Annotated in this window: 57 protein-coding genes and 1 tRNA gene (1 of these 58 running past the window's edge); 40 read left to right on the forward strand and 18 right to left on the reverse strand. The window is 62.0% G+C overall.

Going from position 1 to position 56201, the window contains the following annotated elements; all coding sequences use genetic code 11:
* The first annotated feature begins 209 nt into the window (after nt 1-209).
* From CKO11_RS05935 to CKO11_RS05945, 3 genes are all read left to right on the forward strand, one after another.
* On the forward strand, nt 210-752 hold the full coding sequence (locus CKO11_RS05935; protein WP_223634295.1) for a MotE family protein: 543 nt from the start codon (nt 210-212) through the stop codon (nt 750-752).
* A gap of 62 nt (nt 753-814) precedes the next feature.
* Complete coding sequence (gene motA / locus CKO11_RS05940; protein ID WP_223634297.1) at nt 815-1684, forward strand: flagellar motor stator protein MotA; 870 nt, start codon at nt 815-817, stop codon at nt 1682-1684.
* The gene (locus tag CKO11_RS05945) at nt 1681-3987 is read left to right on the forward strand and encodes a hypothetical protein (protein ID WP_223634299.1); all 2307 of its coding nucleotides are present in this window, start codon (nt 1681-1683) and stop codon (nt 3985-3987) included. Before motA ends, CKO11_RS05945 begins: the two co-directional genes overlap by 4 nt.
* Nucleotides 3988-4042: 55 nt before the next feature.
* Here the strand turns inward: CKO11_RS05945 and CKO11_RS05950 are convergent, their stop codons facing one another.
* A complete protein-coding gene (locus tag CKO11_RS05950; RefSeq protein WP_411741992.1) occupies nt 4043-5365 on the reverse strand; it encodes a FliI/YscN family ATPase in 1323 nt (440 codons plus the stop codon).
* 144 nt (nt 5366-5509) lie between these two features.
* On the opposite strand from CKO11_RS05950, the gene CKO11_RS05955 reads away from it, so the two are divergent.
* From CKO11_RS05955 to CKO11_RS05995, 9 genes are read left to right on the forward strand one after another with little or no spacing between them, the layout of a single operon-like run.
* Nucleotides 5510-5857 (forward strand): FlgB family protein, encoded by a 348-nt coding sequence (locus tag CKO11_RS05955; protein ID WP_263298408.1) that lies wholly within the window; start codon nt 5510-5512, stop codon nt 5855-5857.
* Between the two features lie 5 nt (nt 5858-5862).
* Nucleotides 5863-6255: a flagellar basal body rod protein FlgC gene (gene flgC, locus CKO11_RS05960; RefSeq protein WP_223634306.1), complete on the forward strand. Its 393-nt coding sequence runs from the start codon at nt 5863-5865 to the stop codon at nt 6253-6255.
* 19 nt (nt 6256-6274) lie between these two features.
* Nucleotides 6275-6568 carry a flagellar hook-basal body complex protein FliE gene (gene fliE, locus CKO11_RS05965; RefSeq protein WP_223634309.1) on the forward strand — a complete coding sequence of 98 codons (294 nt, stop codon included), beginning with the start codon at nt 6275-6277 and terminating at the stop codon, nt 6566-6568.
* A gap of 1 nt (nt 6569) precedes the next feature.
* Nucleotides 6570-6836 carry a flagellar biosynthetic protein FliQ gene (locus tag CKO11_RS05970; protein WP_223634312.1) on the forward strand — a complete coding sequence of 89 codons (267 nt, stop codon included), beginning with the start codon at nt 6570-6572 and terminating at the stop codon, nt 6834-6836.
* 3 nt (nt 6837-6839) lie between these two features.
* Nucleotides 6840-7553, forward strand: a complete 714-nt coding sequence (locus CKO11_RS05975; RefSeq protein WP_223634315.1) for a flagellar hook-basal body complex protein — start codon at nt 6840-6842, stop codon at nt 7551-7553.
* Between the two features lie 12 nt (nt 7554-7565).
* Nucleotides 7566-8351 (forward strand): flagellar basal-body rod protein FlgG, encoded by a 786-nt coding sequence (flgG, locus tag CKO11_RS05980; protein ID WP_223634318.1) that lies wholly within the window; start codon nt 7566-7568, stop codon nt 8349-8351.
* Nucleotides 8351-8776: a flagellar basal body P-ring formation chaperone FlgA gene (flgA, locus tag CKO11_RS05985; protein WP_223634321.1), complete on the forward strand. Its 426-nt coding sequence runs from the start codon at nt 8351-8353 to the stop codon at nt 8774-8776. The genes flgG and flgA overlap by 1 nt, the downstream gene beginning before the upstream one ends.
* Nucleotides 8777-8789: 13 nt before the next feature.
* A complete protein-coding gene (flgH, locus tag CKO11_RS05990; RefSeq protein WP_223634323.1) occupies nt 8790-9515 on the forward strand; it encodes a flagellar basal body L-ring protein FlgH in 726 nt (241 codons plus the stop codon).
* Nucleotides 9516-9527: 12 nt separating this feature from the next.
* Nucleotides 9528-10079 carry a flagellar basal body-associated FliL family protein gene (locus CKO11_RS05995; RefSeq protein WP_223634326.1) on the forward strand — a complete coding sequence of 184 codons (552 nt, stop codon included), beginning with the start codon at nt 9528-9530 and terminating at the stop codon, nt 10077-10079.
* A gap of 67 nt (nt 10080-10146) precedes the next feature.
* On the opposite strand, the gene CKO11_RS06000 is transcribed toward CKO11_RS05995, so the two are convergent.
* The 4 genes from CKO11_RS06000 to CKO11_RS06015 form a co-directional block, all read right to left on the reverse strand.
* Nucleotides 10147-10222 (reverse strand) — tRNA-Thr (locus CKO11_RS06000).
* 43 nt (nt 10223-10265) lie between these two features.
* Nucleotides 10266-11705: a heme biosynthesis protein HemY gene (locus tag CKO11_RS06005; RefSeq protein WP_223634333.1), complete on the reverse strand. Its 1440-nt coding sequence runs from the start codon at nt 11703-11705 to the stop codon at nt 10266-10268.
* Nucleotides 11706-11714: 9 nt separating this feature from the next.
* Entirely contained in the window at nt 11715-12941 is a 1227-nt protein-coding gene (locus tag CKO11_RS06010) for a COG4223 family protein (protein WP_223634337.1), read from the reverse strand.
* A 75-nt stretch (nt 12942-13016) separates the two neighbouring features.
* Entirely contained in the window at nt 13017-13739 is a 723-nt protein-coding gene (locus CKO11_RS06015) for a uroporphyrinogen-III synthase (RefSeq protein ID WP_223634340.1), read from the reverse strand.
* A 69-nt stretch (nt 13740-13808) separates the two neighbouring features.
* Here CKO11_RS06015 and tsaD point away from each other — a divergent pair, with 69 nt between their 5' ends.
* The 11 genes from tsaD (at nt 13809) to phoB (ending at nt 23718) form a co-directional block, all read left to right on the forward strand.
* Nucleotides 13809-14903 (forward strand): tRNA (adenosine(37)-N6)-threonylcarbamoyltransferase complex transferase subunit TsaD, encoded by a 1095-nt coding sequence (tsaD, locus tag CKO11_RS06020; RefSeq protein ID WP_223634343.1) that lies wholly within the window; start codon nt 13809-13811, stop codon nt 14901-14903.
* Nucleotides 14900-15856, forward strand: coding sequence for an NAD(P)H-dependent glycerol-3-phosphate dehydrogenase (locus CKO11_RS06025; RefSeq protein ID WP_223634346.1), 957 nt, complete (start codon nt 14900-14902; stop codon nt 15854-15856). The genes tsaD and CKO11_RS06025 overlap by 4 nt, the downstream gene beginning before the upstream one ends.
* Before the next feature lies 1 nt (nt 15857).
* Complete coding sequence (locus CKO11_RS06030) at nt 15858-16127, forward strand: YciI family protein (protein ID WP_223634349.1); 270 nt, start codon at nt 15858-15860, stop codon at nt 16125-16127.
* On the forward strand, nt 16127-16546 hold the full coding sequence (locus CKO11_RS06035) for an EVE domain-containing protein (protein WP_223634381.1): 420 nt from the start codon (nt 16127-16129) through the stop codon (nt 16544-16546). Before CKO11_RS06030 ends, CKO11_RS06035 begins: the two co-directional genes overlap by 1 nt.
* A 296-nt stretch (nt 16547-16842) precedes the next feature.
* Nucleotides 16843-17502: a CbiX/SirB N-terminal domain-containing protein gene (locus CKO11_RS06040; RefSeq protein WP_223634384.1), complete on the forward strand. Its 660-nt coding sequence runs from the start codon at nt 16843-16845 to the stop codon at nt 17500-17502.
* Between the two features lie 119 nt (nt 17503-17621).
* Nucleotides 17622-18656, forward strand: a complete 1035-nt coding sequence (locus CKO11_RS06045) for a substrate-binding domain-containing protein (protein ID WP_223634387.1) — start codon at nt 17622-17624, stop codon at nt 18654-18656.
* 58 nt (nt 18657-18714) lie between these two features.
* A complete protein-coding gene (gene pstC, locus CKO11_RS06050) occupies nt 18715-20160 on the forward strand; it encodes a phosphate ABC transporter permease subunit PstC (RefSeq protein WP_223634390.1) in 1446 nt (481 codons plus the stop codon).
* Nucleotides 20157-21491, forward strand: coding sequence for a phosphate ABC transporter permease PstA (pstA, locus tag CKO11_RS06055; RefSeq protein ID WP_223634394.1), 1335 nt, complete (start codon nt 20157-20159; stop codon nt 21489-21491). The genes pstC and pstA overlap by 4 nt, the downstream gene beginning before the upstream one ends.
* Nucleotides 21492-21501: 10 nt before the next feature.
* Complete coding sequence (pstB, locus tag CKO11_RS06060) at nt 21502-22299, forward strand: phosphate ABC transporter ATP-binding protein PstB (protein ID WP_223634397.1); 798 nt, start codon at nt 21502-21504, stop codon at nt 22297-22299.
* Between the two features lie 12 nt (nt 22300-22311).
* Nucleotides 22312-23022: a phosphate signaling complex protein PhoU gene (gene phoU / locus CKO11_RS06065; RefSeq protein ID WP_223634400.1), complete on the forward strand. Its 711-nt coding sequence runs from the start codon at nt 22312-22314 to the stop codon at nt 23020-23022.
* A gap of 3 nt (nt 23023-23025) precedes the next feature.
* Complete coding sequence (gene phoB / locus CKO11_RS06070; protein ID WP_223634403.1) at nt 23026-23718, forward strand: phosphate regulon transcriptional regulator PhoB; 693 nt, start codon at nt 23026-23028, stop codon at nt 23716-23718.
* 30 nt (nt 23719-23748) lie between these two features.
* Here the strand turns inward: phoB and CKO11_RS06075 are convergent, their stop codons facing one another.
* A complete protein-coding gene (locus CKO11_RS06075; protein WP_223634406.1) occupies nt 23749-24630 on the reverse strand; it encodes a ribokinase in 882 nt (293 codons plus the stop codon).
* A 51-nt stretch (nt 24631-24681) separates the two neighbouring features.
* Entirely contained in the window at nt 24682-26949 is a 2268-nt protein-coding gene (locus CKO11_RS06080) for an NADP-dependent malic enzyme (protein ID WP_223634409.1), read from the reverse strand.
* A 110-nt stretch (nt 26950-27059) separates the two neighbouring features.
* Here CKO11_RS06080 and mutS point away from each other — a divergent pair, with 110 nt between their 5' ends.
* Complete coding sequence (mutS, locus tag CKO11_RS06085) at nt 27060-29705, forward strand: DNA mismatch repair protein MutS (protein ID WP_223634428.1); 2646 nt, start codon at nt 27060-27062, stop codon at nt 29703-29705.
* Nucleotides 29706-29814: 109 nt separating this feature from the next.
* Here mutS and CKO11_RS06090 read toward each other — a convergent pair whose 3' ends face one another.
* A complete protein-coding gene (locus tag CKO11_RS06090; protein WP_223634431.1) occupies nt 29815-30363 on the reverse strand; it encodes a nucleotide exchange factor GrpE in 549 nt (182 codons plus the stop codon).
* 5 nt (nt 30364-30368) lie between these two features.
* Complete coding sequence (hrcA, locus tag CKO11_RS06095; RefSeq protein WP_223634434.1) at nt 30369-31427, reverse strand: heat-inducible transcriptional repressor HrcA; 1059 nt, start codon at nt 31425-31427, stop codon at nt 30369-30371.
* A gap of 113 nt (nt 31428-31540) precedes the next feature.
* Here hrcA and rph point away from each other — a divergent pair, with 113 nt between their 5' ends.
* Genes rph through hemW form a run of 4 tightly spaced genes read left to right on the forward strand, consistent with a single transcriptional unit; the run spans nt 31541 to nt 34390 of the window.
* Nucleotides 31541-32254, forward strand: a complete 714-nt coding sequence (rph, locus tag CKO11_RS06100) for a ribonuclease PH (RefSeq protein WP_223634437.1) — start codon at nt 31541-31543, stop codon at nt 32252-32254.
* Complete coding sequence (rdgB, locus tag CKO11_RS06105; RefSeq protein WP_223634440.1) at nt 32251-32862, forward strand: RdgB/HAM1 family non-canonical purine NTP pyrophosphatase; 612 nt, start codon at nt 32251-32253, stop codon at nt 32860-32862. The genes rph and rdgB overlap by 4 nt, the downstream gene beginning before the upstream one ends.
* A complete protein-coding gene (locus CKO11_RS06110; RefSeq protein WP_223634443.1) occupies nt 32859-33239 on the forward strand; it encodes a RidA family protein in 381 nt (126 codons plus the stop codon). Before rdgB ends, CKO11_RS06110 begins: the two co-directional genes overlap by 4 nt.
* Entirely contained in the window at nt 33236-34390 is a 1155-nt protein-coding gene (gene hemW, locus CKO11_RS06115) for a radical SAM family heme chaperone HemW (RefSeq protein WP_223634446.1), read from the forward strand. The genes CKO11_RS06110 and hemW overlap by 4 nt, the downstream gene beginning before the upstream one ends.
* Here the strand turns inward: hemW and CKO11_RS06120 are convergent.
* The 7 genes from CKO11_RS06120 to CKO11_RS17555 form a co-directional block, all read right to left on the reverse strand.
* On the reverse strand, nt 34387-35256 hold the full coding sequence (locus CKO11_RS06120; RefSeq protein ID WP_223634449.1) for a ChuX/HutX family heme-like substrate-binding protein: 870 nt from the start codon (nt 35254-35256) through the stop codon (nt 34387-34389). The genes hemW and CKO11_RS06120 overlap by 4 nt on opposite strands.
* Nucleotides 35257-35363: 107 nt before the next feature.
* Complete coding sequence (locus tag CKO11_RS06125; protein WP_223634466.1) at nt 35364-36179, reverse strand: DUF1217 domain-containing protein; 816 nt, start codon at nt 36177-36179, stop codon at nt 35364-35366.
* Nucleotides 36176-36580 carry a flagellar biosynthesis repressor FlbT gene (gene flbT / locus CKO11_RS06130; protein ID WP_223634469.1) on the reverse strand — a complete coding sequence of 135 codons (405 nt, stop codon included), beginning with the start codon at nt 36578-36580 and terminating at the stop codon, nt 36176-36178. Before flbT ends, CKO11_RS06125 begins: the two co-directional genes overlap by 4 nt.
* On the reverse strand, nt 36577-36954 hold the full coding sequence (gene flaF, locus CKO11_RS06135; protein WP_223634472.1) for a flagellar biosynthesis regulator FlaF: 378 nt from the start codon (nt 36952-36954) through the stop codon (nt 36577-36579). Before flaF ends, flbT begins: the two co-directional genes overlap by 4 nt.
* Nucleotides 36955-37043: 89 nt before the next feature.
* Nucleotides 37044-38231, reverse strand: coding sequence for a flagellin (locus CKO11_RS06140; RefSeq protein WP_223634475.1), 1188 nt, complete (start codon nt 38229-38231; stop codon nt 37044-37046).
* Nucleotides 38232-38439: 208 nt separating this feature from the next.
* Nucleotides 38440-38784, reverse strand: coding sequence for a hypothetical protein (locus tag CKO11_RS06145; protein WP_223634478.1), 345 nt, complete (start codon nt 38782-38784; stop codon nt 38440-38442).
* On the reverse strand, nt 38774-39184 hold the full coding sequence (locus CKO11_RS17555; RefSeq protein ID WP_317851798.1) for a rod-binding protein: 411 nt from the start codon (nt 39182-39184) through the stop codon (nt 38774-38776). Before CKO11_RS17555 ends, CKO11_RS06145 begins: the two co-directional genes overlap by 11 nt.
* Between CKO11_RS17555 and CKO11_RS06155 the strand changes: the two genes are divergently transcribed.
* Together CKO11_RS06155 and CKO11_RS06160 are read left to right on the forward strand one after the other, a co-directional pair.
* Nucleotides 39183-41390, forward strand: coding sequence for a flagellar hook-length control protein FliK (locus CKO11_RS06155; protein WP_223634481.1), 2208 nt, complete (start codon nt 39183-39185; stop codon nt 41388-41390). The genes CKO11_RS17555 and CKO11_RS06155 overlap by 2 nt on opposite strands.
* Nucleotides 41391-41399: 9 nt before the next feature.
* On the forward strand, nt 41400-42062 hold the full coding sequence (locus CKO11_RS06160; protein ID WP_223634484.1) for a flagellar hook capping FlgD N-terminal domain-containing protein: 663 nt from the start codon (nt 41400-41402) through the stop codon (nt 42060-42062).
* A gap of 8 nt (nt 42063-42070) precedes the next feature.
* On the opposite strand, the gene ubiB is transcribed toward CKO11_RS06160, so the two are convergent.
* Both ubiB and ubiE read right to left on the reverse strand, forming a co-directional pair.
* On the reverse strand, nt 42071-43597 hold the full coding sequence (gene ubiB / locus CKO11_RS06165) for a 2-polyprenylphenol 6-hydroxylase (protein WP_223634487.1): 1527 nt from the start codon (nt 43595-43597) through the stop codon (nt 42071-42073).
* A 1-nt stretch (nt 43598) separates the two neighbouring features.
* Nucleotides 43599-44351, reverse strand: a complete 753-nt coding sequence (gene ubiE, locus CKO11_RS06170; protein WP_223634490.1) for a bifunctional demethylmenaquinone methyltransferase/2-methoxy-6-polyprenyl-1,4-benzoquinol methylase UbiE — start codon at nt 44349-44351, stop codon at nt 43599-43601.
* Between the two features lie 76 nt (nt 44352-44427).
* Here ubiE and mutM point away from each other — a divergent pair, with 76 nt between their 5' ends.
* The 10 genes from mutM to CKO11_RS06220 form a co-directional block, all read left to right on the forward strand.
* Nucleotides 44428-45273, forward strand: a complete 846-nt coding sequence (gene mutM / locus CKO11_RS06175) for a bifunctional DNA-formamidopyrimidine glycosylase/DNA-(apurinic or apyrimidinic site) lyase (protein ID WP_223634493.1) — start codon at nt 44428-44430, stop codon at nt 45271-45273.
* A gap of 122 nt (nt 45274-45395) precedes the next feature.
* Nucleotides 45396-46172: an enoyl-CoA hydratase gene (locus CKO11_RS06180; RefSeq protein WP_223634496.1), complete on the forward strand. Its 777-nt coding sequence runs from the start codon at nt 45396-45398 to the stop codon at nt 46170-46172.
* Nucleotides 46173-46335: 163 nt separating this feature from the next.
* Nucleotides 46336-46602 (forward strand): 30S ribosomal protein S20, encoded by a 267-nt coding sequence (rpsT, locus tag CKO11_RS06185; protein ID WP_223634499.1) that lies wholly within the window; start codon nt 46336-46338, stop codon nt 46600-46602.
* A gap of 456 nt (nt 46603-47058) precedes the next feature.
* Complete coding sequence (gene dnaA / locus CKO11_RS06190; RefSeq protein ID WP_223634502.1) at nt 47059-48417, forward strand: chromosomal replication initiator protein DnaA; 1359 nt, start codon at nt 47059-47061, stop codon at nt 48415-48417.
* Nucleotides 48418-48519: 102 nt separating this feature from the next.
* The gene (dnaN, locus tag CKO11_RS06195; RefSeq protein WP_223634505.1) at nt 48520-49638 is read left to right on the forward strand and encodes a DNA polymerase III subunit beta; all 1119 of its coding nucleotides are present in this window, start codon (nt 48520-48522) and stop codon (nt 49636-49638) included.
* The gene (gene recF / locus CKO11_RS06200) at nt 49635-50705 is read left to right on the forward strand and encodes a DNA replication/repair protein RecF (RefSeq protein ID WP_223634508.1); all 1071 of its coding nucleotides are present in this window, start codon (nt 49635-49637) and stop codon (nt 50703-50705) included. The genes dnaN and recF overlap by 4 nt, the downstream gene beginning before the upstream one ends.
* Nucleotides 50706-50778: 73 nt before the next feature.
* The gene (gene gyrB / locus CKO11_RS06205) at nt 50779-53229 is read left to right on the forward strand and encodes a DNA topoisomerase (ATP-hydrolyzing) subunit B (protein WP_223634525.1); all 2451 of its coding nucleotides are present in this window, start codon (nt 50779-50781) and stop codon (nt 53227-53229) included.
* 25 nt (nt 53230-53254) lie between these two features.
* Nucleotides 53255-53812: a flavin reductase family protein gene (locus CKO11_RS06210; RefSeq protein ID WP_223634528.1), complete on the forward strand. Its 558-nt coding sequence runs from the start codon at nt 53255-53257 to the stop codon at nt 53810-53812.
* Nucleotides 53813-53900: 88 nt separating this feature from the next.
* Nucleotides 53901-54755, forward strand: coding sequence for a flagellar motor protein MotB (locus CKO11_RS06215; protein WP_223634531.1), 855 nt, complete (start codon nt 53901-53903; stop codon nt 54753-54755).
* A gap of 135 nt (nt 54756-54890) precedes the next feature.
* Nucleotides 54891-56201, forward strand: partial view of a flagellar hook protein FlgE gene (locus tag CKO11_RS06220; protein WP_223634534.1) — the 5' portion only. Its footprint extends 27 nt past the window's final position; only the first 1311 of its 1338 coding nucleotides appear in the window; the start codon lies at nt 54891-54893; its stop codon lies off the right edge, out of view.

The raw sequence follows: 56201 nt of genomic DNA on the forward strand, positions 1-56201 counted from the left end.
GCCCCCAAACCCGCCGCCGCCGCCCCCGCGCCGGAGCCTGTGGTGGAGCAACACCGCCGCCAGCAACGTGTGCTGCGCCGCCGGGTGCGGACGTCGGATCTGGAGGCTGCGGAATGAAACCCGCCAAGGCTGGACCGGCTGCAAAAACGAAAAAAGCCCCTGCAAAACCGCCCGCCAAAAAGGCGCGCAGGCGGTTTGGTCGGGGGAGCTTGCTGCTGATCGCCACGCTGTTCGCCGCTTCGGGGGCGATTCGGTTTGGCTCCGGCATTGCGCAGGCCTTTGCCACCGATACCGGCGCGCAAGATGCGCAACCCGTGCAAACCGCCGAGGAATGCATTTCCGAGCCGGGCGTGATGCTGATGCTGAAAGAAGTGCAAGCGCGCGAAAAGAAACTGCGCGAAGGCGAACAATTGCTGTCCGATCGGTCCCAGGCCATCGCGCTGGCGGAAAAGCGAATCGAGGATCGGCTTGCCCTGTTGGTCGAGGCGGAACGGAACCTGTCGCAAACGGTCACCATGGCCGATCAAGCCGCCGATGAAGACGTGGCCCGGCTGGTGACGGTTTATGAAAACATGAAACCGAAGGAAGCCGCGCCGCTCTTTGCGGCCATGGCACCCGATTTCGCGGCAGGTTTCCTTGCGCGGATGCGCCCCGATGCTTCGGCCGCGGTGATGGCCGCGCTGGAACCGCAGGTGGCCTATTCGATCTCGGTGATCATGGCCGGGCGCAATGCGGGCGCGCCGCAAGAATAACCTTGCAGAGCATTTGTTAAGCCAAGTCTGGCACAGTCGCTCCGGATGAATGGAGAACGGACATGATCGGCATTATCGGGATCGTCGTCATCTTTGGCATGGTCTTCGGCGGCTACGTGGCGGCCGGGGGCAAGATGGGGATTATCCTGAAATCTCTGCCCTTTGAGATGATCATGATCGGCGGCGCCGCCGTGGGAGCATTCTTGCTTTCCAATGATGGCGCGTCGGCCAAACACACGCTCAAAGACATCGGCAAAGTGTTCAAGGGCCCGAAATGGAAGCCAGCGGATTACCGTGATCTTCTCTGCCTTCTGTTCGAACTGATTCGACTGGCGCGACAAAACCCGGTGGCGATCGAAGAGCATATCGAAGATGCCGAAAATTCGTCGATCTTCGGGAAATATCCGAAAATCGTGCATGACCACGAAGCGGTCGAGCTGATCTGCGACACGATGCGGTCCGCCTCGATGAACTATGACGATCCCCATCAGGTCGAAGAGGTGCTCGAAAAGCAGCTTGAGGCGAATTACCACCACGCCATGCACTCCAGCCACGCCATGCAATCCGTGGCCGACGCCATGCCCGCGCTGGGGATCGTGGCCGCCGTGTTGGGCGTGATCAAAACCATGGGCTCAATCGACCAGCCGCCCGAGATTCTGGGCAAGATGATCGGCGGCGCGCTTGTCGGCACCTTCTTGGGTGTGTTTTTGGCCTATGGCTTCATTGGTCCCTTCGCGACCCGCATCAAGGCCGTGGTCGATGAAGACGCCCATTTCTACAAGCTGATCCGCGAGGTGCTGGTGGCCAACCTGCACAACCACGCGACCAATATCTGTATCGAAGTCGGCCGTCAGAACACGCCGCATCACATCCGGCCCAGTTTCTCGGAACTCGAAGAGGCGCTCAAGGCGGTGAAATCGGAGGCGGCATGAGGTTTTTTGCCCTCCTTCTGGCCGGGTTTGTTTTGCTGGCAAGCCCGGCGGCTGCGCAACAGATCGACGTGCGGTCGGGCGAGCATGCGGATTTCTCGCGGCTCGTGTTCATGTTTCCACCCGGCACCGAATGGAGCACCGAGCGGGTCGACGGCGGCTACAAGCTGACCACCCAGACCCAGACACGCTACAATCTGACAAATGTCTTTCGGTTGATTCCCAGAACCCGGATTCAGTCGGTGTCCGCCGATCTTGATGCGCGCTCGGTCTTTATCGAGACCGGGCCAGAGGTGCATCTTGAAGCGTTTCAATTGCCGATTGGCGCCGTGGTGATCGATATTGCCGATGGCGCGGATGAAACGAAAATCGCAGCGTCTGCGTCCCCATCTTTGCCGACGGTCAATGCGCCGCGCCATTCCTATCGGCCCGAACCGAAGCTTGGCTATCTTGACCTTTACTGGTCCGACAAGCCGACGCAATTGCGCCCCGAGGCGCAGCCCGCGCCAACCGACAAGCCCGACCATACCACTCCGCCCGGCGACGAGGTGGCCAATCTTGATTTCCCCGATGACCGTATCAGCGGCGCCGAAATCGCGCTGATCGATGAATTGAGCCGCGCGGCAACGCAGGGGTTGATCACCATGCAAATGCCGCCCCGCCCCCCGGCCACTGCGCCTAGGGGCACAGCCGCAACCGAAGCCGACACCTTGCAAGAATCTCAAGACGCGCCGAAAATAGCAAAGGCGCACCATCCGGACAGCCCCGAGGCGCATCTGGCGCTGCAGGCAGAAACCGTGATCGATCGCGACGTGGCAGAGCATTTACTGCAAGGCAGATTGGCAAATTCGGGCCATAGCTGCCCGCGCGATTCTGCCTATGACCTGCAAGCTTGGCTGAACGACAAAACGCCGACGCAACAGATTGCCGATGCGCGCCGCGATCTGGTGGAAGAATTCGACCGACCGCATTTGCGTGGGATCGAACACCTGGCACAAGTCTATATCGCACTTGGTTTCGGCACCGAGGCGAAGGCGCTTTTCCGCTCTTTCGAGGTCGAAGACGAGGTCGATCCGATTCTGCCGATCATGGCCGATATCGTCGATGGCAACGCCCCGACGCCCTACCCGGCTTTCGCGGCACTGACATCTTGTGACAGCAAAGTGGCGCTTTGGGCGCTGCTGGCCCAGCCCGAGCCGCCGCTGCGTGAAACCGTTAATTTCGGCGCGGTTCTGCGGGCCTATTCCGCGCTGCCGCCCGATATTCGCAGTATCGTTGGCCCCGATCTCAGCGCACGGCTGATCGAGCTGGGCGCGACCGATGTGGCGCAAACCGTGCGCTCCATGCTGGCGCGCGCGCCCGGTGACCATAACGATTCGCTCGATTACATCGATGCGCAAATCGACCTGTCGGAAGGCCGCGATACCGAAGCGACAGAGCGGCTCGACAAGGTCGCCGAGCAAAATTCGGATGCAGCGGCAGAGGCGCTGGCGCTTTCGATCGAAACAAAATTGTCCCGGGGCGAAGCGATTCCCGCCCATGAGGTGGAAAACGCTGGCGCACTGGCGCGGCAATTGCGCGGCACCGAGATCGGCGACAAACTGATCCGCGTGGAAATCCTTGGCAATGCCTCGACCGGGCAGTTCGATCCGGCTTTCGAACAGTTGGAACGGTGGAGCGCGCCGGTAGACCCGAGCCTGCGGCGCGACACGCAAAATGACCTTTTGGCGGTGCTGGCCAAGGTGCCCGACGCGGAAATGTTCATCGAAACCTTTTTCCGCTATCGGCCGGAATGGGGCCCCGAAGAACTGACCGCAGACGTACAAATTGCACTGGCCGACCGGCTTTCGGAAAGCGGCTTTTCGATTTCGGCACGGGCGGTGCTGTCCCCCCGGACCCGGCGCAGCGAGGCCGGACGATTCGCCTTGGCGCGCGCGGCTTTGGCCGGCAATGACGCAGCCGCGGCTTATTCGCACCTGACCGGATTGACCGGCGAAGAAGCGGCGCTTTTGCGGGGCCGCGCGCTGACCCTTTTGGGCCAGCACCAAAATGCCGAAACGGCCTATGCCGAAGCGGGCGCAACCGAGGCCCAGACCGAGGCTGCCTGGCGTGCCGGCAATTGGGACCGTGTCACAGATTCGGGAACGGAAACGCAAAAGCGCTTTGTCGAAATTTTCGGCGAAACCGCCCCGTCTGACACGGGTGCGGCCATCCCCGCCGGGCCGTTGGCCGCCGCGCAGCAATTGATCGCGCAAAGCGCCGCCGAACGCGAAGCCTTCGAAAAACTGATGGAAGATTTGAAATAGGGGCGGTGCTTGCGCCCGCCCCGTTCAACCGTCTTCTTTTCTGCTTGATGCGGGCTCAGCCCGCCGGGGCCAACGCCTTGGCCAAACGCGCGAAGCTTGCCGAAGTATGATCGGGCGCATCTTGCGCGATGAACCCATCCAACGCGGGCCAAACCCGGATCGCCGCATCGATCATCGGATCGCTGCCAGCGGTATATAGCCCCGCCTGAATCATCATCTCGGCCCGGTCGTAAGCGCCAAGCAGTTTGCGCGCTTTGCCGATCAGCGCATTCTCGGGCGGGGTCGCCGCATCGGGCAAAGACCGCGAGACCGAGCGCAACAGATCAATGGCCGGGAAGCGCCCTCGCTCCGCGATGGCACGATCCAAAACAACGTGGCCATCCAGCGTGCCGCGCAGAATGTCGGCCACCGGCTCTTCCATATCAGAGCCCGCCACCAGTACCGAAAAGACAGCGGTGATATCACCCGTGCCTTCAGGCCCCGGGCCAGAGCGTTCTGCAAGCGACATGATCTGATGCGCGGTCGAAGGCGGATAGCCGCGCAGGCTGGCCGGTTCGCCCCCCGCCAAGGCCACTTCGCGATGCGCCTCGGCAAAGCGGGTGACGCTATCGGCCAAGAACAGCACATGCTTGCCCTGATCACGGAAATGTTCCGCCACGGTCATCGCCGCCCAACCGCAACGGCGGCGCACCAGCGGCGACTGATCCGAGGTGGCGGCCACGATCACCGCGCGCGCCATACCCTCGGGCCCCATGGTCTTTTCTACGAATTCGCGCAGCTCGCGCCCGCGTTCGCCAATCAGCGCAATCACCACGACATCGGCTTCAACCCCCTTGGCGAATTTCGCCAAAAGCGACGATTTGCCCACGCCAGATCCCGCAAAAAGGCCGATCCGCTGCCCACGCACCAAAGGCAAAAGCGTGTTGAACACATCCAATCCGGTTTCGACCCGGTCCCCAAGGCGGCCGCGTGTGGCGGCGGCGGGCGGGGCGGCGCGAACGTTGCGATCTTCGGGGCCGCGCAACAACGGGCGACCATCAAGCGGGCGGCCAAACGGATCGACGATCCGCCCGACCCAGGAATTATCGGGCGCGATGCCCGCTTGCCCCAGCACCTCAACCCGGTCGCCAATCGCGACGCCTTCGACGGCCCCATCGGCCAGAAGCGTCACCGCCCCTCGGCGTAAGGCGATCACCTCGGCATCGAATCGCGCGCCAGAGCGCGCATGGATCTGTGCGCGGTCGCCCAAGGTCGCGCGCGCGGTCAGCCCGCTGACCTCAATCGTGCCTTGGCCAACCTCAAAAACACGGCCGACCGGATGCACCGCGCCCACTTCGGCGATTTCCGCCTGCAACATTTCCAATCCACCCAGTGCCATTCTGGCCTCCATGGTTACCGAGCTCGTATCAAGCCCGTCCTCTCGAAACTGTTTTTAAACGAATCTCCCTTAATCCTTGGTTGATAGCTCGGAGGAGAAACCCCGATGTTCGGTAAACTCACAGTTTTTCAGATGGCGCAGTCCATGGCCCAAACGGCCGCCCTGAGCCAAAGTGCGATTGCGACCAATATCGCCAATGCCGATACCCCCGGGTATCAGGCACGCGAGGTCGCCTCTTTCGCCGAAACCTATCGAAGCGATAGCGGCGCGAACATGCGCGCGACCCGTGCAGGCCACCTTGGCGGCGAAGGCCGATATCACGTCGAAGTGCGTGAAAGCCGCGACACCAATGGCGCATCCCCCGATGGCAACAGCGTATCCATCGAAGACGAAATGGTTGCTGCGGTGCGCGCGAAAAGTCAGCACGACCGCGCCATTGCGATCTACAAATCCTCGCTGGGCATCTTGCGTGCCAGCCTTGGCCGGAGCTGAGGCAGATGGCGGATTTCAGCAATACCCTTTCGGTTTCCGCTTCTGGCCTGAAGGCGCAATCCATGCGCCTGCGCTATGTTTCGGAAAACATCGCGAACGTCGACACCCCCGGCTACCACCGCAAGGTGACCAGCTTTGAGGAAGTGGTGTCGCAAGACAACGGTGCCGCCGAGGTGCAACTCGGCCCCGTGCAACTCGACCCGAAGGAACTGGCCCGAATCTATGATCCGGGCAACCCGATGGCCGATGAAAACGGCTACTACGACGGCTCGAATGTCGATCTGGTAGTCGAGATCGCAGACGCGCGCGAAGCGCAACGCAGTTACGAGGCGAACCTCAAAATGTTCGAACAGACCCGGCAAATGTCGTCGGCGCTGATGGATCTGCTGCGTCGTTGAAACCTGAAGGAGGTCCAGAATGGACATCAAATCTTCTGTTGCGACCCAAGGCTATACCTTGGCCCGCTCCGCCGCCGCGCCGCAGGCCGGCAGCGGCAATTCCCAACAAAGCACGCTTGGCAGCCTTGCCACGAGCTTTATGGAAACCATGCAAGAAAGCGAGCAAACGGCAAAGGCCGCCATGCTTGGCAGCGCCGATCCGCATGCACTTGTGCAGGCGCTCGCACAGACCGAACTGGCGGTGGAAACAGCCGTGACGGTGCGCAACAAGGTCGTCGAGGCCTATCAGGAAATCCTGCGGATGCCGGTGTAAGATGGAAGACGTCGTCTTCTTTGACACGATGCGCGAAGGGCTTTGGATCGCCGTTATGATCTCGGCGCCGATGCTGATCGTCGCGCTCATCGCCGGGGTCGCCATCGGCCTGTTTCAGGCGCTGACCTCGGTGCAGGAAATGACGCTGACCTTCGTGCCAAAGGTCGGCGCCATGCTGGTCGTGTTCTGGGTCTCGATGTCTTTCATGTCGAAGTCGCTGGTCGAGTTCTACACCGCCCGGATCATCCCCCTCATCATCGGAAGCTGAGCCATGGATAATTCGATCTACGCGGCCCTGTCGCGCCAGTCGGGCCTGATGCGCGAAATGCAGGTGGTGGCCAATAACATGGCCAACATCACCACCACCGGCTTTCGCCGTGAAGGGGTCGTCTTTGCCGAATATGTCGATTCGCTCGATGGGCAGGAACCCTCGCTGTCGATGGCCTATGCGCATGGGCGGCTGGTCGATTTCGAACAAGGTCCGCTGGCCGAAACCGGCGGCGCGCTGGATTTCGCGATCCAAGGCGAAGGCTTCTTCATGGTCGAAACGCCCGAGGGCAACCAGCTCACCCGTGCTGGCAGCTTTCTGCGTTCGCCCGCAGGGGAACTGGTGACGCCGGAAGGTTTTCGCGTGCTCGACAATGGTGGCACACCGATTTTCCTGCCCGCCGATCAGGGCCGGGTTGCGATGGCCGAAGACGGCACGCTGTCGGTTGGCGGGGCGCCGCTGGCACAGATCGGCCTCTACCTGCCCGAAAATTCCACCACGATCAGCTTGCAGGCGGGCACCCGCTTTGCCGTGCCCGATGGCACTTTGCCCGCCGAAAACGCCCGCGTGATGCAGGGCTTCGTGGAACAGTCGAACGTTGATCCGATCAAGGAAATCTCGCGCATGATCGAGGTGCAGCGCGCCTACGAGATGGGCCAGAAATTCCTCGACCGCGAAGACGAACGGATCCGCAGCGTCATCTCGACGCTCAAGTAATAGGAGAGAGCCATGCGTGCCCTGCAGATCGCCGCCACCGGGATGAGCGCCCAGCAAACGCGGGTCGAGGTCATCTCGAACAACCTCGCCAACATGTCCACCACCGGCTACAACGCCCGGCGCGCGGAATTTGCCGATCTGATGTATCAGCAAGCCACTCGCCCCGGCACGGTCACCGCCAATGATGGCACAATCATCCCCGCCGGGGTGCAGCTTGGCCTTGGCGTGCGGCCCACGGCGGTCAGCGTAAACCTGTCGCAAGGCTCGCTGACCTCGACCGGGGGCGATCTGGATCTGGCGATCGATGGCTATGGCTATCTTGAAGTCACGATGCCTTCTGGCATCTCGGCTTATACCCGCGATGGCGGGCTGAAACGCTCTGCCGATGGGCAGGTCGTCACCTCGGATGGCTATCCGCTGGTTCCTAACATCACCATTCCCGATGACGCCCGCACGATTGCGATCAGTGCCGATGGCGAGGTTTACGCCTATTTCGCCGATCAGGTGCAACCGCAGCTTCTGGGCCAGATCACCTTGGCCGGTTTCACCAATGAAAAAGGGCTCGAAGCGATTGGCTCGAACCTGTTCTTGGAAACCGAGGCCTCGGGCCCGCCCGCCGTTTCGACCCCCGGGCTCGATGGGCTGGGCACGGTGCGGCAAGGCTACCTTGAGGAAAGCTCGGTCGATGCGGTGCGCGAGATCACCGAACTGATCAAGGCCCAGCGCGGCTATGAAATGAATGCCAAGGTGATTACCGCCGCCGATGAAATGCTCGCGGCCACCACGCAGGTGCGCTGATGAAACCCTTCGCGCTTGCCATCTGCGCCCTTCTGGCGGGCGCCACGCTTGCCGAGGCAGGCTCGGTTGTTTCGGTGCGCACCTTGCGCGCACAAAGCGTACTGAGCCCCGACGATCTGGCATTGATCGAGGAAGAAGTGCCCGGCGCGCTTGAAAACGTCGATCAGGCAATCGGGCTGGAAACCCGCGTCACGATCTATCCGGGCCGCCCGATTCGCGCGGGCGATCTTGCCCCGCCCGCCTTGGTGGAGCGCAATCAGATGATCCCGATTGCCTATCAACGCGGCGGGCTCAGCATTCAGACCGAAGGCCGGGCGCTGGATCGCGGCGCCATCGGCGAGGCGATCCGTGTGATGAACATGGCCTCAAAAACCACCGTCTTTGCCACCATCGGCGCCGATGGCGTCGCCTATGTCCAACACTGATGAGAGCCCCCAAATGCGTCCTGTCCTGATTGCCCTTCTCGCCCTTTCGCTTGCGAATTGCGGGCGCCTCGAACAGGTCGGCAAGGCCCCTGAATTCAACCCGGTCGAGAATAGCAATGAATTCTTCGCCATGACCTCGACCCCGATGCCCACCGAAATCGCTGCGCGCCCCCGCGCGCAAGAGGCCTCGCTCTGGTCGGGCAGCCGTCGCTCATTGCTGGGCGACCGGCGTGCCGCGGCACGGGGTGACATCCTGACCGTGGTGATCGAAATTGATGACAAGGCCGAGATTTCGAACTCCACAGGGCGTTCGCGCTCTAGCTCCGACACGATGGGCATGCCCTCAATGTTCGGCATTCCGCAGCGGCTGAATGCCGAACTGCCCGAAGGCGCAAGCATGGCCGATGCTTATGAAACCGGCTCCAATTCCTCCTATCAGGGCGATGGCTCGGTGGCGCGCAATGAAAAGCTGACCTTGCGGGTCGCGGCCACGGTGCTGGACCGGCTGCCCAATGGGGTGATGCGCATTCAGGGCGTGCAGGAAGTGCGCGTCAATTTCGAAGTGCGCGAATTGATCGTGACCGGCTTCGTGCGGCCCGAGGATGTGAGCCGCCAAAACGAAATCACCTATGATAAGATTGCAGGCGCCCGCATTTCCTATGGCGGTCGGGGCCAGATCACCGATGTGCAACAGCCCCGCTATGGCCAGCAGGTCGCCGATATCCTTCTGCCATTCTAAGGACGCTTTTCCATGTTGATGAAGATCCTTCCCATCCTTCTTGCCCTGATCGGCCTGGCCGGCGGGGGGGCTGCGGGCTATTTCCTGCGCCCACCGCCGCCGCCGCCCGAAGAAACCGCCGGGGCGCATGGCGAAGACGGGGCCGCAGCCGATGCGGGCCATGCCGCCCCCGCTGACACGCAGGCCGCCGCCGATCACGGCGCTGACGGGCATGGCGAAGACGGCGCGGAAGAGGCGCCGACCACCGAATTCGTCAAGCTCAACAACCAATTTGTCGTGCCGGTGATAGAAGAGGGGCAGGTCACCTCGCTTGTCGTTTTGTCGCTTAGCCTTGAGGTGACGCTGGGCAGCACCGAAAAGGTCTATGCCGCCGAGCCGAAGATCCGCGATCTGCTGCTTCAGGTCCTGTTCGACCACGCCAATGCGGGCGGCTTCAAAGGCGCTTTCACCAATACCGCGACCATGGCCGATCTGCGCCGCACCATGCTGGAAGCGGTGCGGCAAGTGCTGGGCAGCGCGGCGCTGTCGGTGCTTGTCTCCGACATCGTGCGTCAAGACAGCTAAACCACATCACGGGCGCCCAAATTGAAAACGGCTGGAACCACAAAGGATTCCAGCCGTTTTTGGTATCTGGTGCCGGTGAAGGGACTCGAACCCCCGACCCCATCATTACGAATGACGTGCTCTACCAGCTGAGCTACACCGGCGTGATGGCGGGCAACTAGCACGCCATCGCAGGGATGTGTAGCCCTATTTTTCACCCATCGGTGCGGCATTATCAGGCGTGATGTCGAACGCATCGGCCTTGGCTTTGCCAGCCCCGACGATCAAAGGCAGCATTTCCGCGCCATTGGGCAGCGGCACCCCGCCCGAGGTCGGCTCGCGCCAGCTCAGCGTGTCGAAACCGCCGCAATTGTCGCAGACCGGGCCCCATTCGGCTTGGATGTTCTGGCACTTGTCGCAGCACCATTGCTTACCACGCGGCGCGGTGACCGCACGGGCCAGCCAGCCGCGCACGACATCTTCGCTTTCGCCCTCGCCCCGCTCGATCGCGGCCATCAAGGTCAGCGTGCGGGTGGTCGGGTTGGTTTCGGCCAGATTGCCCAGCGCCCGGCGCGCCGCCGGGAAATCTTCGGCGGCAATGCTCAACTCGGCGCGCAGAAGCTTGGTTTCCTCGTGATCGGGGCGCAGCGACAACAGCTTTTCAAACCGCGCCAGACGCTCTGCCGCGGATTCCGAGGGCTCCAGCGACGCGAAGACACCCGCCAGATCGGGATGCGGTTGCGCTTCCCACGCCTTGAGCAGCACCCGCGTCGCCGCCTTGGTATTGCCCTGATCGGCATAGGCCTTGGCCGCCATCGCCGCCGCCGGGATCAGATCGGGCGAGGATTTATTGGCCGCAATCGCCGCCTCGCGGGCCTCGATCGAGGAATTCTGATCCAGCACCACCTTGGCTTCTTGCAACGCCAGAACCGCATCGCGGCGCTTGTGCACGTCTTTCGGGATCTCGCCCTGACGCATCTTCGCCAGCAACACATCACGCGCGCCTTTCCAGTCGCCCGATTCTGTTTGCAGCTTGAACAGCGTGTTTTGCACTTCGGGGTGTTTCGGATTCAGAGCAAACGCCTTTTGCGCCAGTTTCAGCGCGGTATCGGTGTCGCCATCGCCCAGCTTTTGCGACAACAGGCCGCGAATCCCCACAAAGCGGGTGCGCGGATCATTGAGCATGCGGCGGTAAACCTGTTCCGAGCGCCGCGTGTCACCATTCATCTCGGCCGCCTGCGCGGTCAAAAGATTGGTCAGATCGGGACGACGCAGATAGCGTTCGGCCTTCGCCGCGCGCGACATTGCCAGCCGCGATTCGCCCGAGGCAATCGCCAGCATCCCTTCGGCCAAAGCCTGATAGCCCTTACGTTCGCGGTTGCGGTCGAAATAGCGGCTGATCGCCGTTTCATCACCGGTCACAAAACGCAAAAAGGCCACGATGAAGCTGACGATCTTGAACACGACCCACAGCACCACGACGATAATCGTGATCAAGATGGCGGCTTGCAGCGCGCCAAGGTTGAATTCCTGCCCCAACGCGACGATGCGGATCGCCTCGCCCGAGTCAGACAGCATCGCCGCGCCAAAGGTGAGCCCGGCCACAGCGGCCAGGAACAGCGCGATTTTCACCAAAGACCAGAGCATCGCATCACCTCACTGAACGGATTGGGCCAGAGTGGAAAGCGCGGCCTCGGCCGCCGTGCGGCGCGCGACCATGTCTTTCCAAGATTGCATTTGCGCCTGCGCCGCCTCGGGCAGCGCGGCAAGTTCGGCCACTGCCGTTTCGAATTGTGCGGCATCCACCGCCGCTTGCGCACGCGACAAGATCGCATCGGGCGAATTGCCCTCGCGCGCCGTCAACGAACGCGCCCCGGTTTGCGCCAGCAAGAAGGTGCCCAGCTTATCGGTCAGGCTGTCACCCGAATCGGTCGTGCGCGCGACCGCCAAGGCCTTGCGCGCGGCATCGGGGAACGCGTCTTGCAACGCACCAACCGTCGGCACCTCGGCCTTAAGCGCCTCGGGGGCATCAAGCCCTGCGGCTTCGACCTCGGCCACCGGACCAACCAGCGACGCGCCGGCATCGAAAGCCGCCGCCACACGCGCGACCGCGGCTTGACGCACCGCGCGTTGGGTCGCAGCCTCGGTTTCGGCGCGCATCTTCGCCGCCTGAGCCTCGGCCTCGGCAATGCGCGCCTTCGCCTCGGCGGTCGCGGCATCCAACTGCTGTTGCGTCGCATACATGGGCGACTTCTTCATTTCTTCTTTCATTGCGGCGAGCTCTTCCTTGAGCCCGGCCACCTCATCAGCGGCAGCCGCCGCCGCGCCGCTTTCCAGCGCATCGACCTTTGCGGTCATCTCGGCCAGCGCTGCTTTAAGCGCTGTCACCTCATCGGCACCCGCGGTGGGTTCAGCGGTCGCTGCCTCAAGCGCGGCGATTTTGGCGGCCTGCGCATCAAGTGCCGCTTGCAATTCGGACGCGCCCCCACCGGCGGGCAGAATTTTGTCGCGCAGATCGGCAGGCATATTGGGCAACGCAAAGACCGTGGCCCCGGCCCCGATCGCCGCCGCCAGCACACCACCGACCAGAACCGACAAACCGCGGCGCGGCGGCGGTGCCGCCGCAGCAGGCGCAGGTGCCGGTTTTTCTTCCACTTTTTCATCATCCGGCATCGGCGCAGGCGATTCGGCCTCCGCTTCCGCCTCGGTGCGTGATTCGGTCACGGGGTCGGAGCCGTCGACAACCTCCGCATCTTCGATGCCATCGTGATCCGCCGCCTCAAGCGCCTCGCCTGCCGGATCCGTTTCTTTCTCTGGCATATCAAGGTCTTGTGCGGAGGTGGCTGCGTTGGGTTCAGTCTCGTCCGATTCCGGTTTCGCCATGGCCAATCCTCCAGTCCGCGCCGACGCGCGCTTATTCTTCGATTGCGCGCAGTCTATTGGCGGGCGTCGCGGGGCTCAACCGGAACTGTCTCGCATCAGTGCGACAAGTGCGTCCATTAGCCCCTCTGCCGAGGGCTTGGCCGCCACCCGCATCTCAACATGGGCAAGCCCCGCACAGGTCTGCGCCGCGGCGGGGGAAATGGCCGCGATTCGCAACCGCGCCCGCGCCTCTTGCGCGGCGGCGGTCAGCAAGCGCCCGCTATTGGGCGAAAACACCGGCACCAAAAGCGGCACCGCGCGATCCAACAGATCTTGCATTTCCGTGCTGGGCGGCTGGGGCACCTGCGCATAGACCACCGCCTCGGCCACGTTTCGCCCGGCCGCCGTCAGGGTCTGCACCAGCGGAAAAGCACTTTCATTGCCGCGTGCATGCAACATCGACCCACAATCGTCGTGATTAAGGATAAGCGTGCAAAGCGTCTGCGCATTTGGCGCGAAACCCAGCACTTGGAACCCTTTGGCCTGCAGCACCCCAGCGGTGCGCTCGCCCACGCAATAGACCGGCTTGCCCGCCCAGTCAGGCGCCGCCTCAACCGGACCAAGCGCCTGTTCCGAGGTCACAATTAGCGTATCGGCCAGCGGCAAGTCGGCCCCGGTTGGTTCGATCTCGATCAGCGGCGCAATGGTCACCGGCCAATCCGCACCGAAACGGGCGCGAAATTGCCGGGCAAAGCGGTCAGACCCGGCACGGGGACGGGTCAGCAAAAGCCGCGGGCGAAAAGCAGATCTATCGGTCATAGGGGCCTCGGGTTGTGCGATGCCTTCCCCGGTGTTACCTGCGATGAAACGCCTGCGCAACAAAGCCCCATGACCAAAGTGCTTTCCTTTCTTGGTATTGAATCGAGCTGCGATGATACCGCAGCGGCCGTGGTGCGTGCCGATGCGCAAGGCGCCACGGTGCTGGCCTCGGTCGTGGCGGGGCAGGTCGCGCTGCATGCCCCCTACGGTGGCGTCGTGCCGGAGATTGCGGCCCGCGCACATGCTGAAAAGCTGGATAGCTGCGTGGAAGAGGCCCTGACGCAAGCGGGTCTTGACCTGCGCGACCTTGATGGGATCGCGGTCACCGCCGGGCCGGGGCTGATTGGCGGGGTGATGTCGGGCGTGATGTGCGCGCGGGGCCTTGCCGCAGGTTCGGGTCTGCCATTGGTGGGGGTAAACCATCTGGCGGGCCATGCGCTGACACCACGGCTGACCGATGCGTTGGCGTTTCCCTATTTGATGCTGCTGGTGTCGGGCGGGCATTGCCAGTTTTTGATCGCGCGCGGGGCGGACGATTTCCGCCGCCTTGGCGGTACGATCGACGATGCCCCAGGCGAAGCTTTTGACAAGACCGCCAAGCTTTTGGGTCTGCCGCAACCCGGCGGCCCGGTGGTTGAGGCAGAGGCAAAAAAGGGCAACGCGAAAGCCTTTGCCTTCCCGCGCCCGCTTTTGGATCGCCCCGGCTGCGATATGTCTTTCTCGGGTCTGAAAACCGCGCTTTTGCGCGCCCGCGATGCCGAGGTGGCCGCGCATGGCGGGCTTTACCGCCAGACCCGTGCCGATCTGTGCGCCAGTTTCCAGCAAGCCGTTGCCGATGTTCTGGCCGAAAAGACCCGCCGCGCGCTGATGACCTATTTGGCAGAGGCCCCCAAAACCCCGGCCTTGGCCGTGGCGGGGGGCGTTGCGGCGAACCAAACGATCCGCGCGAAACTTGAAAACGTCTGCGCTGAAATGGGCGTGCGTTTTACGGCGCCGCCGCTCAAACTTTGCACCGATAATGCCGCGATGATCGCCTATGCCGGAATCGAGCGGTTTCGTGCTGGCCTTGCGACTGAAGCCGATCTGGTGCCGCGGCCGCGTTGGCCGCTTGACGCAACCGCGCCCACAATGCTCGGATCGGGCAAAAAGGGGGCAAAGGCATGACTATTGCGGTTTTAGGGGCCGGCGCCTTTGGCACAGCGCTGGCGATCACGCTGGCGCAGGCGGGCAAGGTCACGCTTTGGGCACGCGATCCGGCCCATGCCGAGCAGATGCATACCGCGCGCGTCAATGACCGCCGCCTGCCCGGGGCGCCCTTTCCCGACACATTGTCCGTCACGGCGGACATTGGTTGTGTTTCGACAGCAGAGGTGGTGCTTTTGGCGATGCCGATGCAGCAGATGGGCAGCTTTCTGGCCACCCATGCTGACCTGCTAGAGGGCAAAACGCTCGTTTCTTGTTCCAAGGGGATCGACCTTGCCACCGGGCGCGGCCCGATCGCCTTAATCGAATCCGCCTGCCCGCGCGCCACCGCCGCCGTGCTGACAGGGCCAAGCTTTGCCGCAGATATTGCACGCGGCCTGCCCACAGCACTGACGCTGGCGGCACGCGAAGATGCAAGCGCCCTGCAAACGCGGCTTTCTACCCCCACCCTGCGGCTTTACCGCACGACCGATACCGTGGGGGCCGAATTGGGCGGGGCATTGAAGAACGTCATGGCGATTGCCGCGGGCGTGGTGATTGGCGCCAAGCTGGGCGATTCGGCCCGCGCCGCGCTGATGACCCGAGGCTTTGCGGAAATGAGCCGCTTGGCGCTGAAACTGGGCGCGCGGCCTGAAACGCTGGATGGCCTGTCGGGTTTTGGCGATCTGGTGCTGACCTGCACCTCATCCCAATCGCGCAATTTCCGCTTTGGTCTGGCTTTGGGACAAGGCGAAGAGTTCGACGCCGGGACCACCGTCGAAGGCGCGGCCACCGCCCGCGCCGCCGTGCAACTGGGGCAGCGCCACGGGATCGATCTGCCCGTTACCGCCATGGTCGCCGCGCTGGTGGCGCGCGATCTTTCTGTTTCCGACGCCGCTGCGGCGTTGCTTTCGCGTCCGCTCAAGGAGGAATGACATGCTGTACGCCGTGATCTGCCGTGACAAACCCGGCGCCCTGCAAACCCGGCTCGATACCCGCGCCGCCCATCTGGCCTATATCGAGGAAACCGGGATCGTGGCGATGGCCGGACCGTTTCTTGAAGGTGGGGAAATGTGCGGCTCACTGGTGATTTTGGACTGTGACAGCCTTGAAACCGCGCAAAACTGGGCCGCAGGCGACCCTTATGCCGCCGCCGGTCTGTTTGACAGCGTCACTGTGCAGGAATGGAAAAAGGTGATCGGCTGATGGCGAAATGGCTTTTCAAATCCGAACCCAATGTCTGGTCTTGGGACATGCAGGTCGCCAAGGGCGATGTGGGCGAGGAATGGAATGGCGTGCGCAATTACCAGGCCCGCAACAACATGCGCGCCATGCAGATCGGGGATCAGGGCTTTTTCTACCATTCCAATATTGGCAAAGAAGTGGTCGGCATCGTCGAGGTTTGCGCGCTTAGCCACCAAGATTCCACCACCGAGGACACGCGCTGGGATTGCGTGGACATTCGTGCGATCCGCCCGTTGGCCCGCCCGGTGACCTTGGCCGAGGTGAAAGCCGATCCGCGCTTGTCGGAAATGGCGCTTGTCACCTCAATGAGGTTGTCGGTGCAGCCGGTCACGGAAGAAGAATGGAAGATCATTTGCGAATTGGGGGGCGTTGATCCCTAATCGCACGGCCCAGATCAAGTGGCAAAGGGGACGTGCTTGCCCCGCCAAAAAATAGGAGGGCCCCGGCACCCCTACCAGGACCCTCCTCACCCCACGTGCTCCCCTACGCACCACACGTGAAACTGTCTATTGGGTTCTGGCCTTCCTGGCCGGTAAGTCGGTTCTAGGCGAAACCGTGATTCGCCGCAACCGCACAGTGCAAACAATATGACGCAATTACAAAGGCTTGGCGTCATATTTCGTTAACCAATTCAGCTGCTCTTGCCGTTGCGACGCGCCGCACTAAGCTTGCGCGGATGCAAGATGTTCTGATTGTCGCCCATGGATACCCCTCTGAGCCACAGCCCGCGCAAGCGGCGCTGGAGGCTTTGGCCGCGCAGGTCGATGCGCAACTGCCCCAAATGCGGGTGCGGGGGGCAACCCTTGCCAGCCCCGGGGCGCTGCGCAGCGCGGTCGCCGCGCAGCCAAATGCGATGATCTATCCGTTTTTCATGGCCGAGGGCTGGTTCACCAAGGTGCAACTGCCGCGGCGCTTGGCGGAATTGGGCCATAGCGCGCGCATTCTGCCGCCTTTCGGAAGCGATCCGGCCTTGCCCGATCTGATCTTGCAAAAGCTGCACGACGCAGGGCCTGAGGTGATCTTGATCGCGCATGGCTCGCAAGTCTCGCGCAGTTCGCATGACATGACGCTGGCCTTGGCACGCACCCTGACGCCGCACCTGCCACATAGCCATCTGCGCCTTGCCTTCTTGGAAGAACCCCCGCATCTGCGCGATGTGGCCGCACATTATCGCGGCGCCACCTGCCTGCCCTTGTTCGCCCTGCGTGGCGGGCATGTGGCACAAGATATTCCGCAAGCCCTTGAAGAAGTGGGCTTTAGCGGCACCCTTTTACCCGCATTGGGCGAACTGCCACAGGCGCCCACACTTATAGCGAATGCCCTGCAAAACGCCTGAGCGCATTGCACACGGGACCGTCATGCAACTGTCACACAACTTTTGCATAAGCGTCATGGCGCAAGCCTAGGACGGGCACCGAGGCCAGACAGGCCCGCAATGACATTCAGGAGTGATCCATGAAAACCGCGAAATTCGGCGTTTCGGCGCTTGCCATTCTGGCGGCTTCTACCTCGGGCGCGCTGGCGCGCGACCAGATCCAGTCGGCCGGTTCCTCGACCGTTCTGCCCTATGCCACCATCGTTGCCGAAGCCTTCGGCGAAAACTTTGACTTCCCGACCCCGGTTGTCGAAGGCGGCGGCTCCGGTGCTGGCCGTAAAAAACTTTGCGAAGGCGTGGGCGAAAACACCATCGACATCGCCAACTCGTCGAGCCGTATCAAGCAATCGGATATCGACACCTGCGCCGCCAACGGCGTGGCCGAAATCATGGAAGTCCGCATCGGCTATGACGGGATCGTCTTTGCCTCGGACATCAACGGCCCGGACTTCGCCTTCACGCCGTCCGATTGGTATAATGCGCTGGCCGCCGAAGTGGTGGTGGACGGTGAACTCGTCGCCAACCCGAACAAAACCTGGCATGATGTAAACCCGGACCTGCCCGAGCAAGACATCCTCGCCTTCATCCCGGGCACCAAACACGGCACCCGCGAAGTGTTCGACGTGAAAGTGCTGGAAGCGGGCTGTGAAGCCACCGGCGCGCTGGAAGCGCTGGTTGCCGCCAAAGGCGAAGACGACGGCGAAGATGCCTGCCTCGCGCTGCGCACCGACGGCACCTCGGTCGACATCGACGGCGATTACACCGAAACCCTGTCGCGTCTCGACGCCAACCCGAATGCGATCGGCGTCTTCGGTCTGTCGTTCTACCAAAACAACACCGACAAGCTGCGCGTTGCGACCATGTCGGGTGTGGTTCCCTCGACCGAATCGATCGCCACCGGCGAATATCCGGTGTCGCGTCCGCTGTTCTTCTACGTGAAGAAAGCGCATCTTGGCGTGATCCCGGGCCTGCAAGAATACATCGACTTCTTCGTGTCGGACGAAATGGCTGGCCCGGATGGCCCGCTGGCCGCCTATGGCCTCGTGTCGGACCCGGAACTGGCCGCGACCCAGGAAATGGTTGCCGCCGGCACCCCGATGGGCCCGCTGAACTAAGCTCAATCCTGCTAGGTGGCGCTCTCGGGCGCCACCTTTCTCTTGACCGGATCTTCCCATGACCCTCGGCCTTCTTGCGGCGCTTGTGCTTGTCCTCGCCATCGGCGGCTTTTTCCTCGGGCGCCAGCGCGCGCTGAGCACGGCCAAGGGCGATCTGCGCAAGCTGCATTCTCTGCCCGGATATTACGGCCAAACGGTGGCGCTTTTCACCGCTGTGCCCGCTTTTGCCTTTATGGTGTTTTGGCTTTTTGCCCAACCTGCATTGATCGAAACCCGCGTGGCCAAGCTGCTGCCCGGTGAAGAACATCTCGACCTTGTTATGAGTGACGTGCGCAAGATCGCCGAAGGGCTGGATCTGCTTGTCGCGCGCGGGATGCTCAGCAATGCCACCGTCTCTGACATGCGTGCCGATCTCAGCGATGTGCGCTCGCGCATGGGCGATGTGGGCATCGCGCTTGGCTCAAACGTCAAACCCGCCGTGTTTCAGGCGGCCAAGCGCTATCGTGCATTGAACAACATGGGCCACACCGGCATGACGGTGGCGGTTCTGGCTGCGGCGCTTTTGGGCTTTGGCTTTGCCTTTATGCGCATCCGCCCCGAATTCCGCGCCCGCAACGTCTCGGAATCCTTTGTCAAAGTGCTGTTGATCGCGGCGTCCTTGGTGGCGATTGCAACCACGGTCGGGATCGTGCTGTCGCTGGTCTTCGAGACCATCAACTTCTTCAAGATTTATCCGGCGGCAGATTTCTTCTTGTCACTGACCTGGAACCCGAAATTTGGCGGCGGGTCCGAACTGGGCATCTGGCCGCTGATCTGGGGCACGCTTTATGTCTCGCTGATCGCGCTGGCTGTCGCCGTGCCGATCGGGTTGTTCGCGGCAATCTATCTGGCTGAATATGCCTCCAAAAAGCTGCGCGCCATCGCCAAGCCGCTGCTGGAAATTCTCGCCGGTATCCCGACCATCGTCTATGGTCTGTTCGCACTGATCACCGTCGGCCCGATGCTGCGCGATTATTTCGCCGAGCCGATGGGCCTTGGCACCTCTTCTTCTTCGGTGATGACGGCGGGTCTGGTGATGGGGATCATGATCATCCCCTTCGTCTCTTCGCTGTCGGATGACATCATCAACGCGGTGCCGCAATCGCTGCGTGATGGCTCTTATGGGCTGGGTGCCACGCAATCGGAAACCGTCAAACAGGTGATCTTGCCCGCCGCACTGCCCGGCATCGTGGGCGCGATCTTGCTGGCCGCGTCGCGCGCCATTGGCGAAACGATGATCGTGGTGCTGGGCGCGGGCGCGGCGGCGAAACTGTCGCTGAACCCGTTCGAGGCGATGACCACCGTGACGGTGAAAATCGTGTCGCAGCTGACCGGCGATACCGAATTCGCCTCACCCGAAACGCTGGTCGCCTTTGCCCTTGGCCTGACGCTCTTTGGTTTCACGCTGATCCTGAACATCGTCGCACTGGTGATCGTGCGCAAATATCGCGAGCAATACGAATGACGCTGGCCGACATGTCTCACCGCCCCTCGCTTTACACGCTCGATGCCCGCACCAAGGCGCGCAACGCGGCGGAAAAACGCTTTCGCCTGTATGGGATCACCGCCGTCAGCCTTGGCGTGCTGGCGCTGGTGGTGCTGTTGACCTCGGTTCTGGGATCGGGCCTTGGCGCGTTTCGGCAAACCATGTTCACCCTGCCGGTGACGCTGGATGCCGCCGTGCTGGACAAAAAGGGCAATCGCAACCCCGAAGAAATGGCGAAGGCTACCACCATCACCTATGGCAAGGTGCTGACACAGGCGCTGGCCGCCGTGGTGACCGAACGCGGCCTTGCCCCCGAGGGGATGAAAACCAAAGAAATCGGCGCGCTGATTTCCAAAGAAGCCCCCGCCAGCCTGCGCAACATGGTTTTGGCGAACCCCGACCTTCTGGGCACCACAATCGACTTTGAAGTGCTGGCCAACGGCCGCATCGACGGCTTCTTCAAGGGTCGGGTGACAATGGAAAGCGCCGAGCTGGACAGCAATGTAAGCCCCGCGCAGTTGCAATTGGCCCAAGCGATGAAAGAGGCGGGCATGCTGCGCCTTGCCTTCAACCCCGCCTTCATCACCAACCCCGATGCCTCTGAACTGCGGCCCGAATCGGCGGGTCTGGGCGTCGCGATCCTTGGCTCTGCCTATATGATGGTGATCGTTCTCGCGCTTGCGCTGCCGATTGGTGTGGCCGCCTCGATCTATCTTGAGGAATTCGCGCCGCAAAACCGTTTCACCGACCTGATCGAGGTGAACATCGCCAACCTTGCCGCAGTGCCCTCGATCGTCTTCGGTATTCTGGGTCTGGCGGTTTTCATCAACTATGCCGAACTGCCGCAATCGTCGCCCTTGGTGGGCGGTCTGGTGCTGACGCTGATGACGCTTCCGACGATCATCATTGCCACCCGCGCCGCGCTGAAGGCCGTGCCGCCCTCGATCAAGGATGCGGCACTGGGGGTTGGCGCCTCGAAGATGCAAACGATCTTTCACCATGTGCTGCCGCTTGCGCTGCCCGGCATCCTGACCGGCACGATCATCGGCCTGGCCCAAGCTTTGGGCGAAACCGCGCCGCTTTTGCTGATCGGCATGGTCGCCTTTGTCAAAGACTACCCTGCTGCGCCTCCTGAAGGCTTCCTTGATCCCGCCGCCGCGCTGCCGGTGCAGGTCTATAACTTCACGCAACGCTCCGACCCCGCTTTCATCGAGCGCGCGTCGGGGGCTATCATCGTGCTGCTGGTCTTCTTGCTGACGATGAACATCCTCGCGGTGCTTCTGCGTCGCCGCTTCGAACGGCGCTGGTAAGGATATGACGATGAACGACATGAGATTGACGGAGAGAACCGTGGACGCCACCGATATCAAGATCGCCGCGCGCAAAGTGCAGGTGTTCTACGGCACGACCCACGCCATCAAGGATGTCGATGTCGACATTCTGGATAAGACGGTCACCGCCTTCATCGGCCCGTCGGGCTGTGGGAAATCGACCTTCTTGCGCTGCATCAACCGGATGAACGACACGATCGACATCTGCCGGGTCGAGGGCGACATCCTTCTGGATGGCGAAGACATCTACGACAAGAAGGTCGACCCGGTGCAGTTGCGCGCCCGTGTCGGCATGGTGTTCCAAAAACCGAACCCGTTCCCGAAATCGATTTATGACAACGTGGCTTACGGCCCGAAAATCCACGGCCAAGTGAAAAACAAGGCCGAACTGGATGAGATCGTCGAAGCGTCTTTGCGCAAGGCGGCGCTTTGGAACGAGGTCAAGGACCGGCTTGATGCGCCGGGCACCGGCCTTTCGGGCGGCCAGCAACAGCGCCTGTGCATTGCGCGCGCGGTGGCGACCAGCCCCGAAGTGCTGCTGATGGACGAGCCTTGCTCGGCGCTTGACCCGATTGCGACCGCACAGGTCGAAGAACTGATCGATGAGCTGCGCGAGAACTTCTCGGTCGTCATCGTCACCCACTCGATGCAGCAGGCCGCGCGGGTTTCGCAGCGCACGGCCTTCTTTCACCTCGGCAATCTCGTCGAATTCGGCGAAACCGGGCAAATCTTCACCAATCCGCGCGATCCCCGCACGGAAAGCTACATCACCGGCCGCATCGGTTGAGGAAAGTCTGACATGAGCCAGCATATCGTTTCATCCTTCGACCGTGACCTGGAGGCCGCGCAGGCCATGGTCGTCAAGATGGGGGGCCTTGTCGAAAGCCAGGTGCTCGACGCCGCGCAGGCGCTTGAAAACCGCGACGAGGAACTGGCCGAGCAAGTCCGCCAGCGCGACAAGCAGGTTGATCAGCTTGAAGAGATGATCAACACCGAGGCCGCGCGGTTGATCGCGCTGCGCGCGCCGCATGCCTCTGATCTGCGCGTCGCGCTAAGCGTGATCAAGATCGCCGGCAGTCTGGAGCGGGTGGGCGATTATGCCAAGAACATGGGCAAGCGCACCAAGGTGATTGCCGATATGCCCTCGATCAACGGATCGTCGGGTGCGATCAAGCGCATGGCCGTGGCCGTCGAAGGCATGCTGAAAGATTCGATCGACAGCTTCATCCAGCGCGACGCCAATCTGGCCGCCGATGTGCGCGCCCGCGATGTGCAGATCGACCAGATGTATAACGCGCTGTTTCGCGAATTCCTGACCTATATGATGGAAGACCCGCGCAACATCACGCCCTGCATGCATCTGCATTTCATCGCCAAGAACATCGAACGGATGGGCGATCTGTGCACGTCGATCGCCGAGCAGGTGACCTATCTGGTCACCGGTGAAATGCCTGATGACTCGCGGCCCAAGGCCGATAGTGTGACCGATTTCATCCCCGGGGAGAGTTGATTTATGAGTCCGGCGCAACAGCCCTGTGTTTTGGTGGTAGAAGACGAATCGGCCCAGCGCGAGGTTTTGCAATATAACCTCGAGGCCGAAGGGTTCCGGGTGGCCATGGCCGTGAACGGGGACGAGGCGCTTTTGCTTGTCCGCGAAGAAAAGCCCGATCTGATCGTTCTCGACTGGATGCTGCCCAATGTCTCGGGCATTGAAATTTGCCGCCGCGTGAAGGCGAACCCCGATACCCGCGCGATCCCGATCATCATGCTGTCGGCCCGCTCCGAAGAGGCGGACCGCGTGCGCGGGCTTGAAACCGGGGCGGATGATTACGTCGTTAAACCTTATTCGGTCGTTGAACTGATGGCGCGGTTGCGCACGCAATTGCGCCGCACGCGCCCCGCCACAATGGGCGAACGGCTGACCTATGACGACATTATCCTTGATGCCGCCGAACATCGCGTGTTCCGCGATGGCGCGCCGCTGAAACTGGGCCCGACGGAATTTCGCCTCTTGTCGACGCTGATGGAAAAACCCGGCCGGGTCTGGACCCGCGATCAACTTCTGGATCGGGTTTGGGGGCGCGATATTTACGTCGATACCCGCACCATCGATGTGCATGTGGGTCGGTTGCGCAAGGCGCTGATGGTCAACGGCGGGTCTGACCCGGTGCGCACCGTGCGCGGCACCGGCTATTCGCTGGGCTGATATATTAGGCAGCCTGTTGGCGGCGCGCGCCTAGGCCCGCGCCGTCAGAAATGCATCCACCTCTGAACGCTGCGGGATCGCTGCTGCCGTGCCGGCCCGCGTGACCTTCACCGCCGAGGCGGCCGCCGCGAGCCGCATCGCCTGCGCGGGTTTCAACCCATCGGCCAGCCCGGCGACCAGATAGCCCGTAAAAGTATCGCCCGCCGCCGTGGTATCGACCGCCTCCACCTTAAACGCAGGCTGTTCATACTCTGTGCCCGCCACAAGATCGTGCCAGACCGCACCCTTGGCACCATGGGTCACGCAAATCGCGCGCACCGGCAGCGCCTGCAACTCCACATTCAGCGCCGCGCACAATTGCGCCGCTTCGACCGCATTGAGCAAAAGCAGATCAAGCTTATCAAGCACCGCGCCCACGGCTTCGGCCTCAAACGGCGCAGCGGAATAGGCCACGAACACGCCCTTGCGCCGGGCCAGTGCCACCGCCTCGACCTGAAGCGCGGTTTCATTTTGCATCAAGAGGTAATCGCCCGGCTCAGCATCCGACAGCGCCGCCTCCAGCGCGGTCAGCGGGATCGCCCGGTTCGCCCCGCCAAAGATCACGATGGAATTTTCGCCATCGGCATCGACATTGATGATCGCATGGCCCGAGGCGGTCTCTCCTTCGGCAACATGGGTGCAATCGACACCGTCGGCGCGCAATTCCTCGCGCATCCAGCGGCCATCGGCGCCAATCGCCCCGATATGGCGCACATCGGCCCCGGCCCGCGCCGCGGCGACCGACTGGTTCGCCCCCTTGCCGCCCAAGCCCCGGTCATAGGTGCTGGCGGCCAGCGTTTCACCGGGCAGCGGCAAATGCGGCAGCCGGTAGAAATGATCGGCATTGATCGAGCCGAGGTTGAAGATCGTCATGGCACCCTCTTGCGGAACGTGGCCGAAGACTGCCCCGTTCCGCTAAGAGATTCAACGCGTTTGGCCCAGACGGCTGGCCGACAGCGCCGCCATATGCAGAATATCGTTCACCGTGGCCCGGTTCGAACAGATCTGCACCGAATGCGGGATGCCCGTCAGGATCGGGCCGATCACCGTTGCCCCCGCCATTTCCTGCATCAGCTTGACAGAGATCGAGGCCGAGTGCCGCGCCGGCACCACCAGAATATTCGCCGGCCCGGTCAGGCGGCAGAACGGGTAGTGCTTCATCATCTCGGGGTTCAGCGCCACATCGACGGCCATCTCGCCGTCATATTCGAAATCGACCCCGCGCTCATCCAGCACCTGCGGCGCGACATGCATTTTCATCGCGCGTTCCGAGACCGGATAGCCAAAGGTCGAGAACGAGGCAAAGGCCACCCGCGGCTCGATCCCGAGCCCGCGCGCCACCCGTGCGCCCGCCACGGCGATATCGGCCAGATCGTTTTCATCGGGCCATTCATGCACCAAGGTATCGCCGATCAGCACCACCTTGCCCTTGTGCAACAGCGCGGTGATCCCCACGGCCCCATCAGAGGGTTTCGCATCGATCACCTTGTTGATCAGTTCCAGCACATGCGCCGATTTGCGCGTGGCCCCGGTGATCATCCCGTCGCCATGGCCATGCACCAGCATCAGCGCGGCAAACACATGCCGGTCGCGCGTGGCAAGCTTATGCGCGTCTTCGCGGTCCATCCCCTGCCGTTGCAGGCGGCGATACAGGTAATCCTTGTAAGTCTCGATATGCTTGCAATTGGCCGAGTTGACAATTTGCAGCTCGCGATAGGCATCGCCGATGCCCGCCGCTTCCAATTGTTCCTTCACATGCTGTTCGCGGCCCACGACCAGCGCCGTGCCCATGCCGCCGCGTTGATAGGCCACCGCCGCGCGCAAAACACGCGGATCGTCGCCCTCGGCAAAGATCATCCGCGCCTGCGCCTGACGGGCGCGCGCATTAATGCCTTGCAAAATGGCGGCGGTCGGGTCCATCCGCGCCTTCAGGCTTTGCGCATAGCCTTCCATATCGATGATCGGGCGGCGCGCGACCCCGGTATCCATCCCGGCTTTGGCCACCGCAGGCGGGATCACATGGATCAGGCGCGGGTCAAACGGCGTCGGGATGATGTAATCGCGGCCAAAGGTCAGCTTGCGGCCATAGGCCATCGCCACCTCATCGGGCACGTCTTCGCGCGCCAGATCGGCGAGCGCCCGGGCACAGGCGATCTTCATCTCGTCATTGATCGCACGGGCGTGAATATCCAGCGCACCACGGAACAGATATGGAAAGCCCAGCACGTTGTTCACTTGGTTCGGATAGTCGGACCGGCCCGTGGCCACGATGGCATCTGGGCGCACCGATTGCGCATCTTCGGGGGTGATTTCCGGGTCCGGGTTCGCCATGGCGAAGATCACCGGATTGTCGGCCATGGTCGACACCATATCGGGCGTCAGCGCGCCTTTGGCCGACACGCCCAGAAACACATCGCAGCCCTTCATCGCATCTTCCAACGTGCGCGCATCGGTCTGCGCCGCATGGGCCGATTTCCACTGGTTCATCCCCTCGGTGCGGCCTTGGTAGATCACGCCCTTGGTATCGCACATGATGCAATTGTCATGCTTGGCGCCCATCGCTTTGATGAGTTCCAGACAGGCAATTCCGGCAGCCCCGGCGCCGTTCAGCACGATCTTGCAATCTTCGATCTTCTTGCCAGACAGTTCGAGCGCGTTGATCAGACCCGCCGCGCAAATCACCGCCGTGCCGTGCTGATCGTCATGGAACACCGGAATGTCCATGATCTCTTTCAGACGCTGCTCGATGATGAAACATTCGGGCGCCTTGATATCTTCAAGGTTGATCCCGCCGAAGGTCGGCCCCATCAGGCTTACGGCCTTGATGATCTCATCGGGGTCTTCGGTGTCCAGTTCGATATCGATGGCGTTGACATCGGCAAAGCGCTTGAACAGCACCGCCTTGCCCTCCATCACCGGTTTCGACGCCAGCGCCCCTAGGTTGCCCAGGCCCAAGATCGCCGTGCCGTTCGAAATCACCGCCACCATATTGCCCTTGACCGTGTAGTCATAGGCGGTTTCGGGCCGATCCGCGATCGCTTCCACCGGCACCGCAACGCCGGGCGAATAGGCAAGGCTCAAGTCCCGCTGCGTGGTCATCGGCTTCGAGGCGACAACCTCAAACTTCCCCGGGGTCGGGTCGAGGTGGTAGGCCAGCGCTTCTTCAGGCGTGACGCGGTTCTTGGTGGACATGGGCCAAACTCCTCCAATAGGCGGTTCCTCTTAACGCCCTTGTCCGACTGCCTCAATCGGTTTGCACGGGGGTGCGGCCTTTTATAATGTGCGCGGCGCAGGGGGAAATCATGGCAAATGAAACCGTCACGCCGATGATGGCGCAATATCTGTCCATCAAGGAAGCGAATGCTGGCGCGCTCCTGTTCTATCGGATGGGCGATTTCTACGAGATGTTTTTTGACGATGCGGTGGCCGCAGCCGCCGCGCTCGACATCGCACTGACGAAACGCGGCATGCATATGGGGCAGGAAATCCCGATGTGCGGCGTGCCCGTCCACGCCGCCGAAGGCTATCTGCTGACACTGATCCGCAAAGGCTTTCGCGTCGCGATTGCCGAACAGCTGGAAGACCCGGCCGAGGCCAAGAAACGCGGCGCGAAATCGGTGGTCAAACGCGATGTGGTGCGGCTGGTCACGCCGGGCACGCTGACCGAAGAAAGCCTGCTGGAGGCGCGGCGCCACAACTTCTTGGCCGCTTGGGGCGAGGTGCGCGAAGAAGGCGCGCTGGCTTGGGTCGATATTTCGACCGGCGAATTTCGGGTGATGCCCTGCCCGCTTTCCCGCCTTGGCCCGGAACTGGCCCGTCTTGCGCCGCGCGAAGTGCTGGTGAGCGAAGCGAAAGAGCAAGATTGCGCTGAAATCGTCTCTGATTTGCGCGCCGCACTGACCCCCTTGGCGCGGTCGAGCTTTGACAGCCAAGGCGCAGAAAAGCGTCTGTGCGACCTGTTCTCCGTGGGCTCTTTGGATGCGTTTGGGTCTTTTTCGCGCGCCGAGATTTCGGCCATGGGCGCCTTGGTCGACTATCTTGACCTGACCCAGCGCGGGAAATTGCCCCTACTGCGCCGCCCATTGCGCGAGGAAGCGGGCAGCTTGGTGCAAATCGATGCCGCCACGCGCCGCAACCTTGAACTGACGCAGGCGCTGTCGGGGGGGCGTGAGGGCTCGCTTCTCGCCACCATCGACCGGACGGTAACGGCGGGGGGGGCGCGGCTTTTGGAACGCCGCCTTTCTGCCCCCTCGCGTGATCTGTCTCAGATCCATGCCCGCCATGATGCGGTACGTTTTCTGCTGGAACAGGGTCGATTTGCCGAAGATCTGCGCGCCGATCTGAAGCGCTGCCCCGATATTGACCGCGCGCTGAGCCGCCTTGCGCTGGACCGGGGTGGCCCACGCGATCTGGCCGCTATTCGCAACGGGCTCGACCAAGCTGGGCGTATTGCCGAACGGCTGGCCGAAACCGAGGCCCCCGCGATTTTGGCCGAAGCCGCCGCGCGGTTACAGGGGCATGAGGATCTGGTGGCCCTGCTGGAGGCGGCACTGATTGCCGACCCCCCGCTTTTGGCCCGCGATGGCGGGTTCATCGCCACGGGCTATGATGAAGAACTCGACAAGACCCGCCAATTGCGTGACGAGGGGCGCGGGATCATCGCCAAAATGCAGGCCGAGTTCATCGAAGAAACCGGCATCGCCTCGCTGAAGATCAAGCACAACAACGTGCTGGGCTATTTCATCGAGACCACGGCGGTGCATGCCGAAAAGATGCTGGCCCCGCCGCTTTCGGCCCGCTTCATCCACCGCCAGACCACGGCCAACCAAGTGCGCTTCACCACGGTGGAATTAAGCGAGTTGGAAACCCGGATTTTGAACGCGGGCAACCATGCGCTCGACATCGAAAAACGGCTCTATGAAAGCCTGAAAGGCGCGATTTTGGCCGCCGCCGGGCCAATTTCAGAAGCGTCGCGCGCCTTGGCCGAGGTCGACCTTGCCGCCGCTTTTGCGGACCTTGCGGCGGCCGAAGATTGGGTCGAACCCATCGTTGATGACAGCCACGCGTTTGAGATCGCGGGCGGGCGCCACCCGGTGGTGGAAGCGGCGCTAAAACGCCAAGGCGAGCCATTTGTCGCGAATGACTGCGCGCTCACCTCGGGGCCGACCCCCGCGATTTGGCTGCTCACCGGCCCGAACATGGCCGGGAAATCGACCTTTTTGCGCCAAAACGCCTTGATCGCGCTTTTGGCACAAACCGGCAGCTATGTGCCCGCAAAGCGCGCCCATGTGGGGCTGGTGAGCCAGATTTTCAGCCGCGTTGGGGCGGCGGATGATTTGGCGCGGGGGCGCTCCACTTTCATGGTGGAAATGGTCGAAACCGCCGCGATCTTGAACCAAGCCGATGCCCGCGCGCTGGTGATCTTGGATGAAATCGGGCGCGGCACGGCCACTTATGACGGGCTGTCTATTGCTTGGGCGGTGATGGAACATCTGCATGAAACCAACCGCTGCCGGGCGCTGTTTGCCACCCATTACCACGAAATGACCGCGCTGTCGGCCAAGCTTGACGGCGTCGAAAACGCCACCGTCTCGGTCAAGGAATGGCACGGCGAGGTGATCTTCCTGCACGAGGTCAAGAAAGGCGCGGCAGATCGGTCTTACGGGGTGCAAGTGGCGCGGCTCGCGGGGCTGCCCGAAAGCGTGGTGAGCCGCGCGCGGGTGGTGCTGGATGCTTTGGAAAAAGGCGAACGCGAGGGCGGTAAAAAACAGGCGGTGATTGATGATCTACCGCTTTTCTCTGCTGCGGCAGCCCCGCCGCCGCCCGCACCACAAGCTGCCGCCACATCGGATGTGGAAGAGCGTTTGCGCGCCCTGCACCCCGATGACATGACCCCGAAACAAGCGATGGACGCGCTTTATGAATTGCGCGCCCTGTTGAAGGGGTAAAAAAGCGCGGCCCATCAGGCCGCGCCTCAAGGCCTCTCGAAAAGGCCTTCTTTCGACTTTGCGCAAATATCCCGGGGGTCCGGGGGCAGAGCCCCCGGCCTTGGACGGCTCAGCCCTTCGGCGTCGAGCTGACGCCGACTTTCGCCGGGCGCAACAGCCGATCATGCAGCATGAAGCCGGGTTCCATCACCTGAATGATATCGCCCGCGACGGTGTTCGGCACCGGGGCTTCGAACATCGCCTCATGCTCTTGCGGGTCGAATTTGTCGCCCACTTGCGGGGCGACCGCTTTCACGCCATGGCGCGCGAAAACATTGAGCAGCTCGCGCTGCGTCAGCTCCACCCCTTCTATCAAGGCCGGCGCCGCCGCGCGGACATCCTCGCCCGCCGCATCCAGCGCGCGTTTAAGCGCATCGAACACCGGCAACATGTCGCGCGCCAATTTCGAACCGCCGTAATTCTCGGCTTCGCGGCGGTCGCGATCGGCCCGCTTGCGCGCGTTCTCGGCATCGGCCAGCGCGCGCATGAAGCGGTCTTTCAACTCGTCGCGCTCGGCGCGCAGCATCTCGAGCTCGTCGAAATCTTCTTCCAGCGCAGCCGACAGCGCCTCGTCGAGTTGCGCCTGATCTTCTGCCATCTCGTCCTTCTTCTCGGTCATTCGTCTCACCCTTTGCCCCGGCCCGACAGCATTCGCCCGACCAGTTGCGCCGTATAATCCACGATCGGCACGATCCGCCCATAGTTGAGCCGCGTGGGGCCGATGACGCCCACCGCACCGATGATCTTCCGATCCGCGTTCATATAGGGAGAGACCACCAAAGAGGAACCCGAAAGTGAAAAGAGTTTGTTCTCTGAGCCAATAAAAATGCGCACGCCCTCCCCCGTTTCGGCCAGATCGAGGAATTGGGCGATGTCGCGCTTGCGCTCCAGATCGTCAAACAGGGACCGCACCCGGTCTAGATCGTCTTCGCCATCCAGTAGGTTGGAGCTGCCGCGCACAATCAGCCGCTCCCACGGTTCGCCCTGATCGTCCCATTGCGCCAGCCCGCTTTCCACCATTTCAGCGGCCAGCGCATCCAGTTCCTGACGCCGCGCGGCGATATCATCGGCCATTTCGCGGCTCAGTTCGCTCAGCGTATGCCCCTCGGCCAAGGCGTTGAGGAAATTCGCCGCCTCCCGCATAGACGAAGGCGTTTGCCCGGCCGGCGGCGTGAAAACGCGGTTTTCCACCTGCCCATCGGCGGTCACCAGTACCACCAGCGCGCGGTCGGGGGCCAAAGACACAAATTCAATATGCCGGATCGGGGCCTCGACCTTCGGTGCCATCACAAGGCTGGCCCCATGCGTCAGGCCCGACAGCGCCGCCCCCACCCGATCAAGCGCTGTGCCCATATCGGATTCGCCGCCCATCGTGGCCTCTAGCGCGGCGCGATCGGTGGCCTGCACCTCGCTGACTTCCATGAAGCCATCAACAAACATCCGCAGCCCCAATTGCGTGGGCACCCGGCCCGCCGACACATGCGGGCTGCCCAAAAGTCCCAGATATTCGAGATCCTGCATCACGTTGCGAATCGTCGCGGCGGATAATTTCTCGCTCATCTGGCGCGTCAGCGTGCGCGAGCCCACCGGATCGCCGGTTTCCAGATAGCCTTCGACCACCCGGCGAAACACCTCGCGCGAGCGGTCGTTCAGTTCGGAAATGAGTTCGCTGTTGTTCGTCATGGCTCTTATGCGGCATTAAAGCGGGGTTTGGCGTCTCGTCAATCTTGCCTTCGGGGTTGCATCACTTCGCACGGGGCCTCAAATGGGGCCCAAACGCACGGAAAGGATCAATCATGCGCCCCTCTGGCCGTAATCTTGGTGATATTCGCTCGATTTCAATTGAAACCGCTGTGACCAAACATGCCGAGGGCTCTTGCCTGATCAAGATGGGCGATACGCATGTGCTGTGCACTGCGACAATCGAGGATCGCGCGCCCTCGTTCCTCAAAGGCTCGGGTCTGGGCTGGGTCACGGCGGAATATGGCATGCTGCCGCGCGCCACCAATTCGCGCAACCGGCGCGAGGCGGCGGCGGGCAAGCAATCGGGCCGCACGCAGGAAATTCAACGCCTGATCGGGCGGTCTTTGCGCGCGGGCGTGGACCGCTCGGCTTTGGGCGAGCGGCAGATCGTGGTCGATTGTGACGTGCTGCAAGCCGATGGCGGCACCCGCTGCGCCTCGATCACCGGTGGCTGGGTTGCGCTGCGGCTCGCCGTGAACAAACTTCTGAAATCTGGCCTGATCGTCTCGGACCCGATTCTGGATCACGTCGCGGCCATTTCTTGCGGCATTTACGCGGGTCAGCCGGTCGCGGATCTTGATTACGCTGAAGACAGCGAAGCGGGCGTGGATGGCAACTTCATCATGACCGGCGCGGGCCGCTTGGTTGAGGTGCAAATGTCCGCCGAGGGTGCCACCTTCTCGCGCGAACAAATGAACCAACTCCTTGATCTGGCCGAAGCGGGCGTGGCGCAGCTTGTGGCCGCGCAAAAGGCCGCGGTGGCATGAGACGGTTCACCGAAAAGCGGCTTTTGGTCGCCACCCATAACAAGGGCAAGCTCGCGGAAATGCGCGATCTGATGGCCCCTTATGGGGTGGAGGTCGTGGGCGCGGCAGAAATGAACCTGCCCGAACCAGCAGAGACCGAAACCACCTTTGTCGGCAATGCCCGGATCAAGGCCCATGCCGCCGCCAAGGCGACCGGGCTGCCCGCGCTTTCGGACGACAGCGGGATCGAAGTCGATGCCTTGGACGGCGCGCCGGGGGTTTACACCGCTGATTGGGCCGAAACGCCGAATGGCCGCGATTTCGGGATGGCGATGGAGCGCACCTGGGCAGAATGCGAAAAGCGGGGCGCTCCCTTCCCGCGCACGGCCCGCTTCCGCTCCACCCTCGTGCTGGCATGGCCTGACGGACATGATGAAGTGTTTGAGGGCAAGGCCGAAGGTCAGCTTGTTTGGCCGATGCGCGGCGCCCAAGGCCACGGCTACGACCCGATGTTCCAACCCGAGGGCTATGACATTACCTTTGCCGAGATGGACCCGGCGAAGAAGAACGAAATTTCGCATCGCGCCGATGCGTTCCGCAAGTTCGTCAAGGTCATGGAGGCCGAATGATGCGCCGTAACATTTCGGGCGGCTCGCCCTATGAGCCCAAACTCGGCTATTCGCGCGCCGTGGTGCAGGGCGATTGGTGCTTTGTCGCGGGCACGACGGGCGTGGACCCGGCAACCAAAACCTTCCCCGATGCAGTGCTGGATCAGGCACGCAATGCGCTTGCCACGATCAAAGCCGTGCTGGAAGAGGCGGGTTTTAGTTTGAGCGATGTGGTGCGGGCCAATTACATCATCACCGATGCGGCCTATATGGACGACATCATCCCGGCGCTGTCGGAAACCTTTGGCGAGATTCGTCCCGCCGCCACGATGATTGTGGCTGGCCTCGTGAACCCCGCGATGAAGGTCGAGATCGAAGTGACGGCCTATAAGGGATGAGCGATTGGCGGCAGGGGGGCTTTGGCCTTTACGTCCACTGGCCCTTTTGCGCCGCCAAATGCCCCTATTGTGACTTCAACAGCCATGTCGCCAGCACGATCGACCATGCGCGCTGGCGCCATGCCTATTTGGCCGAAATCGACCGGATCGGGGCGGAAACCAAAGGACGGGTACTGAACACCGTTTTCTTTGGCGGCGGCACACCTTCGCTGATGGACCCAGAGACCGTCGCGCAGGTGATTGAGAGCATCCGCGCCACTTGGCCCACGGCGAATGATCTGGAAATCACGCTTGAGGCCAACCCCACAAGTGTCGAATCCGGCCGGTTTAGAGCCTTTTCAGAAGCAGGCGTGACCCGGCTTTCGATGGGCATGCAGGCGATGGATGACGAAAGCCTGAAGCGCCTTGGCCGCATGCACAGCGCTGCCGAGGGGCGCGCGGCCTTTGACATTGCGCGGGCGCATTTTGACCGGGTCAGCTTTGATCTGATCTATGCCCGCCAGGGCCAAAGTCTTGAGGCTTGGGCGCGCGAGTTGACCGAAGCGCTTGCGATGGCGGTGGATCATTTTTCGCTTTACCAACTCACCATCGAAGAGGGCACCGCCTTTGGCCGTTTGTTCGCCGCTGGCAAGCTGCGCGCATTGCCCGAAGAGGAACTGGCCGGCGATATGTATCTGCGCACGCAGGAAATCTGCGAGGCGGCAGGGCTTCCGGCTTATGAGGTGTCGAACCACGCCCGCCCCGGCGCGGAATGCCGCCATAACCTCGTGTACTGGCGCTATGGCGATTATGCAGGCATCGGCCCCGGCGCGCATGGACGGCTTAGTTTCAATGGCACCCGCTACGCGACCGAAGCCCCCAAAGCCCCCGGCGAATGGCTGGCACGCGTGGAACGCGCGGGGAACGGCGAAACCCCGCGCGAAGCGCTGTCGCGCGAGGAAGAGGCGACCGAATTTTTGCTGTTTGGTCTGCGGCTGGCCGAAGGGATCGACCCCACCCGTTATGAACAGCTTTCGGGGCAAAGCCTGCCAGAACAGGCTCTAAATAACCTTGAAAGCTGGGGCATGATTGCGCGCGACCCGGGCCGCATCCGCGCCACCGGGGAAGGCCGTGCGGTGCTCAATGCCGTGATAAGGGAATTGATGCCTTAGGCGGTGGGCAGCTCGTCAAGCATACCGCGCCACATACCGTCGGCGGCGTCATCGCCTGTCGCCATCTGCACGATCCGCTGACCCGCCGCATCGAACGCCTCGACCACAGTGCCATCGCGCCAAACGGCGGCCATGTGATCCATGCGCAGATGCAACTCCAACCCCGGATCCAGCACATTGATCCACGGCCCGGCGGGCAGAACGCGGTGGATCGGGCCGCGATGGGTTTCCACGCAACCGTTGCTTTCCACCGTAAAGCGCACCGACACTCCCAATTCCCCCGCGCGATACATCAGCTTTTCCACCGTACCTGAGGCAAGTTGCACGCCTTGGGCGGCGACCGGCGGCACCGGGGCGGGCGGCAATAGCGCCAATTCAGGCCCTTGATCCTCTGCCGCGAGATCGGCCACCAAAACCGCCCAGGCCGCCGCGTCTGACGCCTCGCGCAGGTGCACCTTATGCACCGCCTCGCCATGGGCATCATAAATCTGGATCGAGCGTTTCGGCCCCTTGTTCGTCGGTTCATCCCAAGCGAAAGCATGAACCCATTGTGCAGGGTCGATCCGCAGATCGATGGTGCCATGGCACACCGTCGCCACCCCATCTGCCGCGCTGAAATTGTCATATTGGCCGACCTTTTCGAGCACGCAGCTTTCATTCCGCGTCAGCGCCATCACCTCGCCCAGCGTCGTGACCGCCGGCAAGAGACGGGCCGGGTCGGCACTGATCCGGGTGGCATGCGACCCAAGGAAGGCGGCGCAAAGCTCTGCCTCGGTGATGCCGATCTCTTGGGCAAAATCGCGGGCGTAGATGCGCGGCTTCTTGGCACGCGCGGCGCGGATCTGTTCGGCGGTCATCTGGGTCATCGGGGCCTTCCAGTCATGCTTGGTCTGCCCGGCCAAGCCGGACGACCTTGTTTAGCACGCATGGAAGAGAGGTCCATCGCACACCCCGCCGCAGCGCGGGACAGCGATCAAAGGAGGATCGAAAAGCTCGACCCGCTGCCTTGCAGCAATTGCAGCGCCACGTTTTGCGAGGTCATGGTGCTGCCTTGGTTCATTTGCGCGCGCACAAGATAGTTGCGCACCACTTTGTCGAGCGTTTCACTGTCAGAAAAAGTCGAAAAATCAGAGGTGCCAAAAACGTATTCGGCTTTGTCCTTGTAGATCTTCAACTGCTGATCGACATCCAAAGACCCGACGCTTGTGGGCAGGCCCAGCGCGGTGCGCATCACTTCGCTCAGCGACGTCGAGCCAATCACCGTATACCATTTGCCATTATTGCTGGTGCTTTTGGCGGCCAGTTCCGGCAGTTCACGCTGTGCGGCCATCGCCAGACGCAGATTGTTGTCGGAATCGCCCACGGCAATCTCGAACTGACGGGTCTCGTATTTGGACAAGATTTCATCGGCAAAGCTGCTTAGGCTGGTGCGCGGCACCTCGTAATCGCCAAAGCCGAAGGCCTCCGACAGCTTCAGATAGGTCTTGTCGGCCATCTTATTGGACAGGGAGTCGCTATCAAGCGTGCCCTCTTCCAGCACTTTGCGGATGAAGTATTTGTTGTCGATATCACTATCGAGCCCGAAGGCGCCAAGCGCCACCTTCAACAGGCGGCGGTCGGCAACCAAATCTTCGGCGGTCGTGATCGAGCCGATCTTTTCCCGAAAATACTCTTCGTCGCGCTGGATATCTGCAGAATTGACGAAAGCCGTCTTCTGCATATCCATCGTGCGGTTGAGCATCTTCCAGCCGGCATAGCCGCTGGCGGGAACGATCGGCGTGTAACTCATGCGCTTTGCGCGGCGAGAAGCCGCTCCTCCCGTGGCAAGAGGGCGCGCAAGCATTTCAGCGCTTGATAATGCTGGTCTTCCAGCACCGCGCTTGAGGCTTGGTTGAGATAGGCGCGGCTGTCGGGGTCGGTCAAAACTTGGCTCAGTTGCTCGATCCCGCGCAGAAGCTGGCGCCGGGCCTCGGTCGGGTCTGCATCGCCCGACAACACCAGTTGCGCGATGTAGCACACGCGCCGCACCGGCGTATTGACCTCTTCGGGGTGGATCGCATCGCGCAGCCGCAAGATATTGGCATTGGGCGTCATAATCGCGAGCCGCGACCGACGATCACCGTTTTCGATCACAGCGCCATTGATCAGCACCCGCTCTTTGGGCGCGAGCTTAAGGACAAGGCCGGTCATTCGGCACCGCCTTCGCGGCGCAAGCCGCGCATGATCGCCGTGTTGATATCAATCAGCACATCGACCGTGGCATCCCCTTTCAGCACCTTGGCGCTGTGGAGTTGCGTGAATTCGTTGAGATAGAAGATCCGCGCCCGCAGCATTTCCGGCAGTTCGTTGTCGGGCTGCGCGACATCGACGGCCAGCGTCGTCCAAAGCTTGCGGTTGTCGTAAAGCGCAGAAACCATCGCGGGGAAGTTGGACTTCGCCATGCCCGCCGTCACCTTGAGGCGGTGGGTCACGCGCGCAAAGATTTCGTATTCGGTGCCGCGCAGGGTGCGGGTGGGCTGACCGGGGTTTGCATAGGCCGTTTTGGCCAGAGTCGTAGCGTTCACGGGAATACCTTCCAGTGGCGATTGGGGTCAGACCGCGGCTTTGCCGCGGAGGGGGGAGGGGGGCGCCTGTGCGGCGCCCCCGGAATTTATTAGCGGAACAGCGACAGGATCGACTGCGGTTGCTGGTTGGCAATCGACAGCGCCTGAATGCCAAGCTGCTGCTGGGTTTGCAGCGCTTGCAGACGGGCCGAGGCCTCTTCCATATCGGCGTCGACCAGCGAGCCGATCCCCGATTTCATGGCCGAGGTCAGGTCGCTCACGAAGGAGGACTGGCTTTCGAGACGCGATTCAACCGCACCGAAGGCCGCAGCCGCGTTGACGGTGGTCGTGATCATCGTTTCGATGTCGGCAAGGGCCGTACCCGCGGTAACGTCGAAGCCGTTCAGCGCGCCCAGGCTACCGCCCGAGCTGGCGGTCACGTCAATCGCGATGTTGAGGTTCGCACCAGTCGCGTTGTTGATGGTCAGCTCACCAGCCGAGGTTTGGTCATACGAAGCCGTCAGACCAGAGATCCCCGAGTTGTTGATCTGATCACGCAGAGCGTTGACCGCGATGTCGTTCGGGGAGTTGCCCGCAGCGGCATCGGCCGCAGTCACGGTGTAGCTGAACTCGCGATCACCAAGCGTGAGCTTGATCTCATCGCCAGCCACAGCAGCAGCAAGCGTGAAGTCCGCGCTGGAGCCCGTCGCAACCGAACCACCCGCCGAATGCGTGTCGGTCGCGATCGTCAGACCGGCAGTGCTGGTCAAAGTCGCGGTACCGGCACCGGGGGTGCTCCCAAGGTCGACGCCCGCCACGTTGATCGTGTTCGCCGTCACGGTCCCGCCGCTACGGTCGATCGAGCCAACAACGGTGGTCGACGCGGTCGAGCCATCGACCAGGTTGACGCCGTTGAATTGCGCGCCGCTGACTTTCGAACGGATCATGTCGACGATTTGCGTGACTTCGGCGTTCAGTTTCGCGGAGTCGGCAGACGGGTCTTGCGCCGCAACGACCTTTTCTTTGATCGACTTGAGGTCGTCGGTGATCGACTCAGCCGCGGTCCGCGCCACCGACACCATCGATTGGCCGGTCGCGAGGTTGGTCGAGACAGTCTCAAAACCCGAAACGTCCGATTCCATCACTTTCGAGATAGCCCAGATCGCCGAGTTGTCTTTGGCCGAACCCACCGATTTACCGGTCGAGATTTCGGACTGGGTTTTCGCCAGGTTCGAGTTGATGCCTTTGAGGGTCTGAAGCGCGACCATCGCGCTGGAGTTCGTGAGAATGCTGGACATGGTTGGTCCCTTTAGTTTGGCGCTTTGCGCCGGGTTTCACATGCCGTCCATTAAACGGCGCCAATGGCTTTCTGACCCTTGCGGCTTGGGTTTGCCCTGCCGCGCCACCCCTCGGGATGCAGGGGAACATTGGCATGTGAGAGGCTAACGAAATACTAAGGCCGCCCTTTCGGACGGCCCTGAATGCATCGGAATTTAGAAGAATGGTTTACGCACGCCGCTCGATCGAGCCCTTGGCCGCGCCGATGGACCGGCCTTTGCCATTCTGATCATAGCTTTTATAGCTTTTGGCCGCTTCGCGGATTTCGGCCAGCCGTTTGCGCACCGCCTGCACACCTTTCAGCGCGGCATCCAAAAGGCGCTGATTTTCGAGCGCCATATTTTGCGCTTCCATCAAAAGACGTGCGGGCGTGCCTTGCAGCTCGACCAGCACCGCTTCTTTGCGCGCGACAAGATCGGGCAATGCGCCAAACTCGGCGTTGCGGATCACATCTTTCTCTAGCCTAAGAATGTCGATCAGCTTCGCGATCCTTTCCTCGGTCTCATTTTGCATTCTGCGCTCCTTTCTGCAGCGACTGGAAGATCGATTCGGCCAGCCCGATGCCGCCGCCTTCGACCATGATTCGGGCATATTCGTCGGTCAGGAACGAAGAGAACTGCTCTTCGCCTACGCCGCCGCTAAAGCTTTCTTGCGCCTTTCCCACACCCGACAGTTTTAACATCTCGGCCAAGAAGCTGGCCTCAAGCTCGCGCGCCTTCGCGCGCATCGCGTCTTCGGTTTTGGGCGTCGTCGTGGACGCGGTGGGAAGATCGCGCGGGGCGATCGGGGAGACCTGCATGAGAATCGCTCCAATTGATCCGATTTCGCCCAGTCTGCGCAGAACGAGGTAAAGAAGCGGTAACCTCCTGCTGCCATGGTGGGGCAAGATCACAGGCAGAAGTCGTGAGGCCATGCAAACAACCGCTCCGGAACTGACCCAACTCTTCACCGCCGCGCCGACCGGCACAGCGGGCCGTGCAACGGCCCTTGCTGCCGAAAGCACCGCCGCGACGGGCAAGAGCCCCGCATCGGCCTTTTCGGCTTTGATGGCGCAAGAAGCGCCAGCGAATGCCGAGACCGGCACCAATACCGGCGACAGCACCGCGCAAGATGGCGCGATGCAAGGCGTGCCAGTCGCGCCCGCCACGCCCACGCCTGCCAGCGCGCAAGCCAATGCCTTCGGCGCGCACAGCGCCCCCAAAGCCGAGACCGTCCGCCCAAGCGGTGCAACCAGCGCAACTGCGCTGGATGTCTTCATGCAAGATAAATCCGGTCCGGGGTTCTGGAACGCACCCGCCCGTATGACGGCGGCCACGCACACCCCGGCCGCCTCGGCGCCAGAGGTAACCACCGACCTGCCGCGCGCGCCAGCCTCTGCCGCACTGACCGCCGCAGGCGGCGAGGTTGGCACGGCACAGCCCGCGGCCACTGACACAGGCACCGCCGCGCTTGCCGATACGGGGGCGGACCTTGGCGTGCCGAAGCCCAAAGCCGTTGATAAGGCCAGCGATACAAGTGGCGATCAGGGCAGCGATGCGGCGGATACCGGCCGCGCCCTTTCCGCTGCGGTGCCCAATGTGACGGCAAATGCGACGACACCCCAGACCGGGACGGGGCAACCCTTGGCCGAGACCAACGCGAATCGCGTGGCGGGGCCAAAGACCCCGACGGCCGATGAAACGCAGGTGGCCCCTGCGCAGAAATCACCACGCAACCCAAGCGCGACGAATCGTGTGATTACCGAAATCCCAGCCAAAGGCGCTGCCGCGACCTCCAGCGGCGATGGCTTCACGCATTCGGTCCCCGGCATCGAGACGCGCAAACCCGCGCAGGGTGTGGCTGACGCCCCTGCGCCGCATGCGTCGAAACCGGGGACCGTTGGTGCCTCGCCCTCCAATCTTGCGGGCACGGTAAATCCCGCCGCGTCGCAAGCGGCAAAGATCGACACGCCGGATACCCCGGTGCCGCCGCTGCGCACCAAGGCGCAAGACATCGCCAACAAGGCTGATCGCCCGCAAGACGGGGCCCTCTCCCAAACGGCGCAAACCGCCGGGACTGCGGCGGCGCAAGCCAGCTCGGCCAGCGGTGCGGCCACATCCTTTGGCGGGCAGACCCCGCGCGGCGATGCCGCCGCCCAAATGCCGCCTTTGGTAACCAGCGATACTGCGATTGAGGTGACCTTGCGCCAGCCAGCTCCGGCACAGGCACAGGCTCAAACGGCGCCGCGCGCCACGACGATGGCTGAACGCCGGTTTGAAGCGGCCCTGACCGAAACGGCAGCCAGCGACCCCGGCGCCGATTCGGTCGAGGCTCCGCCGCGCAGCACCGTGACAACCCAATCCGTCGCCCAAACCGGCCCTTCGGCCAGCGGGCCCATCACCGCCCCGCAAACCCCCGGTCAACCCGCCGCGCAACAAGCTGCGGCCCAGCGAGCCGACGCCGCGCCGCTCGAAACACCGCGCGAAACCAAGGCCCGCGAAACCGATTCGAAGCGACAAAAGGCAGAGCCTACCGCGGATATCGCACAGAAAACGCCGAGCGCAGACACCGCGCAACCCGCGCGTGCCACGGCCGTGGCAACGGACGCGGCCACGCCGCTGCCTATCGATGCAACAGAGGCCTTTGCCGCAGTCAGCGGCGGCGAGCGGGCCGATGCGCTGACGACCAGCGGACAGGTGCAAAACGCCAGCCGCACCGCCGCGGCCTCGCCGCAGCATATTGCCCAACAGCTTGCGCAAGCCATGCCCACCAGCCCCGATCAGCCGGTCGAGGTCTCTCTCTCGCCCGAAGAGCTTGGCAAGGTGCGGCTGACTTTGCACAGCCATGATGGAGCGATCACCGTCAATGTGCAGGCGGAGCGACCCGAAACGCTGGATCTGATGCGACGCAATATCGACAGCCTTGCGCGCGATTTCCGCGAGATGGGCTATTCCGATATCAGCTTCGATTTTGGCCAACAGACAGATCAGCGCCAATCGGCGCAAGACCGCGCAGAAGAGGCGCGGCTGGCCATGCCGGAAACCGGCACAGAGCCCGAGCGCCCGGTTCGCTTCGACGACGCCGCGCTTGCCATCCAACGCCGTGCCACCGCCTCTGGCGGGCTCGACCTGCGCTTTTGAGGATATGCTATGACCACCGTCACCTCTGCCACCAATGCGACCACGACCAGCACCGCGACCAGCACCGCGTCGAATGGGCTAAGTTCGGATTATGAAACCTTTCTGAAGCTGCTCACCACGCAGATGACGAACCAAGACCCGACCGACCCGATGGACAGCGCCGATTATGCGGTGCAACTGGCCACCTTTTCGCAGGTGGAACAGCAAACCAAGACGAACGAGTTGATCGAAAACCTTGCGCTGCAACTCGGCCTGATGGGGATGAGCGAATATGCCGGTTGGGTGGGCATGGATGCGCGCAGCGAATCGCCCGCCTATTTCGATGGCGCCAATTCGGTAACGATTTCGCCCAATCCCGTCGTGGGCGCGACCGAAACGGTTCTGGTCGTCAATGATGCCGCAGGCAACGAAGTCGCCCGCGAAACGATTCCGGTTTCCGCAGATTCGCTTGAATGGGATGGCACGGATGCCTCGGGCAATCCGTTGCCAGCGGGCAATTACAGCTTCAACCTTGAAAGCTACAATAACGGCACGTTGCTATCGACCGACCCAGTTGAGACGTACAACAGGATCGTAGAGGCGCAAGGAACCGCGAATGGTGCCGTTCTGGTGCTGCAAGGCGGCGCAACCATCGAAACCGGTTCAATCTCTGCGCTGCGCGATGGGGGTTGAGGCTTGGCCTAGATCAACAGGCCAAGCACCATCCCGCCCAGCACGAGCGCCACACCGCCCGCCACATGCACGCCCCGCACCAATTGCGGTTCGGGCGCAGGCTCTGGCGGTTGGGTGGCGTTTTCCAAAACCGTGGTCAACATATCGGGCAATTGCGGACCGAACCGGCCCAGCACCCGCGCGGTGCGCCCAAGGTTGCGCAAAGCCGCCTTGGGCCCAACGTTTTCGCGGATGTAGCTTTCGACCACGGGTTTCGCCGTTTCCCACATGTTGATCGCCGGATTGAGCGAGCGCGCCACCCCCTCGACCACCACCATGGTGCGTTGCAGCAAAATCAGCTCCGTGCGCGTGGCCATACCGAACCGCTCGGTCACCTCAAAGAGATAGGCCAAAAGCCGCGCCATCGAAATTTGCTTGGCATTCATGCCAAAGATCGGCTCGCCCACGGCGCGCAAAGCCAGCGCGAATTGCGTCACATCTTGGTCTTTGGGCACATAGCCCGCCTCAAAGTGCACTTCGGCCACGCGGCGATAATCGCGTTGGATGAAGCCCATCAAAATCTCGGCATAGACGTGGCGGGTGTATTCGTCGATCTGGCCCATGATGCCGAAATCAAAGGCAATCACATCGCCATTCGGGGCCACCTTCAGGTTGCCCTGATGCATATCGCCGTGGAAATAGCCGTCACGCAACGCATGGCTGAGGAACAGCTGCAGCACGCGCGTGCCAATTTCGGTGACATCATAGCCGGCCGCCTTCAGCGCCTCGGCATCGCCCATCGGCAGGCCTTCGGCCCAATCCATCACCAACACCCGACGGCTGGACAGCGACCAGACCGGCAGCGGCACGCGGAATTTTTCATCCTTTTCGGTATTGGCCCCGAATTGAGAGGCCGAGGCCGCTTCCAGCCGCAGATCCAACTCGCCAACGACGATGCCTTCGAAATGCTTGATCACATCGGTGGGGCGCAGCCGCCGCGAAGCGGGCGACAGCCGCTCGATCATCTCGGCCGCAAAATGGAACGCATCGATGTCGCGCTGGAAGGCTTTCTCGATCCCGGGACGCAAGATTTTCACCGCGACCTTCTCGCCGGTTTCGGCCAGCCGCGCGGCGTGCACCTGCGCGATCGAGGCCGCCGCAACCGGTTCGGAAAATTCCGAGAAAATCTCATCGACCGGATGACCCAGCTCTTCGGCAAGGACCGACTTGGCCACCGCTTGGTCAAAGGGCGGCAGCCGGTCTTGCAGCATCCGCAACTGGTTCGCCAGCTCTTGGCCCACCACATCCGGGCGGGTCGACATGATCTGCCCGAATTTGATGTAAGACGGGCCCAGCGCGGTGATGGCCCGCGTCACCGGCGGCAGGTTCGGATCGCCCTTATAGCCCAGCCATTTAAACGGCCAGCCCATGATCCGGGCGACAAGGCGCAGCCGGGGCGGCGCCTCCATTGCTTCCAGCGCCACCCGCATGGCCCCGGTCCGTTCGAAAGTCGCCCCGGTGCGGATCAGGCGCCAGATATTATGCGGGCCGCGCATATTAGACCTTCCAGCCGGAGTGCAGCGCTGCAATGCCCATGGAAAGGTTGCGGTATTTCACCTGCTCAAACCCAGCTTCACGGATCATCGAGGCAAAGAGTTCCTGATTGGGGAATTTGCGGATCGATTCCACCAGATACTGATAGCTGGCGCGGTCATTCGCCACGATCTGCCCCATCACCGGGATCACGTTGAACGAATAGGCGTCATAGACCGCCTGCATCATATCGTTCGGGATCTGGCTGAATTCGAGCACCATCAGACGCCCGCCGGGGCGCAGCACGCGATACGCCTCGTTCAGCGCGTCTTGGATGCGCGTCACGTTCCGAATGCCGAAAGAAATGGTATAAACGTCGAAGGTGTTGCTTTCGAACGGCAGGTTCATCGCATCGCCCACCACCCAGTTCAGGCGGTCGGCCATATTCGCGGCCTCGGCGCGTTTTTGCCCCTCGATCAGCATCGATTCCGTCATATCGCAAACGGTGGCGGTTGCCCCCGGCGCGCGTTTGAGGAAACGGAACGCAATATCCCCGGTGCCACCGGCCACATCGAGCAGCTTTTGCTCGGGGCGCGGCGCGAGCCAATCCATCATCGCATCTTTCCAGATGCGGTGGATGCCCATGCTCATGAGGTCGTTCATGATGTCGTATTTCGAGGCCACCCGCGAAAAGACGCCGTGCACCATGCCGGCCTTCGCCTCTTCGTCCACGGTTTGGTAGCCGAAATGCGTCGTTCTGGTCTGATCCGTGCTCATCTGCCCTTGCCGATCCTGGAAACGTTCCCCCTCTTATAGGGGCGGCAGCGGCCGTGACAATGCGACAGGAGCGAAAATGCCCGAACTGCCCGAGGTAGAAACGGTGCGCCGCGGCCTTGCCCCGGCGATGGAGGGGCGTGTGATCGAACGGGCCGAGGTGAACCGGCCCGATCTGCGCTGGCCGCTGCCCGCGGGCCTGGCGGACCGGCTGACCGGCGCGCGGGTCGGGCTTTTGCGGCGGCGCTCTAAATACATTCTGGCCGATCTCGATACCGGGGAAAGCCTGCTGATTCATCTTGGCATGTCGGGGCGAATGCTGGTCTCGGGCGTCATGCTGGGCGACTTCCATCTGGATCACCCCGCGCCTCAAAAGCATGACCATGTGGTGCTGCATATGGAGGGCGGGGCCCGCGTCACCTTCAACGATGCAAGGCGTTTCGGCGCGATGGACCTTGTGCGCACCGACCGCGAGGCCGCGCATTGGTTGCTGGCGGGGCTCGGGCCCGAACCCTTCGGCAATGACTTCCACGAAAGCTATCTTGTGATGGCACTCAAATCCCGCAAAAGCCCGATCAAGACCGCGCTACTGGATCAACGGCTGATCGCAGGGCTTGGCAATATCTATGTCTGCGAGGTGCTGCACCGCGCAGGCATCGACCCGCGCCGCGCTGCCAATCGAATCGCAAGCGCGCGGTTGGCTGGGCTGGTGCCGATCATCCGTGACGTGCTGGCCGAGGCCATCGAGGCTGGCGGATCAAGCTTGCGCGATCACCGTCAGGCCGATGGCGAGCTGGGCTATTTCCAGCATGCCTTTCGCGTCTATGACCGCGAAGACGCGCCCTGCACCGCCTGCGCGACACCGATCCGGCGCATTGTCCAAGGCGGGCGCTCAAGCTATTTCTGCCCAAGCTGTCAGCGCTAAAGACCGCGTTTTTGGCACGCAGGCTTGCCCGCGGGTAACGCTGCGCTACAGTGCCGCAACAACTCTTGAGTTTCGCGCCCCACCTGCTAGGACTTGCCCGAAAACAAGGAAAGGCACCCGCAATGGCCTACCAGACCCTGATCGTCGAAATTGAAGACAGCGTCGCCCTGATCCGCCTCAATAGGCCCGAAGCCCTGAACGCGCTCAATTCCGCCCTTTTGGGAGAATTGGCCGATGCGCTGAAACAGCTTGATGCCAACGACAAAGTGCGCTGCATCGTGCTGACCGGCTCGGAAAAGGCCTTTGCGGCGGGCGCCGACATCAAAGAGATGTCGGAGAAAAGCTTCGTCGAAATGTATACCAGCGATTTCTTTGGGTCCGAGGCGGACAGCCTGCTGCGCACACGCAAACCGATCATCGCGGCGGTGGCGGGCTATGCCCTGGGCGGCGGCTGCGAACTTGCCATGATGTGCGATTTCATCATCTGCGCCGACAACGCCAAATTCGGCCAGCCCGAAATCAACCTGGGCGTGGTCGCGGGCATCGGCGGCACGCAACGGCTGACTCGGTTCGTGGGCAAATCGAAATCGATGGATATGCACCTGACCGGCCGCTTCATGGATTCGGCCGAGGCGGAACGCTCAGGGCTTGTCAGCCGCGTCGTACCGGTGGCCCAGCTTGTGCCCGAGGCGCTGGGCGCCGCGCGCAAGATCGCGTCGAAATCCGCTGTGGCGACGATGGTGGTGAAGGAATGCGTCAACCGCGCCTATGAAACCACCCTGCGCGAAGGCGTTTTGTTCGAGCGCCGGGTGTTTCACGCGCTGTTTGCGACCGAAGACCAGAAAGAGGGCATGTCAGCCTTTTTGGAAAAGCGCGAGCCGCAATTCCGCGACAAGTAAGCAAATAAGGCGAATGCCCCGAAAGGGGCTTTCCTTTCCGGTGCTTTTCCCCTATTGGCACCCCTCACATGCGCGTGGAGCCCGCTCAGGCTAGAATCATCCGGTTCGCTGGGACGACCGGGCTTTGCGCAATATATTCGTTTTAGTCCGGGAACACCGTAACATGGCCAACACGCCCCAGTCCAAAAAACGCGCTCGTCAGGCTGAGCGTCGCAGCGACATCAACAAAGCCCGTCGTTCGCGTATCCGCACTTTCATCCGCAAAGTCGAAGAGGCGATTGCCTCGGGCGATGCCGATGCCGCGAAAGCCGCGCTGCAAGCTGCCCAGCCCGAAATGGCGCGTGGCGTGACCAAAGGTGTGATGCACAAGAACACCGTTTCGCGCAAAGTTTCGCGTCTTTCGGCGCGCGTGAAAGCACTGTCGAACTGATCCTTCGGTCAGGACAGATTACGCCTTTAGGATAGGCGCCCCAAATGGGGCGCCTTCTTCTTTTTTGAATGTTTTCAATACCTTAATGCGTGATGTGGCCAGTTTGCCTAGGTGTCACAGATTCGTTTCACCAAAGTAGCCGTCAAGCGCGAAGTTCGGTTGCGCAGGTCCTGCCGTGCTTGCTAGCGTCAACGGGCGATTCACGTCGCCTTGGGGGACATGACGCATTCCCCGGTGTCGAGGCAGGCCTCATAAGCTGCCGTGATAAGAAGCCTACCGCTTCGGCACCAGGATGCGATCCGACGAAAACGGGGTGCAAACCCCAATCGGCAGGTGATGCCGTACCCGGTTTCTGGCCGGCGGTATCGTCATGTCTTGTTCTTTTCGCCAGCTGCGGCGAAAGGGCTCTCTGGGCCGTGTTTCAAGGTGTCTTGTTGGACGACTTAGGAAAAGAAAATGACAAAAGAGCTCTGGGGGCAAGTGAGCGATGAACTGCGCAAAACGGTCGGGAAGACCAACCATGAAACTTGGATTGCCCCGCTCGAACTCGTCGCGCTGAAAGACGGGATCGGCTCTTTTCAAGCACCCACCAGATTCATGTGCGACTGGGTTTCGCGCAATTACGGCGAGCCGATCCTGAGCGCGCTGCGCAAGACCGGCGCGCCTGTGGAGCGGGTGACCTTTGATCTGGGAGCCGCGCGCAAACCCGCGCCCGCGCAAGCCGCTACGGCGACGCCCACCCGCAAAGCCGCGCGCAGCACCGAAGACCAAGACCTGCCCGGCGCCCCGCTGGATGCCCGGTTCACCTTCGACAGTTTCGTGGTTGGCAAGCCGAACGAGTTGGCCCACGCCGCCGCGCGCCGCGTGGCCGAAGGCGGCCCGGTGACCTTTAACCCGTTGTTTCTTTATGGCGGCGTCGGTCTGGGCAAGACCCACCTGATGCATGCCATCGCGCATGAATTGCAAACCGGCCGCCCGGATCTGCGGGTGCTTTATCTGTCGGCCGAACAATTCATGTATCGCTTCGTGCAAGCCCTGCGCGACCGTCAGATTATGGATTTCAAAGAGCTGTTCCGCTCGGTCGATGTGCTGATGGTGGATGACGTGCAATTCATCGCCGGAAAAGACAGCACGCAAGAAGAGTTTTTCCATACTTTCAATGCCTTGGTCGATCAGGGCAAGCAGATCGTGATTTCCGCCGACCGGGCACCGGGCGAGATCAAGGATCTGGAAGAACGGATCAAAAGCCGGTTGCAATGCGGGCTGGTCGTCGATCTGCACCCGACCGATTACGAATTGCGGCTGGGCATTTTGCAATCGAAATCCGATGCCTACCGCGCCCGGTATCCCGGCCTTGCGATGGCCGATGGCGTGTTGGAATTCTTGGCCCACCGCATCACCACCAATGTGCGGGTGCTCGAAGGCGCGCTGACGCGGCTTTTCGCTTTTGCCTCGCTGGTCGGGCGGGAGGTCACGCTGGATTTGGCGCAGGAATGTCTGGCCGACATTTTGCGTGCCTCGGATCGGCGCGTCACGATCGAAGAAATTCAGCGAAAGGTGGCCGAACATTACAATGTGCGGCTGTCGGATATGATCGGGCCGAAGCGGCTGCGCACCATTGCGCGCCCGCGTCAGGTGGCGATGTATCTGGCCAAGCACCTGACCACGCGCAGCTTGCCTGAGATCGGGCGGCGCTTTGGCGGGCGCGATCACACGACCATCATCCACGGCATTCGCAAGATTGACGAGCTGATGGCGACGGATCGGCAACTGGCCGAAGATATCGGGCTGCTGAAACGGCTTATGGAATCCTGAACCCTTGACGCCCCGCGCAAAGCAACGGAATGTCCGGAAAAATCTTGTTCCGGCGCGCTGGCATGTTAACTTGCCGCCCCCGGCAAGCGGTGAGGAATGGATATGAAGATCAGCATCGAACGTGCCGCGCTCCTCAAGGCGGTGGCTCAGGCCCAGTCGGTTGTCGAGCGTCGCAACACGATCCCGATCCTTGCAAACGTGCTGATCGAGGCAGAGGGCGATAGCGTGTCGTTCCGCGCCACCGATCTGGATATCGAGGTGGTCGATAAAGCCCCCGCGCAGGTGGAACGCGCCGGGGCCACCACCGTTTCGGCGGTGATGCTGCATGAGATCGTGCGCAAACTGCCCGATGGCGCGCTGGTGCAACTGGCCGATGATCCGGCGGCCGGACGGCTGTCGGTGATGGCCGGGCGGTCAAGCTTCAATCTGGCCACGCTGCCGAAAGAAGACTTTCCGGTGATGGCCACGTCCGAATACACGGCCAATTTCGCGGCCCGGGCGGATGTGCTGAAGCGGCTGTTCGACAAATCGAAATTCGCCATTTCGACCGAAGAGACGCGCTATTACCTCAACGGCGTTTATATGCATATCGCGGCGGGCGAAGACGGCTCTGCCCTGCGCTGCGTCGCCACCGATGGTCACCGGCTGGCGCGCATCGATGCGGCCTTGCCCGAAGGCGCAGCGGGCATGCCCGGCGTGATCGTGCCGCGCAAAACGGTGAACGAGCTGCGCAAGCTGTTGGATGATGACGAGGCGCAAATCGCGGTTTCGGTCAGCGAAACCAAAGTCCGCTTTGCGACGCCGGAAATCACCCTTACCTCAAAGGTGATCGACGGCACCTTCCCCGATTACACCCGCGTCATTCCGATGGGGAACACCCGGCGTCTGGAAGTGGATGCGCAAGAATTCGCCAAAGCCGTGGACCGTGTGGCGACCGTGTCATCTGAACGCTCGCGCGCGGTGAAGCTGAGCCTTGACGAAGATCGGTTGGTGCTGTCGGTCAATGCCCCCGATGCGGGCGCGGCCGAAGAGGAACTGGCCGTGGCTTATGGTGATGAGCGGCTGGAAATTGGCTTTAACGCCAAATACCTGCTGGAAATCGCCAGCCAAGTAGACCGCGAAAACGCCGTTTTCCTGTTCAACTCTTCGGGCGACCCGACCTTGATGCGCGAAGGCAATGACACTTCGGCGGTCTATGTCGTGATGCCGATGCGCGTGTGAGCCTGCGCAGCCTGACGCTTTTGCAATTCCGCTCGCATCGCCGGGCGGAATTTGCCTTTGATACCCGGCCCGTGGCGCTTTACGGCCCGAATGGCGCGGGCAAAACCTCTGTTTTGGAAGCGGTGTCGCTGTTTTCGCCGGGTCGTGGGCTGCGGCGCGCGACGGCCGAAGAACTGATCCGGCGGCAGGAATCCGTGGGCTGGAAGCTGCGTGCGACCCTGCCCGATTACGAGCTAGAAACCTCGGCCCGGCCCGGCCAAAGCCGCGATGTGGTGATTGATGGAAAATCCGCCTCGCAACTTGCCCTGGGGCGGTTGATGCGGGTGTTGTGGCTGGTGCCTGCAATGGATCGGCTCTGGATCGAAGGGGCCGAGGGGCGGCGGCGTTTTTTGGACCGAATGACCCTGAGCTTCTTCCCCACTCATGCCGATGCCACCCTCGCCTATGAAAAGGCGATGCGCGAACGCAACCGCTTGCTGAAGGACGAGGTGCGCGACCCGGCGTGGTATCATGCGCTGGAAAGCCAGATGGCCGAAGCCGGGGCGCAGATCGTGGCGCACCGGTTGCAGACTTTGGAAAAGCTGGCCGCCGCGCAGGCGGGCGCGGCCACCGCTTTTCCGGCAGCGGCATTGGCCGTGGTGAACCAAGGCCCCGATGACTTGGCTCGCGCGTTGGATGCCAACCGTCGCCGCGATATGGCGGCAGGCCGCACGCTCGAAGGCCCGCATCGCGCGGATCTTACGGCCCGTTACGCCGAAAAAGATACGCCCGCCGATCAATGCTCCACCGGCGAGCAAAAGGCGCTTTTGATTTCACTCCTTCTGGCCAATGCCCGCGCGCTGGCAGGCGAAAGCACGGTGCTTTTGCTGGATGAGGTCGCCGCGCATCTGGATGCCGGGCGCCGCGCCGCGCTTTATGACGAGATTTGCGCCCTGCCCGCGCAAGTGATGATGACCGGCACCGGGGCGGAGTTGTTTGACGCTTTGGGAACGCGCGGCCAATATTGGCATGTGACCGAGGAAAGGGGCACCTCGCAAGTGACGGAAACGGCTTTTCAAAACCGCTAAATATTGTGGCGAAGGCGTGACAAGGCGGGCGCGAAACACTATAAATCCGCATCGACTTGCAGGATAGGCGCGGATGACCGACACCCCCAAGAAAAAGACCGAATACGGCGCGGATTCCATCAAGGTTCTCAAGGGCCTAGAAGCGGTGCGCAAGCGCCCCGGCATGTATATCGGCGACACCGATGACGGCTCTGGCCTGCATCACATGGTCTATGAGGTCGTCGATAACGGTATTGACGAGGCCTTGGCGGGCCATGCCAACTATGTGGCGGTGAAAATCCACGCCGATAATTCGGTTTCGGTGCGCGACAATGGCCGGGGCATCCCGGTCGATATGCACGCCGAAGAGGGGGTTTCGGCGGCCGAGGTCATCATGACCCAGCTGCATGCGGGCGGCAAATTCAACAACACCGATGACGATGGCAACGCCTACAAGGTCTCGGGCGGGTTGCATGGCGTTGGCGTGTCGGTTGTGAACGCACTGTCTGACTGGCTGGAATTGCGCGTCTGGCGCAATGACAAGATGTATTACGCCAAATTCGAAAAGGGCGAATGCACCGTGCATGTGCACGAGGTGGCAGACGCGCCGGGCGAAAAAGGGACCGAGGTGCGGTTTCTGGCCTCGTCCAAAGTGGTGGACCCGGAGGGCACTTTCTCCAACCTCGAATATAACTTCAAAACGCTGGAAACGCGCCTGCGGGAACTGGCCTTCCTCAATTCCGGGGTGCGGATCATCTTGGAAGATGAACGCCCCGCCGAGCCGCTGAAGACCGAATTGCATTACGAAGGCGGCGTGCGCGAATTCGTCAAATATCTCGACCGGTCGAAAACCGCCGTGATGCCCGAACCGATCTATATGACCGGCGAAGTGCGCGGCATCGGCGTCGAGGTGGCGATGTGGTGGAACGACAGCTACCACGAAACCGTGCTGCCCTTTACCAACAACATTCCGCAGCGCGATGGCGGCACCCATATGGCGGGTTTCCGGGGCGCGCTGACCCGCACGATCACGAAATACGCCCAAGACAGCGGCATCGCCAAGAGAGAGAAGGTCGATTTCACCGGCGATGATGCGCGTGAAGGGCTGACCTGCGTGCTGTCGGTGAAAGTGCCGGACCCGAAATTTTCCAGCCAGACGAAAGACAAGCTTGTTTCATCCGAGGTGCGGCCCGCGGTCGAAAACCTTGTGAACGAAAAGCTGAGCGAGTGGTTCGAGGAACATCCCGCCGAAGCCAAGGGCATCGTCGGCAAGATCATCGAAGCCGCACTGGCGCGCGAAGCGGCCCGCAAGGCCCGCGAATTGACCCGGCGCAAAACCGCAATGGATGTCGCCTCGCTGCCCGGTAAGCTGGCCGATTGCCAAGAAAAAGACCCGGCTCTGTCAGAGCTGTTCCTCGTCGAGGGGGATTCGGCCGGTGGCTCGGCCAAGCAAGGGCGCGAGCGCAAGAACCAAGCCGTGCTGCCCCTGCGCGGTAAAATCCTTAACGTCGAACGTGCGCGGTTCGACCGAATGCTGTCGTCGGATCAGATCGGCACGCTGATCACCGCGCTGGGCACCGGGATTGGCCGCGATGAGTTCAACATCGCCAAGCTGCGCTACCACAAGATCGTCATCATGACCGATGCTGACGTGGATGGCGCGCACATCCGCACCCTGCTTTTGACCTTCTTCTTTAGGCAAATGCCGGAACTGATCGAACAAGGTTATCTCTACATCGCGCAGCCGCCGCTTTACAAAGTCAGCCGCGGAAAGTCCGAGGTCTATCTGAAAGACCAGCCCGCACTGGAAGATTACCTTGTGGCCCAAGGCGTCGAAGGCGCGATTCTGCGGCTGGGCGACGGCACCGATATCGTGGGCGCAGATTTGACGCGTCTGGTGGAAGAGGCGCGCCAGATCCGCCGCATCCTGCAAGCCTTCCCAACGCATTACCCGCAGCGCATCTTGGAACAAACCGCCATCGCCGGTGCGCTTGTGCCGGGCCGGGTCGATGCCGATGCGCAGGGCGTGGCGAACCAAGTCGCCGCGCGGCTGGACCTTGTGGCGCTGGAATATGAACGCGGCTGGACCGGGCGGCCCACGCAAGACAAGGGGCTGCGGCTCGCCCGCGTGCTGCGCGGGGTTGAGGAAGTCCGCACGCTGGATGGCGCGGTGCTGCGCTCGGGCGAGGCGCGGCGACTTGCGCAATTCACCGCCAACCTGCAAGAGACCTATGCCGCGCCTGCCAAACTGATGCGCAAAGAGCGCGAGCAGTTGATCTACGGCCCGCTCGATTTGCTGGCGGCGATTTTGCAAGAAGGCGAAAAGGGCCTGACACTGCAACGCTACAAAGGTTTGGGCGAAATGAACCCCGATCAGCTTTGGGAAACAACGCTGGACCCGGTCGCCCGCACGCTGTTGCAAGTGCGCGTGGATGATCTGGCCGAGGCCGAAGATATCTTTTCCAAACTGATGGGCGATGTGGTCGAACCGCGCCGTGAGTTCATTCAGCAAAATGCGCTAAGCGTGGAAAACCTCGATTTCTGATCCGGGCGCCCCGGCAGGAGGAAAGATGAGCGAAAGCGACGATATCGACGCGAGCCTGAGCGCGGCCGAGGCAGCCAGCCTTGGCCATGTGCCAAGCCCCGATGACCCGCGCCTGTTGCGCGATGCCTTGGGGCGCTTTGCCACCGGGGTCACCGTGGTCACCGCCCGCGAAGAAGGCGGCGGCGACCCGATCGCGATCACCGTGAATTCCTTTGCATCGGTGTCGCTTGATCCGCCCTTGGTGCTGTGGTCGGCGGCGCGGTCTTCGATGCGGCATCGCCATTTTACCGCCGCGCCCGCCTTTGCCATTCATGTGCTTGGCGCCGAGCAAGCGGATCTGGCGAAGCGATTCGCCTCTTCCTCCGGGCCGGGATTTGCGGGGCTAGCCTACCAGCTCAACGACCAAGATGTGCCGCTTTTTGACACCTGCTTGGCACGGTTTGAATGCACGACCGAGGCGATGCATGAGGGCGGCGATCACACGATCATCATCGGCCAAGTGGACCGCTTCACGCTTTGCACCAAAGGCGCCCCTTTGTGCTTTTTCGGCGGCAAATTCGGCGGGTTCGACCCTGCGGGCTAAGCCTCGAAACGCATTGCATTTTATCCGTTAAGCGTGGCTTAAGTCGAAGCTGCTACCTCTTGTCTCGGGTGAAATAGAGGTGGTGGATATGGCGGCGCGTGACAACGCGGCTCCGGTCATCATCAAACGTAAGAAGGTCGTCGGCGGCGATGGGCACCACGGTGGGGCGTGGAAAGTGGCCTATGCTGACTTCGTGACCGCCATGATGGCCTTCTTTCTGTTGATGTGGCTGTTGAACGCAACAACCGAAAAACAACGCAAGGGCATCGCGGATTACTTCAATCCGACGATTCCGATCAACCGGATCTCGGGCGGGGGCGAAGGCGCCTTTGGCGGCGATTCCGTCTTTTCCGAAGACCAGATCGCGCAAACCGGCACCGGCGCGGCGGGGCAACGCCCCACCGAAGAACGTCAGGCGCGCGGCGACAGTGGCACATCCGAAGACAAGACCGCCGATGCGGAAAAAGAAGCCTTCGAGGAGATGGCCCGTAAGATCGAGCAGGCGTTGCAAGGCGTCGGCGGCGAATCGATGGTCAGCGAGCAAATGGCGCGCCATATCCTGACCAAGGTCACCGACGAAGGTCTGATCGTCGAATTCTTCGATTTGGAAGAGGAACCGCTGTTTACCGGGGAAACCGCGCAGCCCGAACCGATTCTTGAAGAAATCGCGCAGATGCTGACGCGGGTGTTCAGCTATGCCACCAACGGCGTGGCGATTAATGGCCATACCCGGTCTTACCCCTCGATGCTGCGGCAAAATCCGGTCTGGGATCTGTCGACCGAACGGGCGCAAACGATGCGCATGCTGATGGAAGGCGACGGCTTCGAAGCCAAGAGAATCCAACGGGTTTCGGGCTTTGCCGACCGAAAACAGGCGATCGAGGTGCCCCTGTCGGTGCGCAACAACCGCCTTGAGGTGATCTTGCTGCGCAACGGGCGTTAAGCCGTCCGTTGCCGCACCAGCCTCGCCCGGCAGCAGACAAAGAAATCCGGCGCATTTTAGGTGTTAGGTCCATCTTAACGACGCCTACGGCAGTGTGGCGGTCGATCAAGGGACCAGCAGCAGAAAGGCGCCCCCATGTCCATTTCTTCCTCGCTCAACGCCGGTGTGGCCGGTCTTGCGGCCAACGCGACGCGTCTTGCGACGATTTCCGACAACATCGCCAACTCCGGCACCTATGGCTATAAGCGGGCGACCGCGGATTTCGAAAGCATGGTGCTGACGCAATCGCGCAGCGCGGGCACCTATTCGGCGGGCGGCGTGCGCGCCACGACGGGCCGCCTGATCGACGAGCGCGGCTCGCTTGTTGGCACCTCCAACGCGATGGATATCGCCATTTCGGGCCGCGGCTTCCTGCCCGTGGCCACCACGTCGGGGCTGATCAACGGGCTTGGCTCGCAGCCGCTGATGATGACCACGACGGGCTCGTTCCACACAGATAAAGATGGCGTTCTGCGCACCGACTCGGGTCTGGTGCTTTTGGGCTGGGCGGCCAATGCCGACGGCACGATCCCGCTGCAACCGCGTGACACGACGGCCGGTCTGCAGCCGGTGGTAATAAATGCCAACCAGACCGCGGGCGACCCGACCACGGTGATGAACCTTGGCATCAACTTGCCCGCCACCGAAACCATGGCCGGGGCCAGCGACCAGAACCTGACCTCGTCAATCGAATATTTTGGCAACCTCGGCACGTCGAACACGCTTCAGGTGACCTTCGACCCGACCGTTCCGGCCGCCGGCGCCTCGAACCAATGGACGATGACAATCACCGATTCCGCCACCACCACCGACCCGCTGGGCCTTGGTGTCGGCGTTCTGGGCCAATACACGCTGGACTTCGACAACACGACGGCGAACGGCGGCACCCTGTCGGGCGTCACCGAGATTGGCGCCAGCCCGGTCTGGAACGGCACCACCGGCACCATTGATCTTTCGGTGGAAGACGGCCTGCAAAACATCACCGCAACGATCGGGACGCTGGGCGATACCAACGGCCTGACCCAGCTTGCTACCGATTTCGCGCCGACCTCGATCACCAAAGACGGCTCTCCGGTGGGGAACCTGACCGCGGTGGAGATCGACGAGAACGGCTTCATCAAGGCGACCTATGACACCGGCTTCATCCGCACCGTCTATCAGGTGCCGCTGAGTGATGTGGCCAACCCGAACGGGCTGACCGCGCTGGACAACCAGACCTACCAAGTTTCGTCGAATTCGGGCTCGTTCTACCTTTGGGATGCGGGCGATGGGCCGACCGGCGCAATTGAAGGCTATGCCCGCGAAGGCTCGGCCGTGGACGTGGCGCACGAACTGACCAGCCTGATCCAAACGCAGCGCGCCTATTCGTCGAATGCGAAGGTCATCCAGACCGTCGACGAGATGCTG

The organism is Rhodobacter sp. TJ_12 (assembly GCF_020023995.1).
Lineage (GTDB): Bacteria > Pseudomonadota > Alphaproteobacteria > Rhodobacterales > Rhodobacteraceae > Rhodobacter.

Coding starts and splice junctions, on each gene's coding strand:
- CKO11_RS06110 (WP_223634443.1), top strand. CDS start 32,859: ATGATGCGCCGTAACATTTCGGGCGGCTCGCCCTATGAGCCCAAACTC.
- CKO11_RS06010 (WP_223634337.1), bottom strand. CDS start 12,941: ATGGCGAAACCGGAATCGGACGAGACTGAACCCAACGCAGCCACCTCC.
- CKO11_RS06005 (WP_223634333.1), bottom strand. CDS start 11,705: ATGCTCTGGTCTTTGGTGAAAATCGCGCTGTTCCTGGCCGCTGTGGCC.
- pstC (WP_223634390.1), top strand. CDS start 18,715: ATGACCCTCGGCCTTCTTGCGGCGCTTGTGCTTGTCCTCGCCATCGGC.
- hrcA (WP_223634434.1), bottom strand. CDS start 31,427: ATGACGAACAACAGCGAACTCATTTCCGAACTGAACGACCGCTCGCGC.
- tsaD (WP_223634343.1), top strand. CDS start 13,809: ATGACCAAAGTGCTTTCCTTTCTTGGTATTGAATCGAGCTGCGATGAT.
- flgG (WP_223634318.1), top strand. CDS start 7,566: ATGCGTGCCCTGCAGATCGCCGCCACCGGGATGAGCGCCCAGCAAACG.
- ubiE (WP_223634490.1), bottom strand. CDS start 44,351: ATGAGCACGGATCAGACCAGAACGACGCATTTCGGCTACCAAACCGTG.
- CKO11_RS05975 (WP_223634315.1), top strand. CDS start 6,840: ATGGATAATTCGATCTACGCGGCCCTGTCGCGCCAGTCGGGCCTGATG.
- CKO11_RS06080 (WP_223634409.1), bottom strand. CDS start 26,949: ATGTCCACCAAGAACCGCGTCACGCCTGAAGAAGCGCTGGCCTACCAC.
- dnaN (WP_223634505.1), top strand. CDS start 48,520: ATGAAGATCAGCATCGAACGTGCCGCGCTCCTCAAGGCGGTGGCTCAG.
- hemW (WP_223634446.1), top strand. CDS start 33,236: ATGAGCGATTGGCGGCAGGGGGGCTTTGGCCTTTACGTCCACTGGCCC.
- ubiB (WP_223634487.1), bottom strand. CDS start 43,597: ATGCGCGGCCCGCATAATATCTGGCGCCTGATCCGCACCGGGGCGACT.
- CKO11_RS05950 (WP_411741992.1), bottom strand. CDS start 5,365: ATGGCACTGGGTGGATTGGAAATGTTGCAGGCGGAAATCGCCGAAGTG.
- CKO11_RS05970 (WP_223634312.1), top strand. CDS start 6,570: ATGGAAGACGTCGTCTTCTTTGACACGATGCGCGAAGGGCTTTGGATC.
- gyrB (WP_223634525.1), top strand. CDS start 50,779: ATGACCGACACCCCCAAGAAAAAGACCGAATACGGCGCGGATTCCATC.
- CKO11_RS06090 (WP_223634431.1), bottom strand. CDS start 30,363: ATGACCGAGAAGAAGGACGAGATGGCAGAAGATCAGGCGCAACTCGAC.
- CKO11_RS05995 (WP_223634326.1), top strand. CDS start 9,528: ATGTTGATGAAGATCCTTCCCATCCTTCTTGCCCTGATCGGCCTGGCC.
- CKO11_RS05945 (WP_223634299.1), top strand. CDS start 1,681: ATGAGGTTTTTTGCCCTCCTTCTGGCCGGGTTTGTTTTGCTGGCAAGC.
- flbT (WP_223634469.1), bottom strand. CDS start 36,580: ATGACCGGCCTTGTCCTTAAGCTCGCGCCCAAAGAGCGGGTGCTGATC.
- flgA (WP_223634321.1), top strand. CDS start 8,351: ATGAAACCCTTCGCGCTTGCCATCTGCGCCCTTCTGGCGGGCGCCACG.
- motA (WP_223634297.1), top strand. CDS start 815: ATGATCGGCATTATCGGGATCGTCGTCATCTTTGGCATGGTCTTCGGC.
- CKO11_RS06075 (WP_223634406.1), bottom strand. CDS start 24,630: ATGACGATCTTCAACCTCGGCTCGATCAATGCCGATCATTTCTACCGG.
- CKO11_RS06030 (WP_223634349.1), top strand. CDS start 15,858: ATGCTGTACGCCGTGATCTGCCGTGACAAACCCGGCGCCCTGCAAACC.
- phoB (WP_223634403.1), top strand. CDS start 23,026: ATGAGTCCGGCGCAACAGCCCTGTGTTTTGGTGGTAGAAGACGAATCG.
- flgC (WP_223634306.1), top strand. CDS start 5,863: ATGGCGGATTTCAGCAATACCCTTTCGGTTTCCGCTTCTGGCCTGAAG.
- CKO11_RS06025 (WP_223634346.1), top strand. CDS start 14,900: ATGACTATTGCGGTTTTAGGGGCCGGCGCCTTTGGCACAGCGCTGGCG.
- CKO11_RS06160 (WP_223634484.1), top strand. CDS start 41,400: ATGACCACCGTCACCTCTGCCACCAATGCGACCACGACCAGCACCGCG.
- CKO11_RS06015 (WP_223634340.1), bottom strand. CDS start 13,739: ATGACCGATAGATCTGCTTTTCGCCCGCGGCTTTTGCTGACCCGTCCC.
- CKO11_RS06180 (WP_223634496.1), top strand. CDS start 45,396: ATGGCCTACCAGACCCTGATCGTCGAAATTGAAGACAGCGTCGCCCTG.
- CKO11_RS06035 (WP_223634381.1), top strand. CDS start 16,127: ATGGCGAAATGGCTTTTCAAATCCGAACCCAATGTCTGGTCTTGGGAC.
- CKO11_RS06140 (WP_223634475.1), bottom strand. CDS start 38,231: ATGTCCAGCATTCTCACGAACTCCAGCGCGATGGTCGCGCTTCAGACC.
- CKO11_RS05955 (WP_263298408.1), top strand. CDS start 5,510: ATGGCCCAAACGGCCGCCCTGAGCCAAAGTGCGATTGCGACCAATATC.
- pstB (WP_223634397.1), top strand. CDS start 21,502: ATGAACGACATGAGATTGACGGAGAGAACCGTGGACGCCACCGATATC.
- CKO11_RS06145 (WP_223634478.1), bottom strand. CDS start 38,784: ATGCAAAATGAGACCGAGGAAAGGATCGCGAAGCTGATCGACATTCTT.
- CKO11_RS06120 (WP_223634449.1), bottom strand. CDS start 35,256: ATGACCCAGATGACCGCCGAACAGATCCGCGCCGCGCGTGCCAAGAAG.
- fliE (WP_223634309.1), top strand. CDS start 6,275: ATGGACATCAAATCTTCTGTTGCGACCCAAGGCTATACCTTGGCCCGC.
- mutS (WP_223634428.1), top strand. CDS start 27,060: ATGGCAAATGAAACCGTCACGCCGATGATGGCGCAATATCTGTCCATC.
- dnaA (WP_223634502.1), top strand. CDS start 47,059: ATGACAAAAGAGCTCTGGGGGCAAGTGAGCGATGAACTGCGCAAAACG.
- CKO11_RS06040 (WP_223634384.1), top strand. CDS start 16,843: ATGCAAGATGTTCTGATTGTCGCCCATGGATACCCCTCTGAGCCACAG.
- pstA (WP_223634394.1), top strand. CDS start 20,157: ATGACGCTGGCCGACATGTCTCACCGCCCCTCGCTTTACACGCTCGAT.
- mutM (WP_223634493.1), top strand. CDS start 44,428: ATGCCCGAACTGCCCGAGGTAGAAACGGTGCGCCGCGGCCTTGCCCCG.
- rph (WP_223634437.1), top strand. CDS start 31,541: ATGCGCCCCTCTGGCCGTAATCTTGGTGATATTCGCTCGATTTCAATT.
- phoU (WP_223634400.1), top strand. CDS start 22,312: ATGAGCCAGCATATCGTTTCATCCTTCGACCGTGACCTGGAGGCCGCG.
- rpsT (WP_223634499.1), top strand. CDS start 46,336: ATGGCCAACACGCCCCAGTCCAAAAAACGCGCTCGTCAGGCTGAGCGT.
- rdgB (WP_223634440.1), top strand. CDS start 32,251: ATGAGACGGTTCACCGAAAAGCGGCTTTTGGTCGCCACCCATAACAAG.
- CKO11_RS06210 (WP_223634528.1), top strand. CDS start 53,255: ATGAGCGAAAGCGACGATATCGACGCGAGCCTGAGCGCGGCCGAGGCA.
- CKO11_RS06155 (WP_223634481.1), top strand. CDS start 39,183: ATGCAAACAACCGCTCCGGAACTGACCCAACTCTTCACCGCCGCGCCG.
- CKO11_RS06045 (WP_223634387.1), top strand. CDS start 17,622: ATGAAAACCGCGAAATTCGGCGTTTCGGCGCTTGCCATTCTGGCGGCT.
- CKO11_RS06125 (WP_223634466.1), bottom strand. CDS start 36,179: ATGAGTTACACGCCGATCGTTCCCGCCAGCGGCTATGCCGGCTGGAAG.
- CKO11_RS06215 (WP_223634531.1), top strand. CDS start 53,901: ATGGCGGCGCGTGACAACGCGGCTCCGGTCATCATCAAACGTAAGAAG.
- flgH (WP_223634323.1), top strand. CDS start 8,790: ATGCGTCCTGTCCTGATTGCCCTTCTCGCCCTTTCGCTTGCGAATTGC.
- CKO11_RS17555 (WP_317851798.1), bottom strand. CDS start 39,184: ATGGCCTCACGACTTCTGCCTGTGATCTTGCCCCACCATGGCAGCAGG.